The organism is Streptomyces hyaluromycini (genome assembly GCF_002217755.1).
Classification (GTDB): Bacteria; Actinomycetota; Actinomycetes; order Streptomycetales; family Streptomycetaceae; genus Streptomyces; species Streptomyces hyaluromycini.
In genome coordinates this window covers 1-57132 of sequence record NZ_BCFL01000030.1, presented here as the reverse complement: position 1 = coordinate 57132, position 57132 = coordinate 1, and the positions used below count along the sequence as shown (strand labels likewise).

General features: G+C 70.3%; 51 protein-coding genes and 3 pseudogenes (1 of these 54 only partly in view). 21 read left to right on the top strand and 33 right to left on the bottom strand.

All coding sequences use genetic code 11. From position 1 onward, the window contains the following. Together SSP29_RS40635 and SSP29_RS40630 are read right to left on the bottom strand one after the other, a co-directional pair. Window positions 1-1035 carry the 5' portion of an NAD-dependent succinate-semialdehyde dehydrogenase gene (locus SSP29_RS40635; protein WP_089105971.1) on the bottom strand. Its footprint begins 441 nt before the window's first position, so 1035 of the gene's 1476 nt are visible here — the first part of the coding sequence; its start codon is at window positions 1033-1035; the stop codon falls past the left edge of the window. A 157-nt stretch (window positions 1036-1192) separates the two neighbouring features. After that, complete coding sequence (locus tag SSP29_RS40630; RefSeq protein WP_089106132.1) at window positions 1193-1981, bottom strand: IclR family transcriptional regulator; 789 nt, start codon at window positions 1979-1981, stop codon at window positions 1193-1195. A 228-nt stretch (window positions 1982-2209) separates the two neighbouring features. Between SSP29_RS40630 and fae the strand changes: the two genes are divergently transcribed. From fae to SSP29_RS40605, 5 genes are read left to right on the top strand one after another with little or no spacing between them, the layout of a single operon-like run. After that, window positions 2210-2773, top strand: coding sequence for a formaldehyde-activating enzyme (gene fae, locus SSP29_RS40625; protein ID WP_089105970.1), 564 nt, complete (start codon window positions 2210-2212; stop codon window positions 2771-2773). Next, complete coding sequence (locus SSP29_RS40620) at window positions 2770-3882, top strand: mandelate racemase/muconate lactonizing enzyme family protein (protein ID WP_089105969.1); 1113 nt, start codon at window positions 2770-2772, stop codon at window positions 3880-3882. Before fae ends, SSP29_RS40620 begins: the two co-directional genes overlap by 4 nt. Next, complete coding sequence (locus SSP29_RS40615) at window positions 3879-5399, top strand: aldehyde dehydrogenase (protein ID WP_174856048.1); 1521 nt, start codon at window positions 3879-3881, stop codon at window positions 5397-5399. The genes SSP29_RS40620 and SSP29_RS40615 overlap by 4 nt, the downstream gene beginning before the upstream one ends. A gap of 43 nt (window positions 5400-5442) precedes the next feature. Then, a complete protein-coding gene (locus SSP29_RS40610) occupies window positions 5443-6369 on the top strand; it encodes an NAD(P)-dependent oxidoreductase (RefSeq protein ID WP_089105968.1) in 927 nt (308 codons plus the stop codon). 47 nt (window positions 6370-6416) lie between these two features. Beyond that, window positions 6417-7577 (top strand): iron-containing alcohol dehydrogenase family protein, encoded by a 1161-nt coding sequence (locus tag SSP29_RS40605; RefSeq protein WP_089105967.1) that lies wholly within the window; start codon window positions 6417-6419, stop codon window positions 7575-7577. A gap of 209 nt (window positions 7578-7786) precedes the next feature. Here SSP29_RS40605 and SSP29_RS40600 read toward each other — a convergent pair whose 3' ends face one another. Genes SSP29_RS40600 through SSP29_RS40575 form a run of 6 tightly spaced genes read right to left on the bottom strand, consistent with a single transcriptional unit; the run spans window position 7787 to window position 15665 of the window. Further along, window positions 7787-8464: a TetR/AcrR family transcriptional regulator gene (locus SSP29_RS40600; protein ID WP_089105966.1), complete on the bottom strand. Its 678-nt coding sequence runs from the start codon at window positions 8462-8464 to the stop codon at window positions 7787-7789. Next, window positions 8431-10440: a CocE/NonD family hydrolase gene (locus SSP29_RS40595; RefSeq protein ID WP_089105965.1), complete on the bottom strand. Its 2010-nt coding sequence runs from the start codon at window positions 10438-10440 to the stop codon at window positions 8431-8433. Before SSP29_RS40595 ends, SSP29_RS40600 begins: the two co-directional genes overlap by 34 nt. After that, window positions 10437-12236, bottom strand: coding sequence for a dipeptide ABC transporter ATP-binding protein (locus tag SSP29_RS40590; RefSeq protein WP_089105964.1), 1800 nt, complete (start codon window positions 12234-12236; stop codon window positions 10437-10439). Before SSP29_RS40590 ends, SSP29_RS40595 begins: the two co-directional genes overlap by 4 nt. Then, a complete protein-coding gene (locus SSP29_RS40585; protein WP_089105963.1) occupies window positions 12236-13135 on the bottom strand; it encodes an ABC transporter permease in 900 nt (299 codons plus the stop codon). The genes SSP29_RS40590 and SSP29_RS40585 overlap by 1 nt, the downstream gene beginning before the upstream one ends. Then, the gene (locus tag SSP29_RS40580; protein ID WP_089105962.1) at window positions 13135-14088 is read right to left on the bottom strand and encodes an ABC transporter permease; all 954 of its coding nucleotides are present in this window, start codon (window positions 14086-14088) and stop codon (window positions 13135-13137) included. Before SSP29_RS40580 ends, SSP29_RS40585 begins: the two co-directional genes overlap by 1 nt. Before the next feature lie 2 nt (window positions 14089-14090). Further along, the gene (locus SSP29_RS40575) at window positions 14091-15665 is read right to left on the bottom strand and encodes an ABC transporter substrate-binding protein (protein ID WP_089105961.1); all 1575 of its coding nucleotides are present in this window, start codon (window positions 15663-15665) and stop codon (window positions 14091-14093) included. Between the two features lie 186 nt (window positions 15666-15851). Between SSP29_RS40575 and SSP29_RS40570 the strand changes: the two genes are divergently transcribed. The 4 genes from SSP29_RS40570 to SSP29_RS40555 all read left to right on the top strand — a co-directional run bounded on the left by SSP29_RS40570 (window position 15852) and on the right by SSP29_RS40555 (window position 21278). Then, complete coding sequence (locus SSP29_RS40570) at window positions 15852-16634, top strand: IclR family transcriptional regulator (RefSeq protein WP_150135866.1); 783 nt, start codon at window positions 15852-15854, stop codon at window positions 16632-16634. 195 nt (window positions 16635-16829) lie between these two features. Beyond that, complete coding sequence (locus tag SSP29_RS40565; RefSeq protein ID WP_089105960.1) at window positions 16830-18878, top strand: NADH:flavin oxidoreductase; 2049 nt, start codon at window positions 16830-16832, stop codon at window positions 18876-18878. 28 nt (window positions 18879-18906) lie between these two features. Next, window positions 18907-20160: an aromatic ring-hydroxylating oxygenase subunit alpha gene (locus SSP29_RS40560; protein WP_089105959.1), complete on the top strand. Its 1254-nt coding sequence runs from the start codon at window positions 18907-18909 to the stop codon at window positions 20158-20160. Next, a complete protein-coding gene (locus SSP29_RS40555) occupies window positions 20157-21278 on the top strand; it encodes an FAD-binding oxidoreductase (protein WP_089105958.1) in 1122 nt (373 codons plus the stop codon). Before SSP29_RS40560 ends, SSP29_RS40555 begins: the two co-directional genes overlap by 4 nt. Before the next feature lie 122 nt (window positions 21279-21400). On the opposite strand, the gene SSP29_RS40550 is transcribed toward SSP29_RS40555, so the two are convergent. Beyond that, the gene (locus tag SSP29_RS40550; RefSeq protein WP_245883497.1) at window positions 21401-22777 is read right to left on the bottom strand and encodes a carboxypeptidase regulatory-like domain-containing protein; all 1377 of its coding nucleotides are present in this window, start codon (window positions 22775-22777) and stop codon (window positions 21401-21403) included. 190 nt (window positions 22778-22967) lie between these two features. Here SSP29_RS40550 and SSP29_RS57290 point away from each other — a divergent pair, with 190 nt between their 5' ends. Together SSP29_RS57290 and SSP29_RS40540 are read left to right on the top strand one after the other, a co-directional pair. After that, a complete protein-coding gene (locus SSP29_RS57290) occupies window positions 22968-23606 on the top strand; it encodes a TetR/AcrR family transcriptional regulator (RefSeq protein WP_218036963.1) in 639 nt (212 codons plus the stop codon). Window positions 23607-23905: 299 nt separating this feature from the next. Beyond that, window positions 23906-24514, top strand: coding sequence for a flavin reductase family protein (locus SSP29_RS40540; RefSeq protein WP_089105956.1), 609 nt, complete (start codon window positions 23906-23908; stop codon window positions 24512-24514). Window positions 24515-24563: 49 nt separating this feature from the next. On the opposite strand, the gene SSP29_RS40535 is transcribed toward SSP29_RS40540, so the two are convergent. Both SSP29_RS40535 and SSP29_RS40530 read right to left on the bottom strand, forming a co-directional pair. After that, on the bottom strand, window positions 24564-25199 hold the full coding sequence (locus SSP29_RS40535; RefSeq protein ID WP_089105955.1) for an NAD(P)-dependent oxidoreductase: 636 nt from the start codon (window positions 25197-25199) through the stop codon (window positions 24564-24566). A gap of 51 nt (window positions 25200-25250) precedes the next feature. Further along, a complete protein-coding gene (locus SSP29_RS40530) occupies window positions 25251-26099 on the bottom strand; it encodes an aldo/keto reductase (RefSeq protein ID WP_089105954.1) in 849 nt (282 codons plus the stop codon). A 224-nt stretch (window positions 26100-26323) separates the two neighbouring features. Between SSP29_RS40530 and SSP29_RS40525 the strand changes: the two genes are divergently transcribed. Beyond that, complete coding sequence (locus SSP29_RS40525; protein WP_145969010.1) at window positions 26324-26905, top strand: TetR/AcrR family transcriptional regulator; 582 nt, start codon at window positions 26324-26326, stop codon at window positions 26903-26905. 152 nt (window positions 26906-27057) lie between these two features. Here SSP29_RS40525 and SSP29_RS40520 read toward each other — a convergent pair. The 4 genes and pseudogenes from SSP29_RS40520 to SSP29_RS40505 all read right to left on the bottom strand — a co-directional run. Then, window positions 27058-27390, bottom strand: a pseudogene (locus SSP29_RS40520) (dienelactone hydrolase family protein); the annotation flags it as partial. Window positions 27391-27683: 293 nt separating this feature from the next. After that, window positions 27684-28238 carry a hypothetical protein gene (locus SSP29_RS40515; RefSeq protein ID WP_089105952.1) on the bottom strand — a complete coding sequence of 185 codons (555 nt, stop codon included), beginning with the start codon at window positions 28236-28238 and terminating at the stop codon, window positions 27684-27686. A 134-nt stretch (window positions 28239-28372) separates the two neighbouring features. After that, window positions 28373-28945: a transposase family protein gene (locus SSP29_RS40510; RefSeq protein ID WP_089105951.1), complete on the bottom strand. Its 573-nt coding sequence runs from the start codon at window positions 28943-28945 to the stop codon at window positions 28373-28375. A gap of 241 nt (window positions 28946-29186) precedes the next feature. Then, window positions 29187-29705, bottom strand: coding sequence for a winged helix-turn-helix transcriptional regulator (locus tag SSP29_RS40505; RefSeq protein WP_150135863.1), 519 nt, complete (start codon window positions 29703-29705; stop codon window positions 29187-29189). Between the two features lie 99 nt (window positions 29706-29804). Between SSP29_RS40505 and SSP29_RS40500 the strand changes: the two genes are divergently transcribed. The 5 genes from SSP29_RS40500 to istB all read left to right on the top strand — a co-directional run bounded on the left by SSP29_RS40500 (window position 29805) and on the right by istB (window position 34042). Continuing rightward, window positions 29805-30590: an SDR family oxidoreductase gene (locus SSP29_RS40500; protein ID WP_089105950.1), complete on the top strand. Its 786-nt coding sequence runs from the start codon at window positions 29805-29807 to the stop codon at window positions 30588-30590. A 25-nt stretch (window positions 30591-30615) separates the two neighbouring features. Then, on the top strand, window positions 30616-30975 hold the full coding sequence (locus SSP29_RS40495; RefSeq protein WP_089105949.1) for a nuclear transport factor 2 family protein: 360 nt from the start codon (window positions 30616-30618) through the stop codon (window positions 30973-30975). Window positions 30976-31243: 268 nt separating this feature from the next. After that, entirely contained in the window at window positions 31244-31795 is a 552-nt protein-coding gene (locus tag SSP29_RS40490) for a hypothetical protein (RefSeq protein WP_150135861.1), read from the top strand. 106 nt (window positions 31796-31901) lie between these two features. Next, the gene (gene istA, locus SSP29_RS40485; RefSeq protein WP_150135860.1) at window positions 31902-33320 is read left to right on the top strand and encodes an IS21 family transposase; all 1419 of its coding nucleotides are present in this window, start codon (window positions 31902-31904) and stop codon (window positions 33318-33320) included. Beyond that, entirely contained in the window at window positions 33317-34042 is a 726-nt protein-coding gene (gene istB / locus SSP29_RS40480; RefSeq protein ID WP_089105947.1) for an IS21-like element helper ATPase IstB, read from the top strand. Before istA ends, istB begins: the two co-directional genes overlap by 4 nt. A 35-nt stretch (window positions 34043-34077) precedes the next feature. Here the strand turns inward: istB and SSP29_RS40475 are convergent, their stop codons facing one another. The 6 genes from SSP29_RS40475 to SSP29_RS40450 form a co-directional block, all read right to left on the bottom strand. Next, window positions 34078-34446: a hypothetical protein gene (locus SSP29_RS40475; RefSeq protein ID WP_089105946.1), complete on the bottom strand. Its 369-nt coding sequence runs from the start codon at window positions 34444-34446 to the stop codon at window positions 34078-34080. Window positions 34447-34595: 149 nt separating this feature from the next. After that, complete coding sequence (locus SSP29_RS40470; protein ID WP_150135859.1) at window positions 34596-34916, bottom strand: transposase; 321 nt, start codon at window positions 34914-34916, stop codon at window positions 34596-34598. A gap of 149 nt (window positions 34917-35065) precedes the next feature. Continuing rightward, window positions 35066-35431, bottom strand: a complete 366-nt coding sequence (locus tag SSP29_RS40465; RefSeq protein WP_089105945.1) for an ABC transporter permease family protein — start codon at window positions 35429-35431, stop codon at window positions 35066-35068. Window positions 35432-35754: 323 nt separating this feature from the next. Beyond that, window positions 35755-37041: an ABC transporter substrate-binding protein gene (locus SSP29_RS40460; protein ID WP_089105944.1), complete on the bottom strand. Its 1287-nt coding sequence runs from the start codon at window positions 37039-37041 to the stop codon at window positions 35755-35757. Window positions 37042-37204: 163 nt separating this feature from the next. Then, window positions 37205-37579, bottom strand: a complete 375-nt coding sequence (locus tag SSP29_RS60475) for a hypothetical protein (RefSeq protein ID WP_150135858.1) — start codon at window positions 37577-37579, stop codon at window positions 37205-37207. A 39-nt stretch (window positions 37580-37618) separates the two neighbouring features. Then, window positions 37619-38062, bottom strand: coding sequence for a fumarylacetoacetate hydrolase family protein (locus SSP29_RS40450; protein ID WP_089105943.1), 444 nt, complete (start codon window positions 38060-38062; stop codon window positions 37619-37621). Between the two features lie 601 nt (window positions 38063-38663). Here SSP29_RS40450 and SSP29_RS40445 point away from each other — a divergent pair. Further along, window positions 38664-40244 (top strand): annotated as a pseudogene (locus tag SSP29_RS40445) (SpoIIE family protein phosphatase); the annotation flags it as partial. Window positions 40245-40925: 681 nt separating this feature from the next. Here SSP29_RS40445 and SSP29_RS40435 read toward each other — a convergent pair. The 6 genes from SSP29_RS40435 to SSP29_RS40410 form a co-directional block, all read right to left on the bottom strand. Continuing rightward, complete coding sequence (locus tag SSP29_RS40435) at window positions 40926-41171, bottom strand: hypothetical protein (protein ID WP_089105941.1); 246 nt, start codon at window positions 41169-41171, stop codon at window positions 40926-40928. Window positions 41172-41457: 286 nt separating this feature from the next. Next, complete coding sequence (locus SSP29_RS40430; RefSeq protein WP_150135856.1) at window positions 41458-43773, bottom strand: beta-xylosidase/alpha-l-arabinosidase; 2316 nt, start codon at window positions 43771-43773, stop codon at window positions 41458-41460. Window positions 43774-43997: 224 nt separating this feature from the next. Further along, complete coding sequence (locus SSP29_RS40425) at window positions 43998-44816, bottom strand: carbohydrate ABC transporter permease (protein ID WP_089105940.1); 819 nt, start codon at window positions 44814-44816, stop codon at window positions 43998-44000. Then, window positions 44813-45718: a carbohydrate ABC transporter permease gene (locus SSP29_RS40420; RefSeq protein ID WP_089105939.1), complete on the bottom strand. Its 906-nt coding sequence runs from the start codon at window positions 45716-45718 to the stop codon at window positions 44813-44815. Before SSP29_RS40420 ends, SSP29_RS40425 begins: the two co-directional genes overlap by 4 nt. Window positions 45719-45759: 41 nt before the next feature. Then, complete coding sequence (locus SSP29_RS40415) at window positions 45760-47043, bottom strand: ABC transporter substrate-binding protein (RefSeq protein WP_089105938.1); 1284 nt, start codon at window positions 47041-47043, stop codon at window positions 45760-45762. Window positions 47044-47313: 270 nt separating this feature from the next. Further along, window positions 47314-48348: a substrate-binding domain-containing protein gene (locus SSP29_RS40410; RefSeq protein WP_245883490.1), complete on the bottom strand. Its 1035-nt coding sequence runs from the start codon at window positions 48346-48348 to the stop codon at window positions 47314-47316. 237 nt (window positions 48349-48585) lie between these two features. On the opposite strand from SSP29_RS40410, the gene SSP29_RS40405 reads away from it, so the two are divergent. Continuing rightward, window positions 48586-50853, top strand: a complete 2268-nt coding sequence (locus SSP29_RS40405; RefSeq protein WP_089105937.1) for a glycosyl hydrolase family 95 catalytic domain-containing protein — start codon at window positions 48586-48588, stop codon at window positions 50851-50853. A 78-nt stretch (window positions 50854-50931) separates the two neighbouring features. Here SSP29_RS40405 and SSP29_RS40400 read toward each other — a convergent pair whose 3' ends face one another. The 4 genes from SSP29_RS40400 to SSP29_RS40385 form a co-directional block, all read right to left on the bottom strand. Continuing rightward, entirely contained in the window at window positions 50932-51930 is a 999-nt protein-coding gene (locus tag SSP29_RS40400) for a LacI family DNA-binding transcriptional regulator (RefSeq protein WP_245883489.1), read from the bottom strand. A 286-nt stretch (window positions 51931-52216) separates the two neighbouring features. Next, complete coding sequence (locus tag SSP29_RS40395; protein WP_089105935.1) at window positions 52217-52822, bottom strand: ester cyclase; 606 nt, start codon at window positions 52820-52822, stop codon at window positions 52217-52219. Window positions 52823-52946: 124 nt separating this feature from the next. Then, window positions 52947-54125 carry a luciferase domain-containing protein gene (locus tag SSP29_RS40390; protein ID WP_089106125.1) on the bottom strand — a complete coding sequence of 393 codons (1179 nt, stop codon included), beginning with the start codon at window positions 54123-54125 and terminating at the stop codon, window positions 52947-52949. A gap of 12 nt (window positions 54126-54137) precedes the next feature. Then, window positions 54138-54767: an NADPH-dependent F420 reductase gene (locus SSP29_RS40385; protein WP_167450120.1), complete on the bottom strand. Its 630-nt coding sequence runs from the start codon at window positions 54765-54767 to the stop codon at window positions 54138-54140. Between the two features lie 104 nt (window positions 54768-54871). Between SSP29_RS40385 and SSP29_RS40380 the strand changes: the two genes are divergently transcribed. Further along, the gene (locus tag SSP29_RS40380; protein ID WP_167450119.1) at window positions 54872-55339 is read left to right on the top strand and encodes a MarR family winged helix-turn-helix transcriptional regulator; all 468 of its coding nucleotides are present in this window, start codon (window positions 54872-54874) and stop codon (window positions 55337-55339) included. A 236-nt stretch (window positions 55340-55575) separates the two neighbouring features. Here SSP29_RS40380 and SSP29_RS58860 read toward each other — a convergent pair whose 3' ends face one another. Further along, window positions 55576-56031 (bottom strand): zinc-binding dehydrogenase, encoded by a 456-nt coding sequence (locus tag SSP29_RS58860; RefSeq protein WP_167450118.1) that lies wholly within the window; start codon window positions 56029-56031, stop codon window positions 55576-55578. A gap of 25 nt (window positions 56032-56056) precedes the next feature. Here SSP29_RS58860 and SSP29_RS58855 point away from each other — a divergent pair. After that, window positions 56057-56619: pseudogene (locus SSP29_RS58855) on the top strand (IS5 family transposase); the annotation flags it as partial. On the opposite strand, the gene SSP29_RS40370 reads toward SSP29_RS58855, so the two are convergent. Beyond that, the coding region (locus SSP29_RS40370; protein WP_107436343.1) for a nucleotidyltransferase family protein at window positions 56611-57132 on the bottom strand (522 nt) is incomplete at its 5' end. The pseudogene SSP29_RS58855 and the gene SSP29_RS40370 sit on opposite strands and share 9 nt — an antisense overlap.

Sequence of the window (57132 nt, the reverse complement as noted above, 5' to 3'; positions counted from 1 at the left end):
GTCCACGGCCGGCTGGTTGATCATCGGGCCGAGGGTGACGCCCTCCGCCAGACCGGATCCGGCGCGTACGGCGACCATGGCGGCACCGAACTTCTCGGTGAACTCCGCTGCGACGTCGGCGTGGACGTAGAACCGGTTGGCGGCGATGCAGACCTCGCCGCCGCCGCGCATCTTGGCGTCCATCGCGCCCCGTACGGCGGCGTCGACGTCGGCGTCGGCGCAGACCACGAAGGGGGCGTTGCCGCCCAGTTCCATGGTCACGTTGACGACGTTGGCGGCGGCCTGCTCCAGGAGGAGTCTGCCGGTGGCGGTGGAGCCGGTGAAGGAGAACTTGCGGACCCGTTCGTCGCCGAGCCAGGCCGAGCCGACCTCGGCGGCGCGGTCGGTGGGCAGCACGTTCAACAGGCCTTCGGGCAGGCCGGCTTCGGTGAGCAGGACAGCCACCGCCAGGGCGGTGAGCGGGGTCTCCGGGGCGGGCTTGAGCAGCACCGGGCAGCCGGCCGCGAGCGCCGGGGCGATCTTGCGGGTGGCCATGGCGGCCGGGAAGTTCCAGGGGGTCACGAACGCGGTGACCCCGACGGGGTGTCTGCGCACGACGTGCCGGTAGCCGCCGGCCGGGGCATCGCCGAAGGAGGAGTCGATCCGGACCGCCTCCTCGGCGAACCAGCGGAAGAACTCGGCGGCGTACCCGACCTCGGCCGCCGCGTCCCGGTAGGCCTTGCCGTTCTCCAGCACGATGAGCCGGGCGAGGGCGTCGGTGTGCTCGCGCATCAGCTCGAACGTGTCGTGCAGGATCTCCGAACGGCGCCGGGGCGGTGTCGCACGCCAGCCGGCCGCGGCCGACTCCGCGGCGCCGATCGCCGCGCGGGCGTCCTCCTCGCCCGCCGCGGAGACATGGCGGATCAGGTCGCCGGTGGCCGGGTCGTACACGGGGTAGGTGCGTCCGTCGGCGGCCGGGAGCCAGCGGCCGCCGAGGAACACATCGCCTTCCGCGTACGGCGCCTTGGCCAGGAGGTCGATGCCGGCGAGGTTCATGAGCTGCTCTTTTCTCCGTTCCGGACGGGGCTCGTCCGATGGGCGGTGAATTTACGAGCGCGTCATGGAGCCGACAAGGCACCCTCTGCGGATCGCAACGGGGGTTGCTGTGAGGGCAACTCGCCGATCATGCGGGGAGTCCGCGGGAGCGCCGCCGTCAGGTGAGCCTGGCCCGCGCCGACGGGGTGCGCCGGGGCTCCCAGCCGAGCAGCGCGGAGACCCGGGTCGCGGCCCGTGCCGTGGTGCGCCCCGCCTCGTCGAGCCGGTCGCCGAACCGGGACTTCGGGGCGGAGATGTTGATGGCGGCGACGACCCGGCCCCGGAAGTCCCGGATGGGCGCCGACACCCCGACCAGCCCTTCCTCGAACTCCTCGCTGACCCGCGCGTAGCCCTGCCGCCGGGCGTCCTGGATGAGCGCCCACAGGTCCTGCACCGGCATCTCGCCGCTGGTGCCGAAGCGGACGTACAGCTCGTCCGGGGTCGCGTCGGCGAGCAGCACGCGCCCCGCCGACAGCCGCCAGGCGGGCACCCCGCGCCCCTCCCAGCCGTGCACGCGGAAGGAGTGCCCCGAGACGGACAGCAGGGTGAGGACGTCACGGTCGCTGAGCACGCACAGGTGGCTGGTCTCCTCCAGGTCCGCCGACAGCGCGTGCATGACCGGCTCGGCCACCCGCACCAGCCGGCTCTCGGAGGTGCGGGCGACCAGGGAGAACAGCCGCCAGCCGAGGCGGTACTCCAGGGTGTCGGGGTCGCGCTCGACGATGCCCTCGGCGGCCAGCACCTTCAGGGCCCGGGAGATCTGGGTCTTCTCCCGGCCCACCAGCTGGGCGAGGCGTACGACGCCGAGGCCGCCGGCGTTCTGGGCCTCGTCGGAGGCGAGCGCTTCGAGGAGGTCGATGTCGCGGCGCAGGCCGTGGCCGCGCGAAGCCGCGGAGGAATCGGTCACGGAGTCATCGTAGGCACGGATACCGACAGCGGAACCCCAGGTCAAAGTGGAAGTTGTCAGCAGAGCAACCGGCATTTCGATTCCCGCCGGCGCCTTGCGAGGGGGTGGCCGCCGACCTAGATTCGCCGCATCGGGCCGAATGAACTGCGCCGAATACGAGGTTCGTCCTTGTACGGGGTTCGTCCTTCTGCGCCCGGTGAATCACGCTTCCCAGGCCCAGGAGATCCGATGCCCACGCCGGTTTCCCCCACCCGCCCGCCCGGTTTCGCGGCGACCGCGCTGATCGGCGAGTCCTTCGTCGGCGACGGCGTCGACGCCGCGCACACGAACATCGTGATCGGACGCAAGGGCGGTCCCGTCGAGACGGCGTGGGCCACGGCGCTGGCCACCCCGAGCGCCGGGCACGTCCCGTTCCTGACGGTCGTCCGGCCGTCGGTGCCGGTGAAGCCGCTGACCCTGTTCGTGACCAAGGCCGCCGCCGCGGGCGAGCTGCACGAGCGGGCGACCTGGGGTTCCGCCCAGGCCGGCCTCGCGCAGGGGGTCGCGGACGCGGTCGAGGAGGGGCTGATCCCGGCGGCGGAGGCGGACGAGCTGCTGATCATCGCCGCGGTGTGGGTCAACCCGGCCGTCGCCGACCTGGACGCCTCCTTCCGCAACCAGCGTGCCGCCGCGTACGGCGCGGTCCGGGCCGCCGTGACCGGCACGCCGACCGTGTCCGACGTGCTGGCGGCCGCCAAGGAGGGCCCGGCCAACCCGTTCTACACACCGACCGCCGAGGTGCTCGCCCGATGAAGATCACCGACATCGTCCTGGACCGGCTGCGGCTGGAGCTGGACCCGCCGTTCCGCGCCGCCTGGGACCCGGAGCCGCGCCGCGTCTTCGACGCGACGATCGTGCGCGTCCACACCGACGAGGGGATCACCGGCATCGGTTCCGGCGATCTCATGGACGGCTTCGAGACGTACAAGCACCTGTTCGTCGGCGAGGACCCGCTCGACATCACCCGGCATGTGCGGGCGATCGAGACCGCCAACTTCCACGGCGCCCACTACTGGCCGCTGGAGGCCGCGCTGTGGGACGTCATCGGCAAGGTGCACGGCCGCCCGGTGTCGGAGCTCTTCGGCAACGCGGCGAAGAAGCTGCCCGCCTACGCCTCCTCCGGCGAGTTGAAATCCCCCGAGGAGCGCGTCGAGACCGCCCTGAAGGTGCGCGAGGCCGGTTTCCGCGCCATGAAGATCCGCATCGACCGCAACCGCATCGACGAGGGCATCGCGGCGGTGCGGGCGGTACGCGAGGAACTGGGGCCCGGCTTCGAGATCATGGTCGACCTCAATCAGTCCTGGCGGATGGCCGGCGACACCGCGAACGCCTCCGACCTCGCCAGGACCCGCAAGACCGTCGCCCGGCTCGCCGAACTCGACGTGTTCTGGGTGGAGGAGCCGCTGCCGTACGCGGACCTGAACGGCTTCCGGCAACTGCGCGCCGAGAACCCGGGGGTGCGGATCGCCGCCGGCGAGATGCACCACTCCCCCACCGAGCTGCTGCGCTACCTCGAAGCGGACGCCCTCGACATCTACCAGATGGACGTGGTGCTGGCGATCGGCATGCACCGCGCCCGCACCCTGGCCGAACTGGCCCAGCTGAAGCACCGTCAGTTCACCCCGCACAGCTGGACCAACGGCATCGGTGTGCTCGCCAACCTCCATGTCGCGGCGGGCGTCGGCGGCGGCCCGTTCTTCGAGTTCCCGTACGACCCGCCCGGCTGGACCCCCGAGCGCCGCGACTTCATGCTCGCCGAGCCGGTGCGGGTGAACGCCGACGGCGATCTGGAGGTCCCGGACCTGCCCGGCCTCGGCGTCGAGCTGGACGAGGACGCGATCGACCGCTGGAGGATCAAGTGACGTACACCATCGCCGAGTTGCTGGCGCGCTCGTACGACGACTGGCTGGCCGCTGCGGACAAACTCGCCTTCGAGACACGCCCGTTCGTCGACGGCTCCTTCACCGACGCCACCTCCGGCGACTCCTTCACCAGCGTCTCGCCCCGCGACGGCGCGGTGCTGGCCCAGGTGCAGGCGGCGGGGGCCGAGGACGTCGACCGGGCGGTACGGTCCGCGCGGGCCGCCTTCGAGGACGGCCGCTGGCGTGACCTCGCGCCCAAGGAGCGCAAGCGGATCCTGCTGCACTGGGCCGGACTGATCCTCGCCAACGCCGAGGAACTGGCCCTGCTCGACACCCTGGAGATGGGCAAGCCCATCACCGAGTCGGTGCGCATCGACGTCGCCAAGGCGGCGGAGACCATCGCCTGGTACGCCGAGACGATCGACAAGACGTACGACGAGGTGGCCCCGACCCCCGGCGACGCACTGGCACTGATCACCCGCGAACCCCTCGGTGTCGTCGGCGCGGTCGTGCCGTGGAACTACGCGCTGCTGATCGCCAGTTGGAAGCTGGGCCCGGCGCTCGCCACCGGCAACAGCGTGGTCCTCAAGCCCGCCGAGCAGACCTCGCTCGCCGCGCTCCGCCTCGCGGCGCTGGCCACCGAGGCGGGGCTGCCCGACGGCGTGCTCAACGTGGTCCCCGGTCGCGGCGAGGTCGCCGGTCAGGCCCTCGGCCGCCACCCGGACGTCGACAAGATCGCCTTCACCGGTTCGGCCGAGGTCGCCCGTCTCTTCCAGGTGTACGCGGGCGAGTCCAACGGCAAGCAGGTCGCCGTGGAGGCGGGCGGCAAGTCGCCCCAACTCGTCCTGGCCGACGCCGACATCGAGGCCGCCGCGTCCGCCGTGGCGTGGGGGATCTTCTACAACGCGGGGCAGACCTGCAACGCCGGTTCCCGGGTCGTCGTGCACGCCTCGGTCAAGGACCGGCTCCTGGACGCCGTACGGCGGATCACCGCCGAGACCTTCCGCGTCGGCGACCCGCTCGACCCGGCCACCGTCATGGGACCCGTCGTGGACGAGGCCCAACTCGCCAAGGTCCTGGGCTACATCGAGCGCGGCAGGGCGGACGGAGCGCGGGTGCTGCTGGGCGGCGGGCGCACCCTCACCGGCACCGGCGGCAGCTTCGTCGAGCCGACCGTGCTCGACGGCGTGGCCAACACCTCCGTCGTGGGCCAGGAGGAGATCTTCGGCCCGGTGCTCGCCGTCGTGTCGTACGACGGTGACGTCGACGAGGGCGTACGGCTCGCGAACGAGAGCGACTTCGGGCTGGTCGCCGCCGTCTGGACCCGGGACGTGACGGTCGCCCACCGCACCGCGAAGCGGCTGCGGGCCGGCACGGTCTGGGTCAACACCTTCGACGCCAGTGACGTCATCACCCCGTTCGGCGGCTTCAAGGCCACCGGCGCGGGACGCGACAAGTCCCTGCACGCGCTGGACGCGTACACGGCGCTGAAGACCACCTGGATCAACCTGGCCTGAGCGGCCCCTCCCCGTACTCCACCATCACCTAGCGAGGACAACGATGAGGATCGGTTTCATCGGCCTGGGCAACATGGGACGCCACATGGCCCGCCACCTGATCCAGGCGGGACACCAGGTCACCGTGCACGACACCCGGCCCGAGGCCGCCGCCGACCATCTGGCGCTCGGCGCGAGCTGGGCCAGCACCCCTGCCGCATGCGTGGCCGACGCCGAACTGCTGATCACGATGCTGCCGAACCCGCGCATCGTCGAGGAGGTGCTGCTGCGCGGCGGGGCCGCCGAGGCGCTGCCCGAGGGCGCCCTGTGGATCGACATGTCGACCTCCACCCCGGCCGTCGCGGACCGGATCGCCGCAGACGTCCTGGACCGGCGCGGGGTGCGCCGCCTGGACGCCCCCGTCAGTGGCATGGCGCGCGGTGCCGAGGCCGGGCGGCTGCAGATATTCGTGGGCGGGGACGCGGACGACTTCCGGACCTGCCTGCCGGTCTTCGAGGCCATGGGCGACCCCGACAAGGTGCTGCACGTGGGCCCGCTGGGGGCCGGCTACACCGTCAAGCTGATGATCAACCTGCTCTGGTTCACCCACCTCGTCGCCACCTCCGAGGTGCTCGCCATGGGCACGAAGGCGGGCGTCGACCTGGGCGTGCTGCGCAGTTCGCTGCTGGCCAGCCCGGCCGCCTCGCACTTCCTGGCGCAGGACCTGCTGTCCGTGCTGGTCGACGGCGACTACGACGACTCGTTCGCCATGGTCCTCGCCTGCAAGGACCTGGGCCTCGCCGTGGACCTCGGCCGCGACCTGGGCGTCGCCACCGAGCTGTCCGCGCTCGTGGAGCAGATCTACCGCCGCTCCAAGGCACAACACGGCGACCTGGCCGGGGAAATGAGCCCGGTGCGGCTCTACGAGGCTCTGGCCGGGAGGGAGTTCCGGCTCCCCCACCCGCAGGAGGCCCTGCTGAACCCCGCCTGAGCCGATCCGCGTCCCCCTTCCCCTCGCGTCTCCAGGAGCCGTACGCCATGGGCGAGTCCCTCACCAGCCAGCTGACCGTCGACCCCACCTGCCGTATCGAGTTCGGCCCCGGCCGCCTCTCGCATCTCCCGGACCTGGTCTCCTCCCTCGGCATGAGCCGCGCGTTCGTGGTCACCGACCGCGGGCTGCGGGCCGCCGGGATCGCCGGCCAGGTGCTCAAGGTGCTGGACGCGGCGGGCGTCGAGCACGGGGTGTACGACGGGGTCGGCGCCAACCCCTCCACCGGCAACGTCGACGAAGGCGCCGCCCGGGCACGGGAGTTCGGCCCGGCGGTGGTCGTCGCCCTCGGCGGTGGCTCGGTCCTCGACGCGGCCAAGGGCATCTCGCTCCTGGTCGGCAACGCGGACGCGGCGGCGGCCGACGCGGACGCGCTGTGGGAGGCGCTGGACGGACTGCCGCTGATCGCGATCCCGACCACCTCGGGCACGGGTGCGGAGACCAACGGCTTCGGTGTCATCGAGGACACCGCCGCCCGCCGCAAGGTGTACCTCGGCCACCCCTCGGTGAAGCCGCGGATCGCGCTGCTCGACCCGGAGCTGACGCTCGGCCTGCCCGCCCGGATCACGGCGGCCACCGGCATCGACGCCCTCGTGCACGGCATCGAGTCGCTGGCCTCGCGGGGTGCGAACCCGGTCTCGGCGGCGTACGCGACGCAGGCGGTGGCGATGGTCGGCCGCTGGCTGCCCGCCGCCCACGCCGACGGCTCGGACCTGGAGGCCCGGGCGGGGCTGATGCTCGGCGCCCACCTGGCGGGCCAGGCCCTGACCATCTCCGGGCTCGGTCTCGTGCACGGCATCGGGCACGCCCTGACCGCCCACACCGGCACCCCGCACGGGGTCGCGCTCGCCGCCGTCCTGGAGGAGGTCCTGGAGTTCAGCGCCCCGGCCGCCCAGGAGGCGTACGAGCAGGCCGGTCGCGCCCTGCGCCTCGCCCCGCCCGCCGACGGCGACTGGGCCCGCGCCACGATCGACGCCGTCCGCGAGATCTCCGGCGCGCTCGGCATCAAGCAGCCCCTGCGCGACCTGGGCGCCCGCCCGGACCTGCTGCGCCCCGTCGCCGCGGGCGCCCTCGCCGACGCGGTCACCCGCAACGCGCCCCGGCAGCCCACCGAGGAGCAGATCCTCGGGATCCTGGAAGCCGTGTACTAAGCGGGTCCGGCGAAGTCCGCTGCACTTCGGCAGCGCCCCGAAGGGGCGCTGGGGGTACCCCCGGCCGAAGGCTGGGGGAGGAACTGCGCGACCAGCCCACGACGGCGCCGCAGACGGCAGACGGCAGACGGCAGACGGCAGACGGCAGACGGCACATCGCGGCACTTCCAGCGGAGCGCTTAGGCACGCCTCGGATCACCGATGCTTCGTCAGGTGCCGGGCCGTCGGCGGAGTTCCGTCTCGACGAAGTGGTTCAGGTGGCGGCGGGCGTCCTGGGTGGTGAGCGGCGGGGCCTGGCGCAGCCGCTGCAGGGCCAGGCCGTCGGCGAGGGCGGCGAACCGGACCGTGAAGCCGTCCAGGTCCTCGCAGCTGAACTCGCCGTCGGCGACGCCTCGCTCGGCCAGCGTGCGGATCTGCTGGTGCCAGCTCTCGTAGCGCCGGTCCTGGCCGCGGGCGAACGCCTGGTCGGGGTGGTGCTCGCCCGCGTTCCAGTACTCGAACCACATCCGCCAGTGCCGGTCGGTGTCCTCGGTGAACAGCGCGTCCACGAGCAGCCGCAGCCCCTCGGCACCGCTGGTCGCCCGGTCCGCGGCCTCGCTGAGGGCCGCGTAGTACCGCTCGATCTGCAGCACCATCGCCTCGGAGAGGATCTCCTGGACGCTGCCGAAGTGGTAGGTGACCGTGCCGACGGACACCCCGGCCGCGGCCGCGACGTCCCGCACGCCGACCGAGGCGTAGCCCCGCTCGGCGATCAGCGGTACCGCGGCCTCCACGATGAGGCGGCGGCGCACCTCGGTGGGCTGCCGGGTGCGGTCGGCGGCGGCGACGGCTCGGCGCGGGCTCCGCTCGGCCTTCATCCCGACGTCCTCGGGGTGGTGCGGTGCCATGCGCGCTTGGCCACTGTCTCTCCGTTCGCCCGTGCTTCGAGGTGACTGTCCATCACGAACTCCGAGGCCGTGGCCCGCAGTTCGGTCCGCGCGACGATCTCCGCGTCCCAGTCACCCTCGCGGGTCAGCCGGATCGTCCACGCGGAGACGGCCGAGGCGGACAGCGGGTCGTCGCTGCGGACACGGTACGTCTCCCGGGCGTTCTCCTCGTAGCGCAGCCCGTCCGGGTAGGTGCGGGATCCGCCGTAGCGGGGGTCGACCTCCAGGGTCCACTCCCCTGCCGCGACGTCGTGGGTGACGAGCCGCTCGGGACGCGGCTCGGCCGGGACGTCGTACGTGACCGGGAGCGGTGGCGCCTGTTCGGGCTCCTCGAAGCGGACCGGCGGCTCCTCGCCGGCCGCCCGCACGGGCAGCAGGAGGGTGCTGTCGGCGGGCAGCAGGGTCAGCTCCCCGCGTTCGCCGTGCGGCCACACCCACGGCCAGTAGGCGTCGGAGACGGCGAGGCGGATGCGGTGGCCGGGCGGGAAGGCGTACCCGATGGCGCTCAGCTCGAACTCGACGTCCTCGTACGTTCCCGGGCTCCACTCGACGGCCTTGTCCCGTCCGTGCCGGGCGAGCAGGTTCAGCACGCCCCGGGTGACGAGGGTGGACGAGCCGTCGGGGGCCACGTCGCACAGGCGGGCGATGACGTGGGCGCGCGGGGTGGCGCTGTCCAGGCGGAGCCGGACCCGTGGGCGGCCGAGGATCTCGACGCGCTCGGTCAGCGGGGCCGAGTCGAGGCACACCGAGCGGCCGTCCTCCTCGCGCTGGTCGGGCGGCAGGTCGCTCGCGTTGCCGAAGGGGAAGAAGCGGCCGGCGTCGATGCCGGTGTGGAGCGGGGAGCGGACCAGGACGGGCGGCGTGCCGTCCGTGCCCAGCGGGCGCTCCTGCCGGCTGACCCGCGGCGAGGGCCAGGCCGGGTCGCCGACCCAGCGGCCCGGCATGACGTCGTACGACGTGGCGGGCGGCACCGGGTCGTTGATCCAGGCGCGCAGCAGCGGCTCCCGCATCACGCCGGTGTCGGCGCCCTTGAGGTGCTGGTCCCACCAGCGCAGGGTCTCCTGGAGGAAGCCGATGGCGGGACCGGGGGGCAGCCCGCGGTCCGGGTACTGGTGGGACCACGGGCCGATCAGCCCCCGTACGCGGTCCTGCGGCAGGTGTTCGACCAGCCGCAGCACCGCGTCGCGGTACGGGTCGTGCCAGCCGCCGACCGCGAGCACCGCCGCGTCGATCGCGCCGTAGTCCTCGCACACGCTGCCGTGCCGCCAGTAGTCGTCCCGCTGCTGGTGGGCCAGCCAGGTGTGCAGGAACGGTTCGAGGGCGTCGAGGCGTTCGCGCCACATCGGCAGCCAGCGGTCGGCGCCGACGTTCGCCGGGTCCGGCGGGCGGGCGGCGAAGGCGAGCATGGTGCCGGCCCAGGCGAGCATGTCGATGCCGAGGACGGCGCCGCCGGTGTAGTGCACGTCGTTGTCGTAGCGGTCGTCGGTGGAGCAGACCGTCACGATCGCCTTGAGGGGTTCGGGGGCGAGGGCGGCGATCTGCAGGGAGTTGAAGCCGCCCCAGGAGATCCCGAACATGCCGACCCTGCCCGTGCACCAGGGCTGCGCGGCCAGCCAGTTGACGACGTCCACGCCGTCCGCGAGTTCGGTCGCGTCGTACTCGTCGCCGGGGACACCCTCGCTGTCGCCGTGGCCGCGGATGTCGACGCGGACGGAGGCGTAGCCGTGGCCCGCGTACCAGGGGTGGCGCTGGGCGTCGCGGGGTGCGGTCCAGTCGCTCTTGCGGTACGGGAGGTATTCGAGCAGCGCCGGCACCGGGTCGTGCTCGGCGTCGGCCGGACGCCAGACGCGTGCGTGCAGGCGGGTCCGGCCGCCCTGGACGGGGATCCAGACGTCCTCGCGCACGACCTGGCGGTCGAACCGCTCGCGGTACTTCACGAGACTCCTTCGCTGACGGAGGTGACGGCGGCGTCGGGGGTGTCGGAGGTGTCGGCGGGACGCCAGCGGCGTACGCGGTGACCGCCGCCGTGGTCGGTCCAGACGTCGCCCGGCTGCGCCGCGTCGGTCCAGTCGGGTACGTCCTCCACCAACGGGCGGGCGTCGGGGTCGGGTTCGAGGGCCGCCGCCATCAGCTCACGGGTGTAGGGGTGTGCCGGGTCGGCGAAGACGGCCTCGGTCGGGCCCTCCTCCACCACCACGCCGTGGCGCAGGACGAGCACGCGGTCGGCGATGCCCCGTACGACGGCCAGGTCGTGGCTGATGAACAGGCAGGCCAACTGCCGTTCCCTGCGCAGGTCGTCGAGGAGTCGCAGTACCTCGGCCTGCACCGAGACGTCCAGGGCGGTGGTGATCTCGTCGGCGATCAGCACGTCCGGCTCGCCGGCCAGTGCCCGTGCGATGCCGATGCGCTGCCGCTGGCCGCCCGAGAGCTGCGCGGGCAGCCGGTCGGCGAGCGCCGGGTCGAGCCGTACGTCCCGCACCAGGTCCAGGGCGCGGGCGTGGGCCGACCGCCGGTCGGGGGCGGTGCCGAAGAAGCGCAGGGGGCGGCGGATCGCGTCGCCGACCGTGCGGCGCGGGTTGAGCGAGGTGTCGGCGTTCTGGAACACCAGTTGCACCAGGCGGCGCAGCGCCGCGGGCCGGCGGCGGGCGGGCCGGGCCAGATCGCCGGAGCCGTGGGTCATCGTGCCGCCCGAGGGGGCGCGCAGCCCGGCGAGGGACCAGGCGAGGGTGGACTTCCCGCTGCCCGACTCGCCCACCAGGGCGACGATCTCGCCGCGGCGGACGTCGAAGGTGACGCCGTGCACGGCGCGGGCCGTCCCGTAGTCGACGGTGACGTCCTGCGCGGAGACGGCGACGGGGGCGTCCGCGTCCACCACGGCCCTGGCCCGCACCTCCCGCTCGCCGTTGTCCCCCACGAGCGCGAGCCCGTCGTCCGTCAGCCGCGGCACGCTCGCCAGCAGCCGCTTGGTGTAGGGCTGTTCGGCTCCGGCGAAGAGCGCCCGGGTGGGCGCCGACTCCACGACCCGGCCCGAGCGCAGCACGCTCACCTCGTCGGCCATCCGGGCGACGACCCCGAGGTCGTGGCTCACCAGCACGGCGGCCAGGCCGAGTTCGTCGCGCAGGGCGGCGACCAGGTCGAGGATGCCGCGCTGGGTGACGACGTCGAGGCCGGTCGTGGGCTCGTCGAGGACGAGGACCCTGGGGCGGGCCGCGAGGGCCATGGCGATGGCGACGCGCTGCTGCTGGCCGCCGGAGAGTTCGTGCGGGTAGCGGCGCGCGAGGTCGGCGGGGCGTGGCAGCCGGACCTGCTCCAGCAGGTCGAGCACCGGGACGTCGCTGCCGGCCTCGGCGATCTGCCGGCCGACGCGCATGGACGGGGTGAGCGCGTGGCCGGCGTTCTGCGCGACCATGGCCACGGTCCCGCCGCGCAGCCGCCGCAACTCCCGTGCCGGCAGGGCGAAGACGTCGTGTCCTGCCACCCGCACGGTCCCGCCGTCCAGGCGCGAGCCGTGCCGCAGGTGACCGAGCAGGGTGGCGGCGACGGTCGACTTGCCGCTGCCGGACTCGCCGACGAGGGCGAGCGTGCGGCCCTGGGCGAGTTCGAAGGACACGTCGTGCACGACCGGCAGGTCGCGCCCGCCCGAACGGTAGGAGACGGAAAGGGAGTCGACGGAGACGACGGGGGGCGCCGCGGGCTCTCCCTCGGTCGGGGTCATCGGCTGGGTCGAGGTCATCAGGAGCCCTCCCTGATCCGGTCCACGCCCCAGGCCTTGGACAGGCCGTCGGCCGCGAGGTTGAGCCCGACCACGAGGGTGGCCAGGGCGATGATCGGCGCGAGGCTCGCCATCGGGACGACGGTGATGGCGGTGCGGTTCTCGGCGACCATGAGCCCCCAGTCGGGGGTCGGCGGGTCGGCGCCGAAGCCGAGGAAGGACAGCGAGGAGATCAGCAGCACGACCCAGGAGGCGCGCATCGCGAACTCCACGCCGACCACGTCGGCGATGTTGGGCAGGACCTCCCGCCGCAGGATCGACCAGGTGCCTTCGCCGCGGGCGCGGGCCGCGGTGACGTAGTCGGCGGGCACGACGGCGAGTGCCGCACCGCGCACCACCCGGACGACCTGGGGCACGAACACGACGGCGACGGCGCAGACGATGACCGCGGAACCGGTGCCCAGCGCGGTCACGACGACGAGCAGCGCGAGGATGGACGGCACCGCGAGCACCGCGTCGAGCACCCGGCCCAGGACGTCGTCGAACCAGCCTCCGCGCAGGGCCGCCGCGCAGCCGATGACCGTGCCGAGGGCGACCGCCAGGACGGTGGCGACGACGGACACGCCGAGCGCGTACCGGCCGCCGTACAGCACCCGGGTCAGGACGTCCCGGCCGTACTGGTCGGTGCCCGCCCAGTGCTCCCAGCTCGGTCCGAGGAGTACGTGCGAGGGGTCGTTGGCAATGGGGTCGTACGAGGTGAGCAGCGGGGCGAGCAGGGCGAGCAGCACGTGGACGCCGACGACGGCGAGGCCGACGAGCGCGGTGCGCGAGGAGCGCAGGGTGCGCCAGGCGCGGGCGGTGCGGGCCCGGACGTCCGCGGCCGCGGGTGCGGCGGGCGGGGCGGTGTCGAGGGTGGTCATCAAGTCCTCCCGCGCGTACGGAGCTTGGGGTTGAGGGCCATGGCGCCGAGGTCGGCGGCGAGGTTGCAGACGACGTAGACGACGGCGCTGATCAGTGCGACGGCCTGGACCACGGGCAGGTCGCGGTTCTGCACGGAGGTGAGCATCAGCTTGCCGATGCCCGGGTAGTTGAAGACGTTCTCGACGACGGCGACGCCGCCGACGAGCCAGGCCACGTTCAGTGCGATCACGTGCAGGGTGGGCAGCAGGGCGCTGGGCAGTGCGTGGCGGGTGACGACCCGCCAGGTGGACAGGCCCTTGAGCCGGGCGGTGGTGACGTACTCGCCGGCCATCACGTCGATGACCGACGTACGGGCCATGCGGACGATGTAGGCGGCCATGACGATGGCGAGGGCGAGTGCGGGCAGCCAGACGGCGGGCAGCAGTTGGCCCACGCTCGCGTCGGGGCCGTACAGGACGACGGCGGGGAACCATGGCAGCGCGACCGAGAAGCACAGCACCAGCACGGTGGCGACCACGAACTCGGGGACGCTCATGCCGACGAGGCTGACGGTGGAGATCAGGTGGTCGGCCCAGCGGTCGCGGTACAGGCCGGCGAGAATGCCCAGCACCAGCGACCCGGTCACCGCGAACAGGATGGTGACGACGGCGATGAGCGCGGAGTTGGCGAGGTACTGCGCCACCTCGCCGCCCACGGGCTTCCCGGAGACCAGCGAGGTGCCGAAGTCCCCGTGCAGGGCGCCCTTGATCCAGTCGAAGTAGCGTTCCCAGGCGGGCTGGTCGAGTCCCAGCTGCTTGCGCAGGGTGGCCACGGCGTCGGGCGTGGCGTCCTTGCCGAGGATCTGGGTGGCCACGTCGCCGGGCAGGGCCTGGAGGGCGAGGAAGACGAGCACGGACGACAGGAACAGGGTGCCGATGGCCGCCGCGACGCGGCGGGCGACGAACGCGAGCATGCTCAGGCTCCCTTCAGGCCGATGCCGAGGTAGTCGAACTCGAAGCCGTGTTCGGCGTATCCGCGGACCTTGCGGGAGAGCCCGACCAGCCGGTCGGCGAACATCGGGGTCATCGCCCCGCCCTTCTCGATCACCAGGTTCTGTGCCTGGCCGTAGAGCTCGCGGCGCCGCGTCGCGTCGGTCTCGGCGCGGGCGCGGTCGAGGACGGCGTCGAAGTCCTTGTCGGACCACGCGGTCTCGTTGTAGGAGGAGCCGCTGCGGAAGATCTGGGTGAAGAGCTGGTCGACGGGCCGACCCGTGTACCAGTAGGTCGCCATCAGCGGTTTCTTCATCCAGATCTGCGTGTAGTACGAGTCCGCGGCGGCCGTCTTGACCCGGATGCGGATGCCGGCCCGTTTGGCGGACTCCTGGTAGGCGAGCGCCATGGGGGTGAGCAGCGGGTCGTAGGCGGAGGTGTAGAGGTCGACGGCCAGCCCCTCCTGCCCCGCCTGCTTCAGCAGGTGGCGGGCCTGGTCGGGGTCGTGCGCGGGGTGGGCGGAGATGTGCAGCGGGTCGTCGGGCGGCACCGGGTTGTCCCAGCCGGGGGTGCCGGCGCCCTGGAGGGCGACCTTCACCACGTGCTCGGGGTCGTAGGCGAGCTTCATCGCCTGCCGCACGCGTACGTCGGTGAAGGGCTTGTCGGTGGTGAGCATCGGCAGCACGTACCACTGGGCGTTCTTCACCCGGGCGACGGTGGCGCGGGCCGAGGCGGCGACCACCCGGGCCGTCGCGAAGTCGAGGTTGGTCTGCGAGAGCAGGTCGACCTGGCCGGCCAGCAGGGCGTTGGCGCGGGCCGACATGTCGGCCACGGAGTAGAAGGAGATCGCGTCGAGCACGGGACGCCCGGCCCAGTGGTCGGCGTAGGCGGTGACGCGCCCTGGACCGGCGGGCGCGAACGACTCCAGCTTGAAGGGGCCGGTGCCGATGCCGGTGCGGCCGACGGACTTCGCGCTGCCGTCCGGGACGACGTAGCAGTTGTAGTGCGTGAGGAGGCTGGGGAACTCGGCGTTCGGGGACTTGAGCGGGACGACGAGCGTGTGGGCGTCCGGCGTGCGCAGGGTCTTCGGGTCGACGAGCGGGGCGAGGACGGCCGCCTGCGGGGACGCGGTCGCCTTGTCGAGGATGTGCCGCAGGGTGTAGGCGGCGTCGGCGGAGGTGAAGGCGCGGCCGTCGTGGAAGGTGACGCCCTTGCGCAGGCGGAAGGTCCAGGTGCGGGCCTTGGTGTCGGTCTCCCAGGACTCGGCGAGATCGGGGGCGAGGTCGCCGTCGCTGCCGACGCGGACCAGGCGGTTGTAGAGGGCGCCGAGGTACTCGTACGCCGACAGGGAGCTCGCGGGGTCGAGGGTCTCGGCGTCCGACGCGGGCGGGCGGGCGATCCGGAGAGTGCCGCCGCGGTCGGGCGTGCCCTTCGGCGCCGCCGCGGGCAGCACCGTGCCGGACGCCGCGCCCGAGCATCCGGACAGCAGCCAGGACGCACCGAGACAGGCGGCACCGGCGGCGAGGAAAGACCGCCGTCCTGGGTGGTGGGTGTCGGTCATGGGCCGACCGTCCTTCTCGCTATTCGTTCAGCGGAACGATTGAGTGGAGTGCGTGAACGATAGCCATACGGCGGATTCCCGCCAAGACTCGGGCGCGGAAATTAACCGCGGAAACGGATCCGTAACCGGTCCGGCGGGGGCGCCGGGCCCCGGGAGGGCGGCCGTCCGGCTGGCTATCCTTGCGCCATGACCGGCAACGGGAGGCCTCGCGACACCTCGGTGCAGTCCGTCGACCGCGCGGTGTCGATCCTCCAGTCGCTGTCCCGGCGCGGCCCGTCCGGCGTCACCGAGATCGCCGAGACGCTGGGCCTGCACAAGGCGACGGTCTTCCGGCTCCTCGCCACGCTGGAGTCGCGCGGCCTGGTCGAGCAGGACGCCGAGCGCGGCCGCTACCGCCTGGGCTTCGGCATGGTCGAACTGGCCGCGGGCGCCGGCCGGCAGAGCGACCTGTCGCTGCTGAGCAGGCCGGTCTGCCGGGAGCTGGCCGCCGCCGTCGGCGAGACGGTGAACCTCGCGATCCACGACGGCATCGAAGTGATCACCATCGACCAGGAGATCGGCGGCGCGACCATCGCCAGCATCGACTGGGTCGGCAAGCGCAGCCCCCTGCACGCCACCGCCGCGGGCAAGGTCTTCCTGGCGCACCTGCCCGAGAAGGAGACCGACGAGGTGCTGGGGCGAGGGCTCGCGCGGTACACCCCGCACACGATCGTCGAACCGGCGCTCCTGAAGGAGCAGTTGGCGACGGTCCGCGAGCTCGGGTACGCCACCACGTCGGAGGAGCACGAGATCGGGCTGGCCGCCGTCGCCGCGCCGGTCCGCTCCCCGGACGGCCGGGTCGTCGCCGCCGTCACCGTCTCCGGTCCTGCCTTCCGCGTCAACGACGACACCGTGCCGGCCCTCGCGGAGCGGGTGCGGGAGGCGGGCGCCCGGATCTCCTGGCGCCAGGGCCACCACAAGCACGACTGACCTACGACACCTGGACCGGCTCTCGACGGCCGCGGGCCGACAGCCCCCGGACCGGCTCTTGACGGCCGCGGGCCGACACCCTCACCATTTGTCTCGCATCGCGAGTCTGTTTCGCAATGCGATACGTACGACGCTGCCGCGCAGTCACCGAAGCTCTGCCGCGGCCGTCGGCACCCCGCTTCCCGAGGAGTGGTCATGCCCTCCCAGAGTGTCGATCCCCTGCTCCAGCCCTTCCGTCTCAAGCACCTCACCCTGCGCAACCGGGTGGTCAGCACCTCTCACGAGCCGGCCTTCGGCGAGGGCGGTCTGCCCAAGGACCGCTACCGCGCCTACCACGTCGAGAAGGCACGCGGCGGCGTCGGCCTGACCATGATCGGCGGCTCCGCCGTGGTCTCGCCGGACAGCCCGCCCGCCTTCGGCAACCTGCTGCTGTACCGGGACGACATCGTGCCGTGGCTGCGCCGGCTCGCCGACGAGGTGCACGACGCCGGGGCGGCGGTCATGTGCCAGGTCACCCACCTGGGCCGCCGTACCAGCAACTACTCCGGCGACTGGCTGCCGGTGCTCTCCGCGTCCCCGTTGCGCGAGCCGGCGCACCGGGCGTTCCCGAAGGCCGCCGAGGCCTGGGACCTCGACCGCGTCACGGCCGACTACGTCGCCGCGGCCCAGCGCTGCCGGGAGGCCGGCCTCGACGGCATCGAGCTGGAGGCCTACGGCCACTTCCTGGACAGCTTCCTCTCCCCCACCACCAACCACCGCGACGACGACCTCGGCGGCAGCCTGGAACACCGCATGTCCTTCCCGCGACGGGTGATCCGCGCGGTGCGCGAGGCGGTCGGCCCGGACTTCGTGGTCGGGATCCGGCTGATGCTGGACGAGGACCGCCCGGGGGGACTGGCCTTCGACGACGCCCTGGTGGCCGCGGAGCGTTTCACCGACGACGGCATCGACTTCGTCAGCACCATCCGCGGCTCCATCGAGAGCGACGCCTCCCTGGTCCGCACGATCCCGCCGATCGGCACCCCGCTGGGCCCGTTCCTGGAGTTCACCGGCGAGGTCCGGCGCCGGCTGCGGGTGCCCGTGATGCACGCGGCCCGGATCGCCGATCCCGCCACCGCGCGGTACGCCCTGCGCGAGGGTCTGCTCGACCTGGTCGGCATGACGCGCGCCCAGATCGCCGATCCCCATCTGGTCGCCAAGATCGCAGGCGGCCGTGAGGACCGCATCCGCCCCTGTGTCGGGGCGAGTTACTGCCTGGACGCGATCTACGACTCGGGCGACACCAAGTGCGTCCACAACCCTGCTACCGGCCGGGAGCTCCAACTGCCCCACACCGTCCCGGCCACCACCGGCCGCCGGCGGAAGGCGGTCGTCGTCGGCGCCGGGCCGGCCGGCCTGGAGGCCGCCCGGGTGCTCGGCGAACGCGGCCACGACGTCGTGCTGTTCGAGGCCGGCGACCTCCCCGGCGGGCAGATCCGGCTCGCCGCGGCCAACCCGCGCCGCCGCGACCTGCTCGGCATCGTCGACTGGCGGGTCGCCGAGTGCAAGCAGCACGGCGTCGACCTCCGCTTCGGCCGGTACGCCGAGTCCCGCGACGTGCTCGCCGAACACCCCGACCTCGTCGTCCTCGCCACCGGCGGCATGCCCGACCGGTCCTTCCTCGACGCGGGCGAGGATCTGGTCGCCGACACCTGGGACGTGCTGACCGGCTCACTGCGCCCACGGGGCGAGGTACTGGTCTACGACGACCACGGCGGCTATCCCGCACTCGACGCCGTCGAAGTCCTCGCCCCGTCCGGCGCCCGCCTGCACTTCGTGACACCGGAACGCACCCTCGCGCCCGACGTCGGCAGCATGAACTCCCCCGCCTACCTCAAGGTCTTCGCGGAACACGGCGTGACCACCACCCTCGCCCGGCGGCTGCGCGCCGTACGCCGCACCCTCGACGGCCGCCTGGCCGCCACCCTCCACAGCGACTACACCGGCACCGGCACCGAACTGGCCGTCGACCACGTGATCGTGGAACACGGCACCCTGCCCGCGGACGAGCTGTACCGCGAACTGCTGCCCGGATCCAGCAATCTCGGCGAGATCGACCACCGCGCCCTGCTCGACCACCGGGAGCAGACGGTGGTCCGCAACGACGCCGGACGCTACCGGCTGTTCCGCATCGGCGACGCGGTCACCAGCCGCAACATCCACGCCGCCGTCTACGACGCGCTGCGCCTGTGCCTGCCGGTCTGACCCGCACCGACCTTATGGAGACATCGAGTTGAGCACACTCGCCCCCGCGACGGACCTGGCCGGCCTGGTGGCCCGCCGTCCCGTCGGCCAAAGCCTGGAAGCCCCCTTCTACACGAGCCGGGAGTTCTTCGACCTCGACATCGAGGCGGTCTTCGCCCGGCACTGGCTGTTCGTCGCCGCGGAGGCCGAACTCCCCGAGCCCGGCGACTACGTGACCGTGGCCCTCGGGCCGTACTCGGTCGTCGTCGTCCGGGACGACGACGAGGAGGTACGCGCCTTCCACAACGTCTGCCGCCACCGCGGCGCCCGCATACTCAACGACGAACGCGGCTCGGTGGGCAACATCGTCTGCGGCTACCACCGCTGGACCTATGGCGTGGACGGCCGCCTGCTGCACGCGGAGTCCCAGCCGGCCGACTTCGACCCGTCCTGCTTCGGTCTGCGGAGTGTGCACGCCCGCACGGTCGCCGGCCTGGTCTTCATCTGCCTCGCCGAGGACCCGCCCGCCGACTTCGACGAGGTGGCCGCCCGCATCGAGCCGTACATCCTGCCGCACGGCCTGCGCCGGGCGAAGGTGGCCGCGCAGATCGACCTGGTGGAGAACGGCAACTGGAAACTCACCATGGAGAACAACCGGGAGTGCTACCACTGCGGCGGCCACCCCGAGCTGCAGTCTTCCCTCTTCCCCGTGTACGGCTACGCCGAACAGGACGTGCCGCCGGTGCTGCGGCCGGCGTACGAACGCTACCTTCAGGCCGACGCCGAGTCCCGCACGACGTACGAGTCACTGGGCCTGCCGTACGAGGCGATCGAGGAACTGGACACCCGCACCACCGGCTTCCGCATCCAGCGCGAACCGCTGGACGGCGCGGGCGAATCCTTCACCGAGGACGGTACGGCTGCCTGCAAACGCCTGCTGGCCGACTTCCGCACGCCCCGCCTGGGCCGCCTCTCGATGCACATGCAGCCCAACGCCTGGTTCCACTTCCTCTCCGACCACGCGATCACCTTCTCCGTGATCCCGCTCGCACCGGACCGCACCCTGGTCCGCACCACCTGGCTGGTGCACCCCGACGCGGTCGAGGGGGTCGACTACGACCTCGACAGCCTGACGCGGGTGTGGACGGCGACGAACGACCAGGACGCGCTCCTCGTCGCCCGCGCCCAGCAGGGCATCGGCAGCCCCGCCTACCGGCCCGGCCCCTACGGCCCGACCGAGTACCAGGTCGAGGCGTTCGTCAACTGGTACGCGACCCGGCTGAAGGCGCACCTGGCACGATGACCGACACGCTCCCGGCCTGGGCCGGCACCCGTTCCTGGACCGACGAGGACACCGGCGGCGACACCAGTGGCGACACCGGCGGCCTGCTGGTCTGCAAGCAGGTCCACGCCCTGACCCCCGACGTCAGGACCTTCGTCCTCCAGCCCCCGCAGCCCCGCCTCTTCCACCACGACCCCGGACAGTTCCTCACCCTCACCGTCGACATCGACGGCCGGTCCGTCGAGCGGTGTTACACCATCTCCTCGCCGCCGACCCGCCCCCACTCCGTCGCGATCACCGTGAAGAGGGTGCCGGGCGGCCTGGTCTCCAACTGGCTGCACGACCGGCTGCGGCCAGGCCACACCGTGCGGGCGAGGGGGCCGCTCGGGGAGTTCACCCTCGCCCGGCACCCCGCGCCGAAGTACCTGTTCCTGTCCGGCGGCAGTGGCGCGACACCGGTGATGTCCATGACGAGGGCCCTGTACGACCTCGCGCACCCGGCCGACGTGGTGTTCGTCCACAGCGCCCGCACCCCCGCCGACATCCTCTTCCGCCGGGAACTGGACCTCATCGCCGCCACCGCCCCCACCGTGCGGGTGGTGCACGTCTGCGAGGAGGACGGCCCGACCGAACCCTGGGGCGGCCACCGCGGCCGACTGACCCTCGACATGCTCCGGCAGATCGCCCCCGACTTCCGGCAGCGGGAGATCTTCACTTGCGGTCCGACCGGCTACATGGCCGCCGTGCGCGACCTGCTCGCGACGGCAGGGTTCGCCATGGACCGCTACCACGAGGAGAGCTTCACCTTCGACGCGCCACCGGCCGCCGAAGCCGTCGCCGGCACCGCCCCCGGCAGCGGGGACACCGCCGAAGGACACGTCTTCACCGTCGAGTTCGCCCGCAGCCGGCGTACCCTCACCTGCGACGCGGACACCTCCCTCCTCGCGGCCGCCGCCCGGGCCGGCCTGAGCCTGCCCGCCTCCTGCGCCCAGGGGATGTGCGGCACCTGCAAGACCACCCTGCTGGCCGGATCCGTCGACATGCGGCACAACGGAGGCATCCGGCCGCGCGAGATCGCCCAGAACAAGATCCTCCTCTGCTGCTCCCGGCCCCGGGAGAACCTCGTCGTCGACGCCTGACCGTCCGGCGACGACTCGACCCTGCCGACGACCGCCGGCAGCTACCGCCACCTCACCCGGCAGACGCGGCCACGGAACGCGGAAAGCCGCCTGGGGCTCACGCTGTTGACACGCACGCCCGGTCACACCGACGGGGCGATCGCCTGCGCCGGTTTGGCGTGGCGTCCTTGCGCCATGCTGTGCAGGGCGAAGTCGGCCCGCGCCGTCATCCCGGTCTGCAGCAGCGTCTGATGCACCATCGGATGCCGTCCGGGTGCCGAGACCACGATGCTGAGGTACCCCTCGGGAAGTCCGGTCGCGGCGTACTCACCGGTCTCGTCGGTCACGCTGCGCACGAGCTGACGTCCCCGCGCGTCGATGACGGTCACCGCGGCGCCGCGGACCGGGCGGCCCTCGCGATCCTGGACCCGGCCGGTGAGCACCGGCACCTGCTCCCCGAAGTGGTGCGCGTGCACCGGGAGCGCCGCCGGCCTGGGCGTCTCCAGCGCCGGGTCCTCGACCGGGGGTTCCCCGACGAGCTCGCCCTGCCCGTCGCCGTCGTCCACCTCGCCGGCCCGCACGGCCGGCGCCCCGGCTCTGCGCCTGTGCAGCCGGAGGTCGAGCCCGAGCAGGGCGACGCCACCCGCGAACCAGGCACACAGCACCAGGACCGGCTTGAGCACTCCGGCGCCGTCGAAGTAGAGGACGCCCCGCAGCGCGTCCAGACCGTTGGCCAGCGGCATCGCCTCCCGGACGTGCTGGAAGAACATCGGCAGCATCGGCGCGGGCACGGCGCCGCCGCTGGTCGGGATGCTCATCACGATGAACAGGCCCTTCGCCACGGCCGGGAAGAACTGCCGGACGAACGGGGCGAGCCCCGAGGCGGCCGTCGCCACCGCCGTGGTGAGCAGGAAGGACACCCCCATGGCCAGGGGTTTGTCGGGCAGGTAGCCCAGCCACACGCCGGCGTAGAAGCCGATGACGCTGTACCCGGCGGCCACCCCGGCGATGGTGCGGAGCTTCCTGCGCCGGCTGAAGGTCACCGCACGCAGCAGCGTGGTCGCCAGCACGTAGGCCGGGATGCTCCAGGCCAGTGAGAAGTACAGCAAGGTGGTGCCCAGCTCGTCCTTCCGTTCGGTGGGCGCCACGTCGGTGACGGTCAGGTGCCGGTGGCTCTCGGCGGCGACCTGGGTGAACACCTGGGTCAGGGTCTGCTCGAGGGAAGCGCCGTTGGCCTTCGCCACGTACAGCACCGCATGCCCCCGGTCTTCGCGGAAGCCCGCCACCGTGTCCCGGTCGAGCACCGACTGCCTAGCCGCTCGCCCGTCCGGGACCGCGGTGACGTCGAACCCGCCGGGCACCCTGGTGCCCAGCGCGCTGTCGACCCGCCGGGCCGGCGCCGACTCGGCCACCGCGACCTTCACATGGTGCGGCTGCGGTGCATGCAGAGCGGGCGCGAAGAAGAACAGCATGCCCAGGAACAGGGACACCGGGAACCACAGGGCTTCGGCCAGGGTCATGGCCACGGACTGGCCCCTGGATCGTTCCGTCCGTTCCGCCACGGGAACTCCCATTCGCCGGGGACGACCGGAGCGGGTCCCGTCCGGCGTACGACTGAGCGCGGTCATCGTCCTAGATACTTGCAGTACTGCATTTTTGCAGTACTGTAGCAATTGCTGGGGCGCCGGCCCACAAGGGTCCGACGAGCAGATGGAGAGCAACGGGCAGATGGCGAGCGACCGCCCCGACGGGCTGCGCGAACGCAAGAAGCGAGCGACGCACCGAGCACTGCAGAGCGCCGCGGTGGCCCTCTTCCGCCGCCATGGCCCGGAAGCCGTCACGGTGGAGAGCATCTGCGCCGAGGCCGGAGTCTCTCCGCGCACCTTCTTCAACTACTTCGCCACCAAGGACGAGGCCGCCTTCATGCTGGAGGAGGGGGCACCCGCGCTGATCGAGCAGCGGATCACCGCCCGCCCTCCGGAGGAAACCCCGCCGGAGGCGATCAGGGCCGTGTTCGTGGATCGCCTCAGCGAGCTCGCCACCGGCAGGATCTGGCTGGAGCGCGTGCTGCTGCTGCGCGAGCGTCCCGAGCTGCTGCCACGGATCATGCTGACCAATCGCACCGTGGAGGACGCGGTGACGCGGGCGGTGGCGGCCCGCACCGGCCTGCCGGAGTGCCACCTCTACGTACGGACGACCGCGGCCGCGGTCTTCGCGGCACTGCAGGCCGCCATCAGCTGCTGGCAACCGGACTCCGGACCGGAGGTGGTCACCCTGGTGTCCGAGGCCGTGGACCTGGTCAGCCGCGGGCTGCCCGCTCCCTCACGGCCGGCCGAACCGGCGATGTGAAGCACCGGTCCGACCGGCCGCGCCTCGCAGTCATGCGACGCGAGCGCGGATGCCACGCGGCCGAGGAACATGGGACATGAAAGCCCCGCAAAGAGAGGGGAACGCTGCGAACAGCTCCTGACACCCGATCATCTTGATCCACAGCCTCCGCGCTCCACCGAGCGCTCCGCCGGGACGGCTCGGTGCCGGCAGCCGCCATCGCTTTCCTACTCTCCGAGAACGCGGGTTTCATCACCGGCCGGATCCTCCGCGTCGACGGCGGCGCGAGCCTCGGCCGCAACAGCACCTGAGAGGCCACCATGCGTCTGGAATACGACCCTGAGGCGATGAGCAGCGCGGATTTCTACAGGTTCCTGACGTCGGTCGTCATCCCGCGGCCGATCGCCTGGGTCTCCACGATCACACCGGACGGACGTACCGAGAACCTGGCCCCGCACTCCTTCTTCAGCATCGCCAGCACCGATCCCCCGATCGTCCAGTTCACCTCGATCGGCCGGAAGGACTCCCTGCGGAACGTCGAGGACACCGGGGAGTTCGTCGTCAACTTCTCGTCCGAACCGCTGCTGCGGCTGATCAACGCGACCGCCACCGACTTCCCCCGTTCGGTGAGCGAATTCGACACCGCGGGCATCGATCGCGAGCCCAGCAAGTGTGTGCGTCCCTCCAGAGTCGCCGCCTCCCATGTGGTTCTGGAGTGCCGTTCCCACACCACGCTGCGCATGGGCAACTCCACGCTGGTCTTCGGGCGGGTACTGCATGCCGCCGTCGACGAGAACTGCCTCGCCGACGGGCGGCCCGGCAGCGAGTTGCTGCGTCCGCTGACCAAACTCGGCGCCGACGAATGGGGCACCCTGGGCGAGGTTCTGCACCTGAACCGCATCCCCTACGAGGAGCCCGGCACTCACTGACCGGAGCCGGGTGCCGACGTGCCCGGGAACGGGATGGAGGGGGAGGGTGTCAGTCGCTGATCACGGGGCTGCGGTGGGTCCACTCGCCGCCGCGGACCACCTTGTGCATGAATGCCGCCACGTCCGCCCGGCTGATCGTCGGGTTGCCCTTCATCGGCAGTCTGTCGCCCACGCCGTACGTGCCCTTGGCGGGGTCGTTGGTCAGCCGGGTCGGGAGGACGATGGTCCAGTCCAGCCCGCTGGAGCGTATGCTTTCGTCGGCTATTGCCTTGTTGGCGTAGATGTTTCGCAGGAGCGTGCGGTAGATCACCTTCTGCGGGATGCTCGACCAGGCGAGGGTGTGGCCCACGCCGAACGACGACAGCCAGACCAGGCGCGAGACACCGGTTTCCTCGGCCGCGGCGACAAGGGCCGTGGAGGAGCGCGTGAAGAGGTCGTCGGCGCGTACCGAAGTCAGGGAGTTGCCTGCGCCGAGGGCGGAGATGACTGCGTCATGACCAGGCAGGGCGGCGGAGAGATCCTGGAGCGAGGTGGCGTCTCCGGTGGCGAGCGTGACGCGGTCGGCCAGATCGGCCAGTGCCGCCGGGTTGCGGACGAACGCCGTGACCGAGTCGCCGGACCGCAGGGCCGCGTCGACGACATGGCGACCGGTGAGTCCGGTCGCTCCAAGGACGAGCAGCTTCATGGCAGAGAGACCTTTCGTGGTGCGTGATCGGCACGCTGGGCGTCGTGTTGGTCAGGCAAGGTCGGCGAGGTCCTCGTCCGAGAGCGCGACCGATCCGGTGGCCATGTTCTCCTCCAGATGACGGACCGAGCCGGTGCCGGGAATGGCGAGAGTGACCGGCGAGGAGGCCAGCAGCCAGGCCAGTCCGATTTGGGCGACGGTGGCCCGGTGCCGGGCGGCGACCTTGGCCAGGCGGTCGTCGTCGGGCTCGCGTCCGCCGCCGAGGGGGAAGAAGGGCGCGAAGGCGATGCCCGCCTCCTCGCAGGCGGCCAGCATCTCCACGTCGGCGCGGTGCGCGGCGTGGTACTGGTTCTGGACTGCCGCGACCGGGGCGATGGCGCGGGCCTCGGCGAGGTGCCGGATGTCGACGTTGCTCAGCCCGAGGTGACGGATGAGGCCCTCTTCGCGCAGTTCGGCGAGCGCCTCGAAACGGGCCGCGACGGACTCGCCGTGCGGGGGCTCCATGTGCCCCACGCGCAGGTAGACCAGGTCGAGACGGTCGATGCCGAGACCGGTGAGGTTCTCTTCCACCAGGGCACGCATGTCGCCGGGCGCGCCGGCGGAAGAGCCGTCGGGCCTGATGAGCGGGCCGACCTTGGTCGCGATGACCAGGCCGTCCGGGTAGGGGTGAAGGGCCTCGCGGATGAGCGTGTTGGCGTGCGCCGTATGGTCGCCGCTGCGGTAGAAGTCGGCGGTGTCGATGTGGTCGACGCCGAGCTCAAGGGCACGGCGGAGCACCGCACGGCCGGTTTCGAGGTCGCGGGGCTCGCCGCCCATGCCGCTCCGGGACGGCAGGCGCATCGCACCGAACCCCAGACGGTTGACGGGGAGGTCGCCGCCGAGGCGGAATTCGCTGGTCATGCAGTCCCTTCGGTTCCCTACAGGGGGAGGGTTTCGGACGGCCGAGCCGCCGGCGAGGCCGCCGGTGTATCAGGTGATCCGCGCGCTCGCGGTGGGAGCCTTGCGACGGTCCGCCGCCGCGACGGCCGCGATCGCACCTCAGTCACATAAGATGCACGTGTGCACTCTATGCAGAGAGGGCACCCTCGTCAATTAGATGCATCGATGGATCTTATGGAGGGGTCGTGACCGACCGGCAGACCCGTCGCCGCGGAGCAGCACTCGAAAGTGCGCTACTCGCAGCCGCGTGGGACGAGTTGATGGAGAACGGCTACGAAAGGCTGACCATGGAAGCGGTGGCCGAACGCGCCCGGACCAGCCGCCCCGTGATCGCCCGGCGCTGGGGAAGCCGGCAGGAGCTGTTTGCTGCGGCCGTCCTGCACTGGATCGACCACAACAGGCCGCCCGTCCCTGACACTGGCACGCTGCGCGGAGACCTCCTGGCCTACCTGGTGAGCAAGTCCGACAAGAGAGCGGAGATTCTGGCCGTCTTCGGGTCGCGTTTCGGCGGACCGGCCGAGGAGAACCAAGATCTCGCGCAGCAGTTGCGACAGCGGATCTACCAGGCCCTCGGCACCCAGGACATCTGGGACCGCGCCGCCGCGCGGGGAGAAGTCGACCCGGCCGCCCTCACGCCGCGCATCCGGGACCTGCCGCTCGATCTCGTCAGCCTCGAACTCACACAGACCCATGAGGCGGTGCCCCCCAGCGTGATCGAGGAGATCCTGGACACCATCGTCCTGCCTCTCGTCGCCCCGCGCGGCTAAGGCCGTCCCTCACAGATGATCCCGGTTCCCGACCGCCTTCGCGTGCCCCGGCCGGACCGTCTCAGCGGCGACGAAGCGCACTCGCCACGCGCAACCGCCGTTACCTGCCGCATCGACAGCTCAAGCACACCGTCCGTCCCCGGACGCCGTGATCAGCGGGCCCACCGCCTACGCCGTGGCAGCAGCGGCGGCAGGCCCACCGGCTGGCGCAAGCCGAGGAACTCGATCGCCCGCCGGGGCAGGAGCTTGGCAGCGTCCGGGTCGTAGGACGACAACGAATGGTCCGCGAACAGGTGCTGGTCTCCGGGATACAGGAACATCTCCGCATCAGCGCAGTCGGAGACGAGCGCGCGGGCTGCGTCGATGTCCTCGGCGAAGAACGGATCGGCTTCCTTCGCATGCACCTGCACCGGCACACCGTCAGGCCATGCCGCACCGAACTCCGAGACGGGGATGCAGGCATGGAACAGGAGCGCGCCCCGCGCGCCCGCCCACGGCTGAATCTGCGGCCACGGACGCGGACTGACCTGTACCGCAGATCGCGGCATCCGCAACCGCAACCGCAACCTACAGCACCCGAACCTTCACCGCCCTGACCCCGAAAACCCGCCAACTCGCGTGATCCGTCGGACAGGCCCGAGTCCTGATCCGGTAGATCGTTTTCCGTGACGTGAGGGCAACTGACGAACGAGGAGCGGGAGTTCATCGGGCCGTGTCTGCCGATCCGGATCAAAGACCTCACCAGGGGCGACCCGCTGATCAGGACTCGCTCCGCACACTAGCGCCGTCGTCCGCGTCGGCCCTGCCGCCTGCCCTTGTCCCTGCCGGGGCGGCTGACCTTGGCCTTGCCCTGCGCCTGCCCGGAGGCCTGCACCGGGCGCCCCTGCCAGTCGATGCTGTCGTCCTCCGACAGACTCGCCGCATACGAGAGCGCATGCTGGACCAGAAGCGACAACAGGCGCTGGGACTCCGTCGAGGGAAGCTCGCTCTGCCAGGGGCAGACCGAGTACCAACCCTGGCCCGGATCCGTCAGGGGCGGGCAGGGCCCCGCGGGCTCCAGGGGCTCGGCCGGCGCTTCGGGAAGGCGCACCAGCAGCATGCGCGTGCCCAAGGCGACGACCGCGGCGATGCCCTTGGCTGCAAGCACCGGCACCCCGAACGTCGCCAGGACGGGCCACTGGGGAGCAAGGTCCCCAAGTCTCTCGACCAGATCGGGGTGGGTATGCAGCTCCCACCCCTCGTAGGCGTAGGCACGGCTCTCCCGCGGAACGCCCTGCCGCCGCAGCAGGTCGAGCAGCGCCGTGTTCTGCGGCAGGTCCGGCAGCAGCGTCATGCCTCGACACGCTACGCGCCGTTCAGCAGTGGGGGCAGTGGTGGTGCTGCTCTCCAGCAGGCTCTCCGGGCCCGCACCGTCCGGCGGTACTCGTACGGCCCGACGGTGTCAGGGCCGCTCCCGTCCGTCGACAGTCACCTCACCCGGCAAGCCGCCCGCGAAGCCGTCGACAGCATCGAGCACACCCTCACGCGGGCCGAGGTGCAGCCCTTACGGAAGGCGAACTCATCCACCCCCAGCACTCGCGGCGCACGATCCGGAACCGCCGGCGCCGTCAACAGCCTGAGCAGCCGGGTCCGGCCCGCGACCAGCCGCAGTCGGCGGCACAACCGCGCGGCCGGACGGCCGCCCAGTTCCACCGCGATCGACCGCAGCCGCCCTGTCAGCCCGGTGCTGGAGTGGCGGTGCCGCTCGGACAATCCCGGCACCTGCTCGACGAACGTCTTGCGGTAACAACTCTTCCGATCACAGAAGTACCGGCGGACCCACAGCCGGACTATGACCCGGCGAGGCCCCAACGGCCTTTCATTCAGGGCTCGTTGATACGTGCTATGTATGCGCCACGCCTGTTTCCCGCAGCCCGGGCACCGGCCCGGGCGAGCCGTGGACACAGCCTCCACCACGAGGACGTCAGAGGAGTCGCTGACGCGCTCCACTCTCACATCGATACCGGGAAACAGCACAGCCCCGACCGTCTTGCTCGCCATGCCGGGACATACTATGCCGAAACGATCCCTCGCTCACCTCCCTGACCTGGGGATTCACGAAACTGCGGACAGAGCCGTGGAAACGACCGGTATTGCTCCTCGCCTCACTTGATCCAGTTCTCAACGACCGGGGAGGGCTGGCAGGTATCACGCCGGCGACAAGCCGGTGCCGCGAGGCTGGTCAGGTGCAGCCCGTGCTCGCGGCCCTGCTCAAGGCCGTACGAGGCTCTTACGGGCGGACTTACGCCTCTTCCGCGGGAATGGCAGGCCGTGCCGCGTAGCGGCTGCGCATCGCGTCGCTGGCTGCGGGGCCCGCGGTGAAGACGTAGGCGGCGCTGTCGTCGAGTCGGCGGCCGGTTTTGGCGTCGACGACGACGGGCTCGACCTCCTCGCCGCTGTGCGCGTCGACAAGGATCATGCTGCGCTCTGTCGGCGTGAGGCGGGCATTGCCCCACGCGGCCAGGGCGACGATCACCGGGCGCAGCGAGCGCCCGAGTTCGGTGAGTACGTACTCGTGCCGGACGGGGCTGGTCTGGTAGGGCCGGCGCTCCAGCAGACCGTCCGCGACCAGGGTCTTCAGCCGGGTGGTGAGCATGCTGGAGGAGATGCCCAGGCTCTCCTGGAACTGGTCGAAGCGGGTGTAGCCGTCGAAGGCGTCGTGGAGGATCAGCAGTGTCCACCACTCGCCGACGTGTTCCACCGTCGTGGACAGCGGGCACTCCCGGTCCTCCAGCCTGATCCGGCTTGCCACGGCGACCATCCCCTCAGTTACTGCTAAAGTCGAAGTTAGTAGGTTCTATTTTAGCAGTCAGGACGGGAGCGGCGCCCCGCATACCTGCCCCCGGAAACGGAGCACAACGTGACCACATCCATCAGCGAATCCCTCGAAGGCCGACGCGCTCTGGTCACCGGCGGCACCAAGGGCACCGGAGCCGCGATCGCCCGACGGCTCGCCCAGGCCGGCGCGACCGTGCTGGTCACCGCCCGCAGCCGCCCCGACGACGTCGAGGAGAAGACGTTCATCACCGCCGACCTGTCCACCGCCCAGGGCGCCGCCCACGTCGCCTCCGAGGTGGACGCCCGCGTGGGAGGCGTCGATATCCTGGTCAACACCCTCGGCGGCTCCGAGGCACCGGCAGGAGGATTCGCCGCGCTCGGCGAGGACGACTGGGCCAGGGAGCTGAACACGAACCTGCTGGCCGCCGTCCGCCTGGACCGCGCACTCCTCCCGCACATGATCGCCACGGGCAAGGGCGTGGTCGTGCACGTCACCTCGATCCAGCGCCGCATGCCGCTGTGGAACGGCACCCTGGCCTACGCCGCCGCCAAGGCCGCTCTGACCACGTACAGCAAGGGCCTGGCCAACCAGGTCGCCCCGCACGGCGTCCGCGTCAACACCGTCTCGCCCGGCTTCGTCCAGACCTCGGCCGCCGACAACCTCGTCGCCCGGATCGCCCACGACGCCGGCATCAGCCAGGAAGCAGCGCTGGGCCGGCTCATGGACTCCCTGGGAGGCATCCCGCTCGGCCGTCCCAACCGGCCCGAGGAGGTCGCCGAACTCGTCGCCTTCCTCGTTTCCGACCGCGCCTCGGCCATCGTCGGCGCCGAACACGTCATCGACGGCGGCACCACCCCCACCGTCTGAACCCGCCGCCACCATCAGGAGCGTCATGCACGACAACCAGCCCCGGACCATCACCCCGGACGACCTGCCCGAGGTGATCACCCGCTACCTCACAGCGCACCGCGCCCACGACACCGCCACCGCGGTCACGACGTTCACCGACGACGCCACAGTGATCGACGACGGCAACACCTACCAGGGCAGCGCCGCGATCGAGCGATGGCTGGACCGATCCGCCACCGAATTCACCTACACCATCCACCTCACCAACGCCCAGGAGACCGACCCGGCCCACTACATCGCCACACACCACCTCGAAGGCAACTTCCCCGGCGGCACCATCGATCTCCGCTATCAATTCACGCTGCGCGACGACCTCATCGAACACCTCGCCATCGAGCCCTGAGCCTGCTCCCACACCACCTGTTCCCGCCCACGAGAGAGACCCCACCCACCCCAGACCGCCCCGTCCCAGCCCTCGTGCCCACCCAGACACCCAACCAAGAGCCAGCCCTCAAGTTGCGCAGCCACCCGCAGGTCAGCACTTGCACGCCTGAGACGTCATCCGCTTTCCGAACGTGGTCGTTTAGTTCGGGTGGGTGGGCATGAACTCCGGTCGGCGGCGGGACAGATGGACGTGGTTCGTCTGCTCGTCTGGCTCGTGGAGGTGGCCGATGCCGTCGGTGCTCGGTTTGTTGGAGGCCCGGGAGAAGAGGGTCCGGGAGGAGATCGCGCGGTTGCGGGAGGAGGCCGAGCGGGTGCAGGCCGCGCTCAGCGGGGCCGAAGCTGCGCTTCAGCGGTTGGTTGATGCCCGTGCGACAGTGGCCGAGGTGTTGGCCGGGCCGCCTTCCGCGGTCGTGGAGCCGGTGCAGAGCGCGGTGACGGGCTCGCCGGTGCCGCGGCGGGCGGAGGGCATGGCGGCGTCGGTCCTCGCACCGGATTACCGGCGGATCGTGTCGGTGCTGGAGTCGGAAGCCGGCCGGGAGGGCATGCGCTGCCGGCAACTGGCCGCAGCCCTGGGTCTGGAGGTCGTCCCGGCGAAGGTGGAGGGGGTGCGTCCGAAGGCGAAACGCCTGGTGGAGCGGGGGTGGGTGCTCCATGTGCGGCCGGGGGTGTTCACCGCGCCAACGGTTGCCCTGCTGAAGGCACCAGGGCGACGTCCGGCCAGCCGACCGCTCATGAGCATGGTCATCGACCACAGCACCATGGTGTCGGCGTACATGTGAACGTACATAGCCGCGTACGGATGAACGTGCAGAGTTCTTGATGTGCTGAGGGCTGAGATTCGCCACTCTGCTGCCTGTTGTTCGAGGTCGCAGAGAGGAGTGGGCCGTGGTCTTGGATCCACAGCGCTGGCTGGAACTGCGGCGCTTTCGCGGCCTGGTCGAGTCCGGAGCCATGAGCCTGACCGAGGTCGCCAAAGAGACTGGGCTTAACTGGCGGACGGTCAGCAAGTACTTGTCCGCTGACGGGCCTGCGTCGCCTCCACGCCGGGCGGCGAACGGGCGGCCTCGCGCCAGGATGATCGACGAGTTCGCGCCGCTGATCGACTCGATGCTGCGGGCGGAGATCCTGATGAAGGCTGCCGTCATCCACGAACGGCTGGCGAACGAGTACGGGTTTACCGGCAACTACCAGCGGACCAAGCTCTACGTCCAGGAAGCACGCCCCAGGATCGCCAGGGAACTCGGCATCACGCCGAAGGAACTAGCGGGCATACACCGGCGTTTCGAGGTGATTCCCGGGGCCCAAGCCCAGGTGGACTGGGGTGACGAAGGAAAGATCCTCGCCCACATGGGCATCCCGAAGATCTACTCCTTCCATATGACGCTGTCGTACTCCCGCGACCCGTTCTGCTGCTTCACCCCCAGCCAGGACCTGCAGACCTTCTTCGACTGCCACCGAAGGGCCTTCGCCCACTTCGGTGGGGTGCCGATGACGATCGTCTACGACCGGACCAAGACCGTCGTGCGCCGCCACGTCGCCCCCGGTGAGGCCGTCCCCCTGCACCCCGAAGCGGTCGGCTTCGCGGGCCACTACGACTTCGACATCGATGTGCTGGCCGCCTACCGGCCCACCGGCAAGGGCCGCGTCGAACGCCAGGTGCTGATCATCCGCGACCACGTCCTGTCCGGACGGGCGTTTTCCTCCATAGAGGAGATGAACGCCGCCTTCGCAGCCTGGGTGCCGCAACGGCGAGCCCAGATCCACAAGACGCACCGGGAGGTCATCGGCGAGCGGGCGGCCCGCGACCACGCAGCCCTCAAGCCGCAGCCGCCGACCCCGTATCTGGTGGCCGAACGGCATCTGCAGCCGGTCGGCAAGGACTGCCTGGTCGCCTTCGGTGGCAACCTCTACTCGGTCCCCGCCCGCAAGGTCCGTCCTCGCCAGCTGGTCGAGGTCCGGGCCACGAAGTCCCAGGTCATGCTCCACTCGACCGATGTTGACACCGGCGGGGAGACGCTGCTGGCCGTTCATGAACGCGCGGTTGGCCGCGGTGTCCGCATCGTCGAGGAAACGCATGGGGACGGCCTGCCCACCGGCAAGGGCCGCCGGACCACCACCGGCGACGTCCCGGCTCAGCCCCGGGGCGAGCCGACCCTGGGACGGGAGGCCGGGCCGCTGCAGGCCCTGCTGAACCGGGCCGCGGCAACCCGCGTCGTGGTCGGCCGCCGTCCGCTGTCGGTCTATGACGAGCTGACCGGCACCCGCCCCTTCACCGTCCACCCGAGCACGAGGGAAACGTCTTGAGCGAGCTGGTCAGCACCCGCATCCGCAGCACGGCCGGCAAGCTTGGCCTGCCCCACCTGGCCGAAGCCATCAACGAGTACATCCGGCGGGCCGGCGAAGGGAAGATGGGCTACCTCGACTTCCTCGACCTGGTGCTGTCCGAGGAACTCGCCGTCCGCGACGACCGCCGCATTCGACAGGGCCTGCGGCTGTCGAAGCTACCGCACCACAAAACGCTCGATGAGTACGACTTCTCTTTCCAGCCGGACCTCGACCCGCACAAGGTCAAGGACCTTGCCACCCTCTCCTTCGTCGAGGCCAAGGCCAACGCCGCCCTGCTCGGCCCGCCCGGGGTCGGCAAGACGCACGTCACCGTCGCTCTCGCGGTTGCTGCCTGCCGGGCTGGCTACTCGATCTACTTCACCAGCCTCGACGACATGGTCCGCAACCTCAGAGCCGCCGAGGCTGCCGGACGGCTCCTCAACAAGCTAGGTACCTACCTGCGGCCCAGCGTTCTTGTTGTCGATGAGGTCGGCTACCAGCCTCTCGAACGGGCCGAGGCGAACCTGGTCTTCCAGGTGATCTCAAAGCGATACGAGAAGGGCTCGATCATCCTGACCTCGAACAAGACTTTCAGTGAATGGGGCCAGGTCTTCGGCGACGAGGTGATCGCCATCAACGGCCCCAGCTACCGGCTCAAGAACCGACTCGCCGTCATCGAGCGGAACACCAACGTGGCGTGACCGCCCGCTCCTCCACGACTGGCCGATCAGTAGCTCTACTCGTCGAGGTACTGATACTGCCCGTTCGCGCGGCTGGTCACTACATCCCCATCGCGGACCTGCCACTCGCTCATGCCCTCAACCTCATGGCTGACGAAGAAGAGTCCAGTGACCAGGTCGTTGTCATCGTCCGAGGCAGGAATCCGCGCCACGAGATATAGCTGTTCCCGGAACCAGTCGATGGACTCTGCGCGCATTTCAGCGCCGAAGAAGGCCCAGTTGGTGAAGTTGTACTGCCTCGCCGGGAAGCCCCAGCCGCCGCTATAAGTTCGATCCTGGTCCTCGGAGCTGACGATCTCCTTGACCTGGGCAAGCTGGCGGTCGTCGCACTCCAGCCAGCCTCTAATTCGAACAAAAACACCCATGACGATCGCTTTCCCGTGCCCTGGGCACTGTCCTGTTCCGCGTCCGCGGTGACGCCAAGTCGAACGATAGAAGGAATGAGCTCGACCCCGCAAAGGGCTCGGCCGACTCCAACATGCTGAGCACGTTCATCCGTACTCGGCCAAGCACTTCAACGAGTACGCCGACACATGGCTTCGTGCATGGCCGGCAGCGTCTCGTAGTCACGCACCAGGCGACGCGAGCGCATCAGCCAGCTCAGCGTTCTCTCCACCACCCACCTGCGCGGCAGCACCACGAACCCCGTGGCGTCGTCGGTGCGTTTGACAATGTCGAGGGTGAGGCGGAGATTCTGGCGGGCCCGGTCGACCAGACTGCCGGCATATCCGCCGTCCGCCCACACGAGGCGGATGGAGAAGTACATGGTGCGCAGCCGCTCGACCAGCGGGACGGCGGTGTCGCGGTCCCGGGTGCCTCTCGGCTGAGAAGGCATGGTGACGCACGGGGTCTTGGCGGCTTCGGGCGCTAAGACCCCGTGCTTCAAGGTGGCTTAGAATCCGTGCACGTGGCATACATTCTGACGAATTGATCAAGCTCAAGGGTGTTGCATTTCGGGTGGAGGGGCGGGCCCGTTCGCGGCGGTTACTTGCCGCCGGCTCCCATCAGGCCCGTGACCAGGGCCCGGCGGGCGAAGAGGCAGACGCCCAGGACGGGGGCCGCGGACAGAAGCACCGCGGGCAGCAGGGCCGGGAAGTTGGCACCGTATTGGGAGACGAAGTTGTACAGGCCCATCGTCACCAGCTTGTCGTCCTCCGACTGAGTCATGATCAGCGGGCAAAGGAAGACGCTCCACGCCTGTAGGGCGGTGAAGACGGACACCGTCGCGATGGCGGACATGATGGCCGTCGCCGCCCCGGACAGCGGCAGCGGCAGCGGCAGCGGCAGCGGCAGCGGCAGGAAGAGACCGTCGACAGCCCCGCAAGGTTGTGCTGCCGGCCGGCCGCCCACACACCGAGCAGGATGCTGATCGGCGCTTGGACGGCGATGTTCCCGATCAGCAGGGCTCCCGTGATCAGGGTGGACTGCCAGACCTGGCCGTAGCCGAAGAAGCGCGACCGGTTCTCCGTCCCCGTGAACTGCTGAGTGTTCAGGCCGTCCCAGTGGGTGCAGGAGAGGAACAGCCCCCCATCGGCGCGACGGCGAAAAACAGCAGCCCCGGCAACGCCCGGGCCACTCCGGGCCGCTCCAGGGTGGGCGAAGCGGCCCGGGCACGAACCCGTTTCCTTGTTCACGGGCCGCGAAGTCACTGCGGAGGCCACGTGGACGTGCCCTCAATAGACCTGCATCGCCAGCACCGCGTCGACGAACTGCTGCGGCGAACTCTGTCCGTTGAACAGTTTCTGGATCTCGGTCAGCAGCGGGGTGCCCAGGGTGAAACCGAGCGCCTGGTCCCAGGACTGGGTGAAGGTGGGGGCCTTCTGCACCAAGTCGTACTGGAACTTCGCGTACGCGGGGTCGGCCGCCTCGTCGAGGAACTTCGCCGCGTTCACGGTGACCGGCACCTCGCCCTTCGCGACCAGGCCCTGAACGTAGCTGTCGCTATAGGTGGTCTTGAGGAACGCGTCCGCGGTCTGCTCGGCCGCGCTGGTAGTCACCGAGATGTAGTTCGTGGGGTTGCCGACCACGTTCGCACCATCGCCCTTGCCTCCCTCGACGCTCGGGAAGGGCACATATCCGAGGTACTTCTTGGTGAACTCCGGGGCCTCGCTCTGCTGCGTGGCGTACTCCCAGGAACCCATCAGCACCATCGCCGCCTTGCCCTTGTTGAGCAGAGTGGAGGTGCCGCCGGAGCCGTAGTTCACCGAGCCGAAGTTCTTGCCGAAGGCGCCGCTGTCCACCAGATCCTTGATCATCTCGGCGGTCTTCAGGATCGCGGGGTCCTTCCACTGCGCCCAGTTGCCGGCCGCGATCTTCGCGAACAGCTCGGGGCCCGCGAGGCGGTCGACGAGGTACTCGACCCACATCAGCTCCGTCCACGCAGAACTGGCGTTGCCGGCCAGGGCGAACGGCATGACACCCATGCTCGTGAACACCCTCACCAGGTCCTGCAGGTCGGCGTAGGTCTTCGGCGGCTCGACGCCCGCGTCGGAGAACACCTTCTTGTTGTAGAAGATGAACACCGGCTGGGTACCGCGGTACGGGACACCGACGAACCTGCCCTCGACCTTGCCCGCGGCCAGCGAGGATGCGAGGAAGTGCGACTCCATGGCCGGATCGAGCGGCACCAGCTTGCCAGCCGTGACGTAGTTGTCGAGGCTGCCGCCTCCCCAGTTGAAGAACATCCCGGGCATCTTCGACGAGCCCATCGCAGTCCGCAGCTTGTCCTTGTAGCCGTCCGTGGCGATCACGGAGATGGTGACCTTGCCCTGGCCGCCGGAGTTGAAGGAGTCCACTGCCGTCTTCGACACCGAGTTGGTCGGGTCCTGCGGCATCCAGAAGTCCGCGTTGCCCGAGGCTGACGAAGCGCCGCTGCCGAACTTGCCGCAGCCGGCCACGGTGACGCTCAGCGTGGTCGCCGCCGTGGCCGTGAGGAACCACCGCCGGGACACTCCGTTCATCGTTGAACACCTTTCGAGTCGGCATGATCCCTGCGCTGGGTATGCGTCTCCCCAAGGCCGTCCCGGGCCCTTCTGCGCTGGGGATATGAATCGAGGCCATGCCCGTCAGGTGCTGTCGCGCAAGATGTGCGTGCCGTTGCTCCTGCGGTTGAGCTGGCGTCGGTCACGCTAGGCGCCGCAATTCGGCCGCTGCAATATCGGCGGGCGACAAGTTCCGAAAGGCTTTCGCGATCAGGGGCTGCGAGTTGGGTTCAAGCTCGCCGGTGCTCACCGGGTCTCGGGTCGCACCGTGGGCATGCGCACGACCAGTTCGGTCGCGGGTTCCTAACGCTTCGTGGCGGGCGGCCGCCCCTCGGCGAGGTGGAGCACGACGCGCGTGGCCTCGTGACCGGAGTCCTGGAACGGCTGCCGCATGGCACTCAGGGGTGGCGAAGCCATTGGCGGCCACCAGGGTGTCGTCGAACGACATGACCGACAGCCCGCTCGGCATGACAATGCCCAGCTGGCGCGCGGCCTCCAGGGCACCAAGGGCCTGCACGTCGCTCGCAACGAAGAGGGCCGTCCGTCTCTCCGACGATCATGTCCCCGGGTTGAGGGTGATCACGGTGGACACGCAGGTGACGAGGTCGGCAGCGTCAAACAGCAGGTCGCTGATGGTGGACTTCTGTGCCACCTTGTCGTCGATGGTGCAGCTGATCTCGGCGTCGGCGGGCAGTTCGTCCGGCGTGACCAGGACGGGGCCGAGAGGCGTCGTGGCTTCCCAGGTCCTGCCCTGGAGCCACTCCCTGGTGCGGTGCTGCCAGTCACGCAGGGTCACGTCATTCAGCACGGTGTATCCGGCGCTGGCCGCCTCGGCCTCGGCCCGGTCGGCGCGCCGGACACTGCGGCCTACGATCACGACGAGTTCGGCCTCCCAGTCCACCGCGTCGGACTCGGGCGGCAGCGTCAGCGCGTCGTGCGGGCCGATGAGCGCCTCAGGGAACTTGGCGAACTGAACTGTCGGCGTCGCCACCCCCTGCATCGGCGTCGGCCGGGGCCTCGCCCTCGTCCTCGATCACCAAGCCGCCAGGAAACCAGCATCTCGCACGCCGCCTTGAAGATCATCGCTGACGGACACCTCTCCACCAAGCAGCCCGAGGTCCTGCGGGCCGTGCCCACGGCGCATCTGTGTGCGTCCGGCGCGGTGGACGGAATGCGGACTCCACTCGCGGGGAGCCGCCCAACCCACAGGACCGCAGTTCAACCGAATGACCGCCGCAGGCCACTGCGTGCGCCGGTGACACCACTGTGCGTACGGGGCCAGGTCCACTCTGTCCCGGGCTCCGAAGCATCGCGCCTAGCGGCAGCGCGCTCACCAGGACCTGACGCTCAGCCCGTGCGAGCCCGTGCCCCCTCCGTGCTTGTGAGGACCGCGGGAAGGGAGCAAGCTAGGAAAAAGCGGTGGGCGACCTCGCCCGGGACCGCGGGGTCCTGCCGCCGCAGGGTGAGAGTGGTACGCATGGACAGAGACTCCGCGGCGGCACTCTGTCCGGGCCGGACAGCGCAGTCGCCGGTGGAATCAGCCTCGGTCCCCGTTGACGAACGCGGTCTGGTGACCGCATGGAGCGCTGGGGCCCACCTGCGTGGACCTGCTGGAGAGTGTGTTCCAAGGGCAGGACGCGGAGACGCCACCGCTGGACGACGTGCTGCTCTTCCGCCGCACCGCTCAACGCTCCGTGCTCAAGGGCTGCCCCGAGACGGTGATACCGCTCGGAGCGACCCATGCCTACCCCAGGGATTCGCCCCCGGGCTGCGCCCTGGCAACCGGCCGAGCATCACGAGACCGGATCGACTCCACCACGCTGCGGTGGTGGGCGGGAGGCACCAAGGAGCGGGCCCGGTGCATCACCGCGTACGGCATGCACTCGATCATGGTGGTGCCCCTTCGGGCCCGCGGCGTGACGCTAGGGATGGTGTTCCTCGCCCGGCACCGCCGGACAGACCCGTTCGACGACGATCTCTTTCTCGCGGAGGAGCTGGCGGCGCGTGCCGCCTTGTGCGTCGACAACGCCCGCCGCTACACCCGCGAACGCTCTGTAGCGCTCGCCCTCCAGCGGAGTCTTCTGCCCCACCACGCACCCCGGCAGGCCGCTGTCGAGGTGGCCTCCCGATACCTGCCCGCCCACTCCCGCGCCGGAATCGGAGGAGACTGGTTCGACGTCATCCCCCTGTCCGGAGCCAGAGTGGCCCTGGTGGCGGGGGACGTCGTCGGCCACGGCATCCGCGCCTCCGCCACGATGGGCCGACTGCGTACGGCGGTGCGCACTCTGGCAGACATTGACCTCACCCCCGACGAACTGCTGACCCAACTCGACGACATCGTGCTGCGCATGGACCGTGAGGCTTCGACGGACAACGGCAGCGATCCAGTCGACGAGAACGCCGGCGAAGTGGGGGCCACCTGTCTGTACGCCGTGTACGACCCGGTCTCCCGTCACTGCTCCATGGCCCGAGCCGGCCACCCACCGCCGGCACTGGCCACACCGGACGGGAGGGTCGACCTCCTCGACGTACCGGCCGGGCCTCCGCTCGGGGTCGGTGGCCTGCCGTTCGAAGACGCGGAGTTCGACCTCCAGGAAGGCAGCGTTCTCGCCCTCTACACAGACGGTCTCGTCGAAGCGCGAGACCGCGATCCGGACGTCGGATACACCCTGCTCCGTGAGACTCTCACCAGTCCTGGGGACTCCTTGGAGGAGACCTGTGACACGGTGGTGCGCCGCCTGCTGACGGACGGCCACGCCGACGACGCCGCCCTCCTCCTGGCACGGACCCGGGCACTGGGCCCCGACCGGGTCGCCACCTGGGACCTGGCCTCCGATCCCACCGTCGTCGCCAGCGCACGCGAACTGGCCAGCGCCCAGGTGTCCGCCTGGGACTTGGGCGACGCCGCCTTCGTCACCGAGCTCGTAGTCAGCGAACTGGTGACGAACGCCATCCGCTACGGTGCTCCGCCCGTCCGGCTGCGGCTGATCCGCGACACCACTCTCATCTGCGAGGTCTCGGACGGCAGCAATACCGCTCCCCATCTGCGCCGCGCCCGGATCTTCGATGAGGGAGGCCGCGGCCTCCTCATCATCGCCCAGCTCACCGAGCGATGGGGCAGCCGTCACACGGGTACCGGAAAGACCATCTGGACCGAACAGCCTCTGCCCGTCCCCGCATAGCACTCAACGGGGCTGGCTCCATGCGGGTGACAGTAGGCCTGGCGGGTGGCGGCGCGGGCACCGCACCACCACCCGCGACACCTCAGCGTCAGCCGAGGCTGATCTGCTGGCAGAAGTTCTGGTTGTCGCAGAACAGGAACTCCTCGTCCATGGTGCCGCGCCGGTTCCGGATACCGACGGTGGCCATGTTGATCGAGTACTTCTTGCCCGTGGGCTGATGAAGCCGCCCTTCCCGTCCGGCATCGGGCGGGTGAAGGTGCCCTGCATGACACCGGTCACGGCGGTCAGTTCGTTCTTGGCCACGCGCAGGGGGCGGGAGCGGATCCGTGTGTCAGGTGCCCATACGAACATCGCCGCGAGGTCGTCTATGTTCTCGCCCAGGCGAGCCCAGTCGGCGTGGGAGAAGACCTCGAAGTCCAGCTCGTCGAAGGTCTCCAGGTGCTTCCGCTCAGTGTGGGTGAGGTTGCGGAGGGAAGGGCGGGTTCGACACCGGGGTCGTGGCGGGGTCCGGCATCAGCCCCGGGTACGACTGCGCGGCTTCCGCCATGCTGGTGCCGCCGGCGACGGCGGTGATGGCGGTGATGGCGAGCGCGCGCCGAACGCGGCGGCTCCGCCCGTGAGAATCGAAGGACGTTCCATGATGGCTCCTTGATGGGTTCTGTCGGTGGTGCTGGCGCGCATTCATGCGGCGATCCGGGCGAAATCCCCGGCCGCCCAGGCGTGGCCGGTGGCCACGACGGCAGCGACGATGTCGAGTTCGGCCTCGTCGTGGGCGCCGTGGACGAGCGCCATGCCGGGGGTGAGACGGACGCCCGCGAGCGGCTGGGCCACGGCCCAGCCGCCTTGCAGGTGGGCGAACTCGCCGACCTGCGGTACGAGAGACGCCTCCGCGGGGCCGACGCTCAGTCCCCCCGCCTGAATCCGCATGCCCCCGGAGCGGACTGCCGGCTGTGCACACCGGGCAGCGCGCTCAGGCGGGCGAAGAGCTTCTCCTGCTGCTCCAGCGGCACGTTGTCGATGTGACCAGCGGGGGAACAGCCAACGGATCGAAGGTCCAGCTGTGTACGGCACTCGGCAACGCCACTCAGGCGGCTCACGCCAGATCGCCTCACGTGCATCCCCGCAGCCTGTTGTGAGTCGCTGGAGATGGGATGCAAAGGAGGCTCCCCGGGACCTGACGCGGGGAGCCTCCTGGCCGGAGGAGTACCTGAGGTCAGCCCGGGAGCACCCTGACGGGCGTGGTCATGGTGCGAGTGCGATCGACGATGCGCTCGTCTCCTTGCAGGGTCACCTGGACGGGGACGCCGGGGTCGCCCGCCGACCGGGCGACGGTGAGCGTGAGGTCGCCGGGTTCGACACGTCGGCGAAGGTCTGTCCCCGTGAAGGCCGCCATGTCCGCGTGGACCTGGAACTCGACGACACGGGTCTCACCGGCGGCGAGGTCGACGCGGGTGAACGCGATGAGCTGGCGGACCGGGCGGGTGACCGAGGCGACCGGATCGGTGAGGTACAGCTGGGGCACGAAAGTGCCCGCTCGCTCACCGGTGTTGGACACCCTGGCCCGCAGCGTGATCGTCGCGTCGACGGAGACGACGGCTTCATCGACGGACGCGCTCTCGATCTCGAAGGTCGTGTACGACAGGCCGTGCCCGAACGGGAACGCGGGTGTGGGGTCGATGTTGCTCACGCCATCGCTCTTGAGGGCGAGCGGAGGCGCCAGGTAGGTGCCCGGCTGTCCCGCCTCGTCGCCCGGGATCTGGACCGGCAGGCGCCCGGAGGGGTTGATCCGGCCCGAGAGTACACCGGCGATGGCCGCCGCCCCGTCTTCGCCGGGGAAGAACGCCTGGACGGTGGCGCCCGCCCGCCGGGCGTGCCGGCCGATGGCGTACGGGCGGCCCGAGAGGACGACGAGGACGACTTGGTTCGCCGCGTCGAGGACGGCCTCCACCAGTTCGTCCTGGACTCCGGGGAGTGTCAGTACGCTGACGTCGCAGCCCTCGCCGGAGGTTCCGTGTCCGAACATTCCGGAGCGGTCGCCGACGACGAGGACCGTCACGTCGGCCGCGGTGGCCGCGGCCACCGCGGCGGCGATGCCGCTGCGGTCGTCTCCGGTGACCGGGCAACCGGTCTCGTGGCGCACCTCGGCGCCGGGGAACTCCTGCCGCAGGGCGTCGAGCACCGTGGGCGCCTCGACGCCCAGGGGCGTGTCGGGGTGGTGGGGCAGTACGTGGTTGGGGAACGAGTAGCAGCCGAACAGGCACCTGACGTCGTCGGCCGCGGGACCGATGACGGCGATTGAGCGCGCGCCGGCGAGTGGCAGCAGGTCCGAGGGGTTGTCGAGCAGGACGACGGACTCTTCGGCCAGCGCGCGGGCGATGGAGCGGTTTCGGACCGAGTCGAAGTCCGCAGGGGCGGTGTACTGCCCCGGATTCCAGCCGGGGTCGAGCAGGCCGAGTTCCGCCTTCTGGGTCAGGACCCGCAGTACCGCGCGGTCGACGAGCTCCGCCGATATGCCGTCGTCCAGGAGCGGCTCCCCGTATGCGGTGGTGTGGGGCAGTTCGACGTCGATTCCGGCCCGGAGCGCGGCACGTGCCGCGTCCGGGATGTCGGCCGCGACGTGGTGCAGGGAGGCGAGGAACGCGATCGCCCAGTAGTCGGACACCACCGTGCCCTCGAATCCCCAGCTCCCGCGCAGCAGCCGGGTCAGGAGTTCCTCGTTGGCGCCACAGGGCACGCCGTCTATGTCGTTGTAGGCGTTCATGACCGAGCCGACCCGGCCCTTCACCACGGCCTTCTCGAACGGCACGAGGATCAGGTCGGCGAGTTCGCGGGGGCCGACGGCGGCGGGCGCGTGGTTGCGGGCGGCCCTGGACGCGGAGTAACCGGCGAAGTGCTTCAGCGTGGCGACGACGCCGGCCGACTGCAGCCCCTGCACGTAGGACAGGCCGAGTTCGGACACGAGGTAGGGGTCCTCGCCGAGGGTCTCCTCGACGCGGCCCCAGCGGTAGTCGCGGACGACGTCCACGACGGGTGACAGTCCCTGATGGATACCGACGGCCGCCATGTCCGAGCCGATGGCCGCGGCCATACGGTGGACGAGGGCAGGGTTGAAGGTGGCCGCCCAGGCGAGCGGTGTGGGATAGACCGTGGCCTGCCAGGTGGTGAACCCGGTGAGGCACTCCTCGTGGGCGATGGCCGGGATGCCGAAGCGGTTCGCCGCCGTCACCCGCTCCTGGAACTCCGCGAGGCGCCTGCGGCCCGCCTCCGGGTCGACCGGCGCCGTACCGAACACCCGCGTCAGATGCCCAAGACCGTCGACGATCGCTTCTTCGAAACTCTCGGCGCCGCGGAAGGTGTCCTGCATCGGGGCCACGTCGCCGGACTCGTCGTGGCCGGGCCAGGTGCTGCCGAGCTGTGCGACCTTCTCGGCCTCGGTCATGGCGTCGAGGAGGGCACGCGCGCGAACGGACGCCGGCAGAGCGGGATCGTTCCACAGCCCGGTCGTCGGGCGCTCGTCGCTGATAGTCAAGGTCTCATCCGTTCTGTTGCGGGTGCGCGAGAACCGCGCGAGTGGTCGAAGAGGTCGCGGAGGCACCGCCGACCGGGAAGGGAGTGGGCCCGGACGCCCGTCCGGCGGTCACGGGGAGGCGGACACGCCGGACCGCGTCGCACGGGGGAGTCGGCGCCTTTCGGCGTCCGGGCCCAGAACGGGGTGGCGTCCCGGTTCGGCGAACCCGGCGGGACGCGGCACCGTTACTTGCCGCCGGCTCCCATCAGACCCGCGACGAGGGCCCGGCGGGCGAAGAGGTAGACGACGAGGATGGGGACCGCGGACATCAGCACCGCGGCCAGCAGGGCCGGCACGTTCGCCCCGTACTCGGAGACGAAGTTGTACAGGCCCAGCGTCACCAGCTTGTTGTCGTTCGACTGGGTCATGATCAGCGGGAACAGGAAGCCGTTCCACGCCTGGAGGGCCGTGAAGACGCACGTGGTCGCGATGGCCGACCTCGACATCGGGACGACCAGCGTCAGCAGGGTCCGCGCCGGGCTCGCGCCGTCCAGGGCCATGGCCTCGTACAGCTCGTTGGAGATGTCCCGCATTCCGCCGCTGAGGACCAGCACGCTCACCGGCAGCGCGAACGCGGCGGTGGGCAGGATGATGCCCCACAGGGTGTCGTAGAGGCCGAGGTTGTTGATGATCAGGAAGAGCGGGATGATCACCGCCTGCGAGGGGATCGCCAGGCCCAGCAGGAACAGGCGGAAGACACCCTTGGTCATCCAGCCCCGTCCGCGCACCACGGCGTAGCTGATCGGGACCGCGAGCGCCAGCACGATGGCGACCGTGGCCACCGCGACGACGACGGTGTTCCAGATGTACTGCAGGAAGCCGCTGTCCAGGACCGTGCGGAAGTTGTCCAGGGTCACGGCATCAGGGATCGAGACGGGGCCCTTGTCTGTGTACTTCGTCTGCGGCTGTACCGCCGTGTTCACCAGCGCGTACAGCGGGACGCCGATGATCAGCAGCCAGACGAGGGCGGCGGCGCCGGCGAGGTAGTTCGGGCGCGTCCTCACAGCCCCTCCATCGTGCTCGTCATCTTGTCGTACCCGCTGAGCTTCGTGAGGAGGACGGAGGCGCCGGTGGCGAGCACCAGCAGGAAGCTGGCGATGGCGCTCGCGTAGCCGTAGTCGTATGTCCGGAAGGCCGTCTGGTACATGGAGAACGGCAGGATCGCCGTGTCGGTGCCGGGGCCGCCGTTGGTCAGCAGCAGGACGATGTCGAAGGCCGTGAGGCCGCCGACGACCATGAAGATGGTCGAGGTGATCATCGTGTTCCGCAGCTGCGGCAGTGTGATGTGGACGAACTGCCTGACCCGCCCCGCGCCGTCGATCGAGGCCGCCTGGTAGAGCGTGTGCGGGATGGCCCGGGCGGCGCCCTGGTAGAGCAGGCTGTGGAAGGGGACGAACTGCCAGGTGGTCACAAGGACCAGGCAGGCGATCGCACCCTGCTGGGTGCCCATCGGATTGCTACCGAACAGCCACTCGAACTTGGCCGGCAGGCCGAAGTTCGGGTCCAGCAGCTGGCGCCACATGATGGCCGTGGCCGCCGTGGACAGCAGCAGCGGCAGGAAGAACACCGCCGACAGGATCGCCCGGTTGCGCTGGTGGCCGGCCGCCCAGACGCCCAGCAGGATGCTGACCGGCGCCTGTACCACGATGTTCCCGATCAGCAGGACCCCCGTGACCGTGGTGGACTGCCAGACCTGGCTGTCGCCGAAGAACCGCGACCAGTTCGCCGCGCCGGTGAACTGCGGTGGGTTCAGGCCGTCCCAGTGCGTGAAGGAGAGGTAGAGCACGCCCACCATCGGGGCGACGGCGAAGACTAGGAAGAACAGCAGCCCGGGAACCGCCCAGGCCACGCCGGGCCGCTCCAGGGTGGGCGGAGCGGCCCGGTCACGTACCCGCTGCTTGCGCATGGGCCGTGAAGTCGTTGCGGAGACCACGTGGACGCGCCTTCCTACTTCTTGATCGCCAGAACCGCGCTGACGAACTGCTCCGGCGAGCTCTGCCCGTTGAACAGCTTCTGGATCTCCGTCAGCAGCGGCGTGCCGAGGGTGAGGCCGAGCGCCTGGTCCCAGGACTGGGTGAAGGAGGGAGCCTTCTGCACCAGGTCGTACTGGAACTTGGCGTACGCCGGGTCGGCCGCCTTGGCGAGGTACTGCGCGGCGTTGGAGGTGACCGGCACCTCGCCCTTCTCGACCAGTCCCTGCACGTAGCTGTCGCTGTAGGTGGTCTTCAGGAACTCCGTCGCGGTCTGCTTGGCGGCGGAGGTGGTCACCGAGAGGTAGTTCGTGGGGTTGCCGACCACGTTGCCGGCATCGCCCTTGCCCCCCTCCACAGAGGGGAAGGCCACATATCCCAGGCCGTTCTTCGCGAAGTCGGGGGCCTCGGCCTGCTGGGTCGCGTACTCCCACGAGCCCATCAGCACCATCGCGGCCTTGCCCTTGTTGAGCAGGGTGGTGGTGCCGCCGGGGCCGTAGGCGACCGATCCGAACTTCTTGCCGAAGGCGCCGCTGTCCACCAGCTCCTTGATCATCTGTGCGGTCTTGAGGATGGCCGGGTCCTTCCACTGCGACCAGTCGCCGCCCTGGATCTTGTCGAACAGCTCCGGCCCCGCGAGGCGGTCGACGAGGTACTCGACCCACATCAGCTCGGTCCACGAGGAGCTGGCGTTGCCGGCGAGCGCGAAGGGCGTGATCCCCTTGCCCTTGAAGACCTTGACCAGGTTCTGCAGCTCGGCGTAGGTCGTCGGCGGCTCGACGCCGGCGTCGGCGAAGAGCTTCTTGTTGTAGAAGAGGAACACCGGCTGGGTGCCCCGGCAGGGGATGCCGACCAGCTTGCCGCCGACCTTGCCCGCGGCCAGGGCGGACGGCAGGAAGTGCGACTCCAGGGCCGTGTCCAGCGTGACCAGCTTGCCGGCCGTGACGTAGTCGTTCAGGCTGCCGCCGCCCCAGCTGAAGAACAGTCCGGGCATCTTGGCGGAGCCCATTGCGGTCCGCAGCTTGTCCTTGTACCCGTCCGTGGCGATCACGGTCATGGTGACCTTGCCCTTGCCGGCGGAGTTGAAGGTGTCCACCGCCGTCTTCTGGACCGAGTTGGTCGGGTCCTGCAGCGTCCAGAAGTCCACGTTGCCCGTGGGCGAGGACGTGGAGCTGCCGGACGAGCCACAGCCGGCCACGGTGACGCTCAGCGTGGTCGCCGCCGTCGCGGTGAGAAACCATCTCCGGGACACACTGTTCATCGTTGAACACCTTTCGAGTCGGCAGGATCCCCTTCACGGATGTGCCGCACCCGGCAGGCCGTCCCGGGCCTGCCCGCGGTGGGGGATCTGAGTCGATGGCCACGACCGTCAGGTGCTGTTGCGCAAGTGTTGCGGTTCCGTTGCTCCTGCGGTTGAGCTGGCGTCGGTCACGTTAAGCGGCGCAATTCGGCCGCGGCAATATCGGAGCGAAATCAGTTCCGAAAGACTTTCGAAGTGCGAGGGCTTGCGGAACCGGGCTCACGTTCGCCCCTAATTCCCGGTTTCGGGCGACGCCGTCGACATGCGCACGACCAGTTCCGTCGCGAGTTCCCTGCGCATCGTCGCCGGAGGCCTGCCGTCGGCGAGGTGCAGCAGCACACGCGTGGCCTCCTGCCCCAGTTCCCGGAACGGCTGCCTCACGGCACTCAGCGGCGGCGAGGCCATGGCGGCCACGAGGGTGTCGTCGAACGACATCACCGACAGCTCGCGCGGCACGGCGATGCGCAGCTGCCGGGCGGCCTCCAGAGCGCCGAGCGCCTGGACGTCACTCGCGGCGAAGAGGGCCGTCGGCCTCTCATCCCGCACCAGCACGCTACGGGCGGCACCAAGGGCCTCGCCGTAGTCGAAGTCCGTCGGCCGCACGAGCGCGGCGTCGTAGGGAATCCCGGCCTCCGCCAGGGCGGCCCGGTAGCCGTGCAGGCGCGCGGACCCGGCCAGGGAGTGCGCCCGTCCGGCCAGCATGCCGATCCGGCGGTGCCCGAGGTCGATCAGGTGCTGGACGGCGGTGGTCGCGCCGTGCCAGTTCGTCACCCCGACGCTCGGTATGTCCGCCGACGGCGCGTTGAGGGGATCGACGAGCACCACCGGCAGCCGCTGGTCCAGGATCCGGCGCTCGTCCCGCTCGGCGAGAGCGGAGATGACGATGACGACCCCGAGGGCGCCCAGCTTCGGGCACTCTTCCAGCCACTGTGCGATGGAGCGCCGGCCCGTCGTGCCGACGGTCGTGTGGACACCGATGTCGGCCGCCGACTCCACGATGCCGCGGACCACTTCCAGGGTGTACGGTCCGGCCAGGTCCCGGAACACCGCCAGGATCTGCCGCGGCCGACGGGCCTCGGTCTCCCATGTGCGGACATAGCCGCGTTCGGTCAGCAGCGCTTCGATGCGGGCCCGCGTCGCCTCGGACACGTCGCGTCGTCTGTGGACGACCTTCGACACGGTCGCGGCCGAGACGCCTACCTCTTCGGCTATCGAGGCGAGAAGCCCGTACTGGGTGTTCCGGCGAGACCTGGCTGGGCCCGTCACTGCGGCGTGGACCTCCCCTTCGGCCTCCGTTGGCCTGCTCTGAGTGTGTGCTGAGTGAACGTACACGCCGGTTCGATCACGGCAGGCCCGGGCAGAGCGCCGAGAGCCCCGGACACCTGCGGAAATGCGAGAACTCAAGGGGTGCGAAAGTCTTTCGCGACCCGAGCGGCCACCTCTTGTAGGCTCCCCCGCAGCCTGTTCGAGCCGCTCAGGCACGTTACGTCCGGGAGGCCGGGAATGCCGGTGCACAGCATCCACGACACACAACCCGCCGACCGCTGGGAGGACGCCTTCCTCTCCGGCAACGGCGAGTACGGAATCATGCTGTTCGGGCATCCCCACCGGGAGCGGATCGTCCACAACCACCACCGTTACGTGCTGCCCAACGAGTCCCTCGGGATGCGGCCGCCGGCCGTCGCCGACCGCCTTGAGCACGTCCGCGACCTGATGTTGGCCGGGGAACGGGAGCGTGCGCAGCGGGAGTTCTCGGACGGCAGGGCGATGGCCTGGACGCAGTCCTTCCACCCGGGGCACGTGCTTCATCTGGACGCGGCAGCCGGGGAAGGCCCGGTGGAGCACTACCGCAGGGTCACCGACTTCGCCACCGGTGAGGTGCGGGTCACCTGGTCCGACGGGGAACGGGAGTGGGCGCGGCGGGCGTTCGTGTCGCGCAGCGATGCCGTCGCCGTCGTCGAGATCACCGGTCCGCGACTCGACCTGGTCATACGGCTGTCCGGAGAGTTGTCGGGCCGCCCGGCCGAGGTCACCTTCACGACGTCCGCCGAGGTCACCGGGGACGGCGAGGCGTCACTTGCCGTCGTGGGAGAGTATCCGCCCGGTCCCGGCGCGGCGGGATTCACCGGTGTGACCCGCACGGTCGTCACGGGCGGCCGGGTCGCGGCGGAAGGGGACACCGTCCGTGTCGAAGGAGCGACGCGCATCGTTCTGCTGACCCGGATGGACCGGTCGGCGCCCCTCCCCCGCATCGACGCGCTCCGTGCGGTCCTGGCTGAACTGCCCACCGATTACGACGAGTTGCTCTCCCGCCATGCGCCCGTCCACGGCGAGCTCTACGGCCGCACCGAACTCGACCTGGGTGTTCCCGACAGCGACCGCGGCCTCCCGGTGGGCGAGCTGATCGCCCGTGCCGACACCAAGACGCTGGACGGCGCGCTGGTCGAGGCGCTGTTCCACTCCGGCCGCTACCTGCTGCTCAGCTCCAGCGGGGTACTGCCGCCCCGGCTGACCGGCCTGTGGCTGGGGGAATGGGGCGCCGCCTGGTCCGGCGACTACACCACCGACGCCAACATCAACCTCCAGATGGCCGGGGCGGTCCTCACCGGTATGCCCGAACTCATCGCGCCGTATGCCGCGCTGATCGGCGGGCAGATCGACGACTGGCGCACCAACGCCCGCACGATCTACGGCACCCGAGGGATCCTTGCCCCCAGCCGGACGGACGGCGAACACGGGCTGCTCTTCCACCTGAACGACGACTGGCCCTGGACCATGTGGCTGGCGGGCGCCGACTGGCTGCTGTTCCCGCTGTACGAGTACTGGCAGGCGACCGGCGACGACGGCTTCCTCGCCCGCACCCTCGCCCCCTGGCTCGTCGAAGCCGCCGTCTTCTTCGAGGACTTCCTCACCCGCGAGGACGACGACGGACACGTCGTCCTGGTCCCCTCCTACTCCCCCGAGGTCGGCCCTCGCGACGGGCGGGGCATGTCCGGGGTGAATGCCACCATGGACCTGGCCGCGGCCCGGCACGCCCTCACCACCGCCGCCGACGTCTGCACCCGCCTCGGCATCGAGGAGGCCGCGGTCGGCCGCTGGCGCGCGCTGGCGGAGCGGCTGCCGCCCTACCGCGTCGACGGGCAGGGGGCGCTCGCCGAGTGGGCGTGGCCGGGACTGGAGACCGCCGATGACCACCGGCACGTCAGCCACCTCTACCCGGTGTGGCCGCTGCACGACATCACCCCGGACGACACCCCCGACCTGGCGGCCGCCGCTCGCGAAGCCCTGCTGCGACGTGGTGACGAGAACCTCTCCGCGCACGGCAGCCTGCACCGCGCCCTGGTCGCCGCACGCCTGAAGGACAACGAGACCGCGAAGGAGAACGTCCTCAAGATCGTGGGCCGCAACATGGTCTTCCGGTCGCTGATGACCTCGCACAACCCCGATCTGGAGACCTACAACGCGGACGCCGCCCACTGTCTGCCGGCCGTGGTCATGGAGATGCTGCTCGACTCCCGGCCGGGGATCGTGGAACTCCTGCCCGCCCGGCCCCCGGAGTGGCGGTCCGGCAGCCTGCGCGGCCTCGCCACACGTGCCGGGGTCAGCGTCGACGAGCTGACGTGGGATGTGTCCGAGGGCCTCGCGAAGGTGGTTGTCACATCGCCACTTGAGCGGGACATCGTCCTCGTGTGCCGTGACGGCTCGGACCAGCGGCAGACCGTACACCTGCTGCCGCACGTCCCCACCACGGTGACCGTCCCGCTCGCCTGACGCCTCAGGGGCGGGCAGGCGCGGGAAGCCCGCCCTCGGGGCATCCGCAACGGTGCAACGTGTGCACCCGTCGATCACTCACTGTGTTTCGACTCGACTGCGCACCGACGTCGATGTGCGCAGCACCAGCTCCGTCGCCAGCTCGATCCGGGACGACGCGGGCGGTCGACCCGCTGCGAGTTGCACGAGCACCCTGGTGGCCTCGGCGCCCAGCTCCTCGAACGGCTGGCGCACCGCGCTCAGTGGCGGACAGGCCATGGCCGCCACGAGGGTGTCGTCGAAGGACATGACCGCCAGGTCCCCGGGAACGCTGAGCCCGCACTGACGGGCCGCTTCCAGGACACCGAGCGCCTGCGCGTCACTTGCCGCGAAGACGGCGGTGGGCGGATTGCCGGAGCGCAGGATATGCAGGCTGGCGACCAGCCCTTCTTCGAAGTCGAAGTCGGTCGAGCGCACGATCGCCGAGTCGTACGCAATCCCCGCCTCCGCCAGAGCGGCCCGGTAGCCATGCAGCCGCGCTGCCCCGGCCAGTGAGTGCGAACGGCCCGCGACCATGCCGATCCTGGTGTGTCCGAGGCCCAGCAGGTGTTGCACCGCCTCCCTGGCCCCGTTCCAGTTCGTCACCCCGATGCTCGGGATGTCGTGGCCCGGCGCGCTGAGCGGGTCGATCAGCACGACCGGCAGCCGCTGTTCGACGATGCGTCGCTGATCCTCCTCGGCCAGCATGGAGATCACGATGATCAGCCCGGCCGCGTCGAGCGCCACGCACTCCTCCAGCCACTGGGAGATCGAACGATGACTGGTCGTCCCGGTCACCACGTCCAGGCCCAGTTCGTCCGCCGCGTCCACGATCCCACGGACGACTTCCAGTGTGTACGGCCCCGACAGGTCACGGAACACCGCGATGATCTGACGCGGCGCCGCGGGATCGGGTTCTCCCGGGCGGACGTACCCGTGGCGTGCCAGCAGGTCCTCGACCCGGGCGCGCGTCGCCGCCCCCACGTCGGCACGCCGGTGCACCACCTTCGACACGGTGCTGAGCGACACCCCCGCCTCGCTGGCGATGCTGGTCAGCAAACCGTACTGCGCATCCCCGCGCGCGCTGCCCCGACCTGTCACTCGTACGCCTCGCCTTTGAGCTGCCACACGAAACTTCGCCGCCAGCCAACAGGACGAAAGGCCCGGTGGCAAGGCTGCTGCATGGACTGTGGCCATCGCACCGCGTGGCTCTCGCTCGCCGTGGACCAGCGCCCCGGACGCCGCGCAGCCGGGCTCCGACGTTCCACGCGCACGGGCCGCCGCCCTGCCCCGCGGGCGGAGCCGACCGGGGCGGAACTGCCCCGGCCGGTCCGCTCTCACCGGTTCAGCCGAGGCCGATCTGGGAGTAGAAGGTCTGGTTGTCCCAGAACAGGAACTCCTCGTCCATGGTCCCCCGGCGGTTCCAGATACCGACCGTGGCCATGTTGATGGCGTACTTCTTGCCTGTCGGCTGGATGAAGCCGCCGTTCCCGTCCGGCATGGGGCGGGTGAAGGTGCCCTCCATCACGCCGGTGACGCAGGTCAGTTCGTTCTTCGCGACCCGCAGCGGGTGCGAGTGGATACGGGTGTCGGGTGCCCACACGAACATCGCAGCGAGGTCGGCGATGTGCTTGTCGATGCCGTCGGTGTAATGCCCGTCGGGCCAGTGCACGCGGATGTTCTGCGCGTGGCTCTCCCCCAGGCGCGACCAGTCGGCGTGGGTGAACACCTCGAAGTCCAGCTCGTCGAAGGTCTCCAGGTGGCTGCGTTCGGCACGGGTCAGGTTGTGCGGGTAGGGCGGGTTCGGCACCGGCGTGGTGGCCGGGTCCGGCAGCAGACCCGGGTACTGCGTGGCCGCCTGCGCCAGACTTTCCCCGCTCGTGACGGCGGTGATGGCGAGCGCGCCGAACGCGGCGGCGGCTCCACCCTTGAGCATGGAACGACGCTCCATGGTGTGTCCTCGAATCTCGTGATGAACGCTCGTGCGAGCGCTGATGGTGAACCTGCGGATACAGGACCCAGGCCGTGACGGCCCGGTCGGAATGTGGCTGTGTGCGGGAAACCCCGGCGCTCTGCTAGGCGGCGGCCGGGGCGAACTCCCCGGTGGCCCAGGCGTGGCTGGTGCTCACGATCACGGTGACGACGCCGAGTTCACGCTCGTCACGAGGTCCGTAGACCAGCACCATGCCCGGAGTGAGCCTGATCCCGGCGAGTGGATGGGCCACGGCCCAGCCGTGCCGGATCACGTCGGCTGCCAGGCCGACCGGCAGCGCCACGTGGAGTGAGCCGTCGTGTCCGGGGTGCAGGTGAGCGAACTCCCTGGCCCTTGGCACGAGGAATGCCTGCGCAGGACCGGTGGTGGGGGCTTGCGTGAGCATGAAGCCTCGCGCACCCGGCACGGAGATCGCCGACTGTCCGGTTTCGACGCCGACGAGGGCGCTCAGCCGGGCGAACAGCTTCTCCTGCAGTTCCGGTGGCGAGTTGTCCGAGATCTGCTGTTGGGGAATCGTCACAGTGACGCGCGGCCGCGGCCCGTCCCGGTCGGGAAGCCCCTCGGAGAAAGTCGGCCAGCGCGCCGGCTCTCTGCCGGGAAATCCATGACGGGCCAGGTAGTCGGCCCGCTCCGCGAGCCAGCCGGCCAGGCCGGCCAGGGCGCCGGGGGCCATGGCGTGCCCCACGGGATCCCGCCGGGCGACCGTCGGCGCCCCGGACTCCTCGGTCAGGTAGCGCCAGGTGCGGTCGAGGAGTTCCCGCGGGATGACATGGTCGTGCTCACCCTGGGCGACGAACACCGGCACCCCGGTCAGCCGCGCCGAAGCCGTGGGCACCGCCGCGTCGAACGGCAACGCGCCGTAAAGGATCGCGGCTCCGGCGAAGCGCTCCGGGTTGTCCAGCACGAGGCCGCCCGCGAACGCGGCGCCGCCGCTGAAGCCGACGAGCACAACGGGGCGGCCGGGTGGGGCGATCTCGTCGAGCCAGGCGTTGAACCAGTCCATGGCCGCCCGCAGGGAATCCGGAACCGGGCGGCCGATACCGCGGTTGGCGAACCAGGCGAATCCCGGCCCCTCGGCGATGGGTGCACGGACCGCGGCGTACGACAACTCCGGAGGCAGTGCGTCGGCGAGCATCATGATCTCGGTCTCGCGCGAGCCGCGGCCGTGCAGCAGTACGACGAGCGGAGCCACTGCGTCGCCTCGGGTCACCGCGATCGGCGCCCCGAACGGGGAGTTCGATATGTAGGTGTCAGTGGTCATCATGGGCACCCTTCAGCCGGTCGGGCCGAGCAGTGCCCACCCGGACTGCCATGCCCAGCCCTGGGTCGCGTTCAGGGAGATGTTCAGAAAGGCCATCTCCTCCAGGGCGCGGGCCATGCGCAGCCCACCCGCGTCGATCGGCTCGAAGCCGAGCGAGGACGCGAACTCCGCGACGTTCTTCTTCGCGTCGACATCGTCACCGGCGTAGAAGAGGTGCAACGGGATGCCCTGCTCGACGGGGTTGCCGAGGCGTCCGGCGAAGACGGTGTTGAAGGCCTTGACCACGGGCGTGTTCGGCAGGTGCCGTTGAAGGGTCTGCGCGGCTGTGGTCTCCTCGATGTCGAGGTCGGTGAAGGTCGCGTTCAGTGGGTTGGTGGCGTCGACGACGACCTTGCCGCTCACCGCCGGCGCCAGTTCGTCCGCGACGGAGGCCACCGCGCCGCCAGGTACGGCCAGCACCACGAGGTCGGCGCCGGTCACGGCGTCCACGTTGTTCGCCGCGGGACGCGCTCCCGTTTCGGCCGCCACAGCGGCGGACTTCTCCGGACTGGTCGCCGACACGGACACCGTGTGCCCGGCGGCGACTGCGGCCTTGCTCAGAGCGGAGCCCACGTTGCCCGCTCCGATGATCGCGACATGCACGACAGCCTCCAGTTACTTGACTAGTCAGATATTGACACAGTAACTATCGATGCTTGATGGCGCAATATCTGACTGAGCAATCTTTTACGGGTAGGATTGTCAACATGCCTTCCGCGACGCCCATCGACGATCCCCTGATCACCACGTTCGGCCGCCTGGCCGAGGCGTACAGCAGGCTGGAGCAGTGGCTCGGATCCGCCATGGAGTCCGAGGCCGGGCTGCCACACGTGTGGTTCGAGGTGCTCATCCGGCTGGCCCGCTCGGAGGGAGAACAGCTGACGATGAGCTCCCTGGCCGACCAGATCGCCCTCACCACCAGCGGCGTGACTCGGCTGGTGGACCGCATGCAGGTGGCCGGATACGTCGAGCGGCGCCCATGCCCCACCGACCGGCGCGTCTCCTACGCGGGCATCACCGCCGCCGGGCACGACGTGCTCGACCGAGCGGCCGTCGTGCACGCCCGCAACCTGCGAAAGGCCTTCGGCAGCTTCACCCCGCAGGACCTGACCGCACTGGACACGGCACTGGACCGCGTCCGGGAGGCGGCGTCCAGGCTGCCCCGGCAGCCATGACATGCGCGCCCGGCCGCCGGGACACCGGGACACCGGGACAAGATGAACCCGGCGCGAGCACCGAGGGCTTCCTGAACCGCCTCGGTCACCTGGTACCTGATGTTCACGTGCGTCATGCCCAGGCCTTGGTTTCCTGGAGGATCACTTGCTGGGCACATTGCACTCAGCGGAGTCCTGTCTCGCGGTGAATGCTCCACGGCGCTCCCCCGACCGACCGGACAGGCGGTTTCCGAAGGTCAGAAGACGACCACCGGCTTGACCGTGACGCCGGAGGCGGAGTCCGCGAAAGCGGTGTTGATGTCGTCGACCTTGTAGTGCTGGATGAGCTTGTCGAGGGGGAAGCGCCCCTGCTCGTACAGCTCGACCAGCCGTGGGATGAACAGCTGGGGTACGGAGCTCCCCTGGACGACGGTCTTGAACGTCCACCCCTTCACCAGGGACTGTCCGATCTCGAACGGCGCCTCAGTGCCGGGAGCGGCGGCTCCCACCAGGGCCAGCGTGCCCCGGATGGACAGTGCGCCGACCAGCGGAGCCAGCACTCCGGGGATGCCCGTGGTGTCGAGGATGTTGTTGACGCCCCTGCCGCCCGTGATCCGCATCAGTTCGTCGGCGACGTCGGCATTGCGGCCGTTGATCGTATGGGTGGCGCCGAGCTCCTTCGCCAGTTCGAGGCGGGAGTCGTGGACGTCCACCGCGACGATCGTGGTGCAGCGGCCGAGGTTGCACGCCGCCCTATTGTCCGAGTTGCGCCGCGCGGACCGGCTGGACCTGGACGACTGTGCCGTGGACGGCTCGCACGTCCGAGCTCTGAAAGGGGGGATCACGTCGGGCCCTCGCCTGTCGACCGCGCACGTCCCGGCTCGAAACACCATCTGATCGTCGACCGGCACGGCACCCCACTCGCCATCACGCTCACCGGTGGCAACCGCCACGGCGTCACCCAGCTCCTCCCGCTGTTGGAGGCTGTGCCGCCGATCCGGGGCCTGCGAGGACGGCCTCGCCACAAGCCCCAACGGGTGTATGCCGACCGGGGCTACGACATCGACAAGTACCGCCGCTTGCTGTGGAAGCGCGGCGTCAAACCGTTGATCGCCCGACGCGGTGCCGCTCACGGCTCCGGCCTGGGCAAGGTCCGCTGGGTGGTCGAGCGCACCTTCGCCTGGCTGCACCAGTTCAAGCGCATCCGTGTCCGCTACGAACGGCGCGCTGACCTCCACGTCGGCCTGCTTCAACTCGCGTGCAGCATCATCTGTCTGCGTCGACTCCGCGCATCATGTTGAGGCAGGCGTCAGGGTGGTGGGCTCGGAAGGCCAGTCGAGCACGGTCAGCTCGGGCCACTGCTGCCGCCAGCGGGCGGTTTTCGTCTCGTACACCTCGCGCGGAGCAAGCACTGGATTGGGTCGGACGACGAGATTGAACACGTCGGCAAGCCCATGCGGTGCATAGACGCGCCACTGCCCATCCACTTCCAGGCGAACGCCCAAGCAGCAGGTAGTAGCAGCGAAGCTGTCGATGGCAGCCTCGGTGGAGGCATAGGGAGCACACGCGACGCCGAACTTCTGCTGGTACCACAGGTGGACGCGGGCCTCGTTACGGACCTCGACCTCTGCCGGCAAGCCGGCGAAGGCATCGTCGGCGGCCTTGATCACAGCGTCCTCCGCCTCCCACGACAGATCGTGATCGTCGAAGTAGAAGACGTCGTAGTCCTTGATCCCGCTGGTGGGGTGCCTGTCCGTGGCCACGTTCCAGACGGTTTGGAACAGGCAGCCTGCCGTCAGGTACCAGCCCGGCAG

Excerpts from the sequence above, each read along its gene's own strand:
- SSP29_RS40405 (WP_089105937.1), top strand. The coding sequence starts at position 48,586 with ATGCCGGTGCACAGCATCCACGACACACAACCCGCCGACCGCTGGGAG.
- SSP29_RS40555 (WP_089105958.1), top strand. The coding sequence starts at position 20,157 with ATGACCGACACGCTCCCGGCCTGGGCCGGCACCCGTTCCTGGACCGAC.
- SSP29_RS40495 (WP_089105949.1), top strand. The coding sequence starts at position 30,616 with ATGCACGACAACCAGCCCCGGACCATCACCCCGGACGACCTGCCCGAG.
- SSP29_RS40510 (WP_089105951.1), bottom strand. The coding sequence starts at position 28,945 with ATGGCGAGCAAGACGGTCGGGGCTGTGCTGTTTCCCGGTATCGATGTG.
- SSP29_RS40610 (WP_089105968.1), top strand. The coding sequence starts at position 5,443 with ATGAGGATCGGTTTCATCGGCCTGGGCAACATGGGACGCCACATGGCC.
- SSP29_RS40420 (WP_089105939.1), bottom strand. The coding sequence starts at position 45,718 with ATGCGCAAGCAGCGGGTACGTGACCGGGCCGCTCCGCCCACCCTGGAG.
- SSP29_RS40435 (WP_089105941.1), bottom strand. The coding sequence starts at position 41,171 with ATGCGGATTCAGGCGGGGGGACTGAGCGTCGGCCCCGCGGAGGCGTCT.
- SSP29_RS40390 (WP_089106125.1), bottom strand. The coding sequence starts at position 54,125 with ATGACCACTGACACCTACATATCGAACTCCCCGTTCGGGGCGCCGATC.
- SSP29_RS40415 (WP_089105938.1), bottom strand. The coding sequence starts at position 47,043 with ATGAACAGTGTGTCCCGGAGATGGTTTCTCACCGCGACGGCGGCGACC.
- SSP29_RS57290 (WP_218036963.1), top strand. The coding sequence starts at position 22,968 with ATGGAGAGCAACGGGCAGATGGCGAGCGACCGCCCCGACGGGCTGCGC.
- SSP29_RS40585 (WP_089105963.1), bottom strand. The coding sequence starts at position 13,135 with ATGACCACCCTCGACACCGCCCCGCCCGCCGCACCCGCGGCCGCGGAC.
- SSP29_RS40620 (WP_089105969.1), top strand. The coding sequence starts at position 2,770 with ATGAAGATCACCGACATCGTCCTGGACCGGCTGCGGCTGGAGCTGGAC.
- SSP29_RS40450 (WP_089105943.1), bottom strand. The coding sequence starts at position 38,062 with ATGCAGGGGGTGGCGACGCCGACAGTTCAGTTCGCCAAGTTCCCTGAG.
- SSP29_RS40515 (WP_089105952.1), bottom strand. The coding sequence starts at position 28,238 with ATGACGCTGCTGCCGGACCTGCCGCAGAACACGGCGCTGCTCGACCTG.
- SSP29_RS40470 (WP_150135859.1), bottom strand. The coding sequence starts at position 34,916 with ATGCCTTCTCAGCCGAGAGGCACCCGGGACCGCGACACCGCCGTCCCG.
- SSP29_RS40380 (WP_167450119.1), top strand. The coding sequence starts at position 54,872 with ATGCCTTCCGCGACGCCCATCGACGATCCCCTGATCACCACGTTCGGC.
- SSP29_RS40600 (WP_089105966.1), bottom strand. The coding sequence starts at position 8,464 with ATGGCACCGCACCACCCCGAGGACGTCGGGATGAAGGCCGAGCGGAGC.
- SSP29_RS40580 (WP_089105962.1), bottom strand. The coding sequence starts at position 14,088 with ATGCTCGCGTTCGTCGCCCGCCGCGTCGCGGCGGCCATCGGCACCCTG.
- SSP29_RS40395 (WP_089105935.1), bottom strand. The coding sequence starts at position 52,822 with ATGGAGCGTCGTTCCATGCTCAAGGGTGGAGCCGCCGCCGCGTTCGGC.
- SSP29_RS40490 (WP_150135861.1), top strand. The coding sequence starts at position 31,244 with ATGCCGTCGGTGCTCGGTTTGTTGGAGGCCCGGGAGAAGAGGGTCCGG.
- SSP29_RS40535 (WP_089105955.1), bottom strand. The coding sequence starts at position 25,199 with ATGAAGCTGCTCGTCCTTGGAGCGACCGGACTCACCGGTCGCCATGTC.
- SSP29_RS40550 (WP_245883497.1), bottom strand. The coding sequence starts at position 22,777 with ATGACCCTGGCCGAAGCCCTGTGGTTCCCGGTGTCCCTGTTCCTGGGC.
- fae (WP_089105970.1), top strand. The coding sequence starts at position 2,210 with ATGCCCACGCCGGTTTCCCCCACCCGCCCGCCCGGTTTCGCGGCGACC.
- SSP29_RS40475 (WP_089105946.1), bottom strand. The coding sequence starts at position 34,446 with ATGGGTGTTTTTGTTCGAATTAGAGGCTGGCTGGAGTGCGACGACCGC.
- SSP29_RS40575 (WP_089105961.1), bottom strand. The coding sequence starts at position 15,665 with ATGACCGACACCCACCACCCAGGACGGCGGTCTTTCCTCGCCGCCGGT.
- SSP29_RS40505 (WP_150135863.1), bottom strand. The coding sequence starts at position 29,705 with ATGGTCGCCGTGGCAAGCCGGATCAGGCTGGAGGACCGGGAGTGCCCG.
- SSP29_RS40530 (WP_089105954.1), bottom strand. The coding sequence starts at position 26,099 with ATGACCAGCGAATTCCGCCTCGGCGGCGACCTCCCCGTCAACCGTCTG.
- SSP29_RS40570 (WP_150135866.1), top strand. The coding sequence starts at position 15,852 with ATGACCGGCAACGGGAGGCCTCGCGACACCTCGGTGCAGTCCGTCGAC.
- SSP29_RS40565 (WP_089105960.1), top strand. The coding sequence starts at position 16,830 with ATGCCCTCCCAGAGTGTCGATCCCCTGCTCCAGCCCTTCCGTCTCAAG.
- SSP29_RS40590 (WP_089105964.1), bottom strand. The coding sequence starts at position 12,236 with ATGACCTCGACCCAGCCGATGACCCCGACCGAGGGAGAGCCCGCGGCG.
- SSP29_RS40605 (WP_089105967.1), top strand. The coding sequence starts at position 6,417 with ATGGGCGAGTCCCTCACCAGCCAGCTGACCGTCGACCCCACCTGCCGT.
- SSP29_RS40540 (WP_089105956.1), top strand. The coding sequence starts at position 23,906 with ATGCGTCTGGAATACGACCCTGAGGCGATGAGCAGCGCGGATTTCTAC.
- SSP29_RS40460 (WP_089105944.1), bottom strand. The coding sequence starts at position 37,041 with ATGAACGGAGTGTCCCGGCGGTGGTTCCTCACGGCCACGGCGGCGACC.